The organism is Agrobacterium fabrum str. C58 (assembly GCF_000092025.1).
Lineage (GTDB): Bacteria > Pseudomonadota > Alphaproteobacteria > Rhizobiales > Rhizobiaceae > Agrobacterium > Agrobacterium fabrum.
The window spans coordinates 2207463-2263753 of sequence record NC_003062.2 but is presented as its reverse complement, the minus strand read 5'-3'; the positions used below and the strand labels follow the sequence as shown (position 1 = coordinate 2263753).

Here is a 56291-nt window from a genome sequence, read left to right as displayed (position 1 = left end):
CGTGGTCGACGAGCAGGATCTTGACGCCGGTGCCGACTTTGGCGGCATCACGCTTGGTGGCGGCAGAGTTGGTGCCTTTTGCGTCACGAATGGCTGATATCATGGCGGAGGCCTTCAGTTCGGTTTCGGCTTCTTCTTCCTGCGGGTTGGAATCATTGAGCAGGGTCGCGCCGGCGCGCACTTCGGCAATACCGTCCTTGATCCGGATGGTGCGCAGCGTCAGGCCGGTATTCATGTCGCCGTTGAAGCCGACCATGCCGATCGCACCGCCATACCAGGCGCGCGGGCTCTTTTCATGACCTTCGATGAAGCGCATGGCCCACAGCTTTGGTGCACCGGTGACGGTGACGGCCCAGGCGTGGCTGAGGAAACCGTCAAAGGCGTCCATATCGTCGCGCAGGCGGCCTTCGATGTGATCGACGGTGTGGATGAGGCGTGAATACATCTCGATCTGGCGGCGGCCAATGACCTTCACCGAACCCGGCTCGCAGACGCGGCTCTTGTCGTTGCGGTCCACGTCCGAGCACATGGTCAGTTCGGATTCGTCCTTTTTCGAGTTGAGCAGTTTCAAAATCTGCTCGCTGTCGGCAATCGGATCGTCGCCGCGCTTGATGGTGCCTGATATCGGGCAGGTCTCGATGCGACGGCCGGAGACGCGCACGAACATTTCCGGCGAGGCGCCGACCAGATATTCCTGATCGCCGAGATTGATGAAGAAGGAATAGGGCGACGGGTTGATCGCCTTCAGGCGGCGGGAAATCGCCGACGGATTGCTTTCGCAACGCTCCATGAATTTCTGGCCGGGAACGACCTCGAACAGGTCGCCGCGGCGGAAGCTTTCCTTGGCCTTCACCACAAGCTCGGAATATTCGCCGGGACGGTGATCGCCCTTGGGCGGGATGGTATCGGTGGTCTTGAAGGGATCGGGGGTAATGTCGGAGGATTTGCCGTCCGTCGTCATGCCGTCCTTCTCGAAATCGTAACGGTCGATCCAGGCCTTGGCGGAATAGTGATCAACGACGAGGATTTCATCGGGCAGAAACAGCACCATGTCACGCTGGTCTTCCGGACGCGCCAGCGAAAGCTTGATCGCGTCGAACTGGAAGGCGAGATCGTAACCGAAGGCACCGAACAGGCCGATGGCCGAATCCGCGCTCGAATAGAAGAGGTCGACGATGGCTCTGAGAGCGGTGAAGACCGTCGGGATTTTCGAGCGTTCTTCTTCGGTGAAGACACGGTCCGGTTCGTTGACGGTAAGATCGAGCCGGCGGGTCGAGGAAGCGCCGAGGGTGAGATCGGGTGTCGCCTTCAGCTTTTCCGTAATGAAATCGAGCAGCACTTCGCCGCGGCCATTATAGGCTTCGATCCACATCTTGCGGCCAAAACAGGAAATGCCGAGCGGCGGATCGACGATGGCCGTATCCCAGCGGGTGTAACGGCCCGGATATTCATAGTTGGACGAAAAAACCGCGCCGCGATGGGAATCAAGCTTTTCGATGTAATTATCGATGGCGTTGGCATAATCGGTGGGCCGGCGCTTTCGGCTGACCTGGATGCCGCCTTTCGTCTCGTAGGTCTCCGCTCCGTCATCCTGAATGATCGTTACCATTTCTCTCGTACTTCCTGTTGTTCAGGCCCGATGACAGGCGGCATAATAACAAAAAAGCCGCCTGAAAATTCGGGCGGCTTGGACTTTGTCTGAAGACATGACTGGTCAAGGCCGCAAAAAGCTGCTCCACCACCAGTTAGCAATGTTCTTAGACACGATATTCATGGGAAAATTGTTAGCGTGCACGATCCGCCTTGGCAAGCGGATTTCGGTGAGGGAATGAACCTTACCTGTCGCTAAGGCGTTGCCCTCCTGCCGAAACGGTCAGGAGTACCCCGTATAATGCTTCATCGCCTGTGTCTTCTGGTAGCCAGCCTCGCCTTGATTTCCGCTTCCGAACCGCCGTCGCAGGTGCCGGTGCCGCAGCCCAAACCGGGCGAGGGGCAATCCTCCACCCCAGAAAAGCCGGCGGAGGAAAAGCAACAGACCCCGGTTGAAGCGCCGAAACCGGCCCCGAAGCCCCAGGTTCCGGACGAGCAGAAACCGGATGCTGAAAAGCCACCCGCTGAGAAAGGTTCTGATGATCCTAAAATGGAAGGCGAGGGCAAGGACGGCGCGGAACAGCAAAAACCGGCTGACGAGGCGGCAAAACCCGAGATGCCGCGAGAACCGGTAAAGCCGGAAGACCCCGCGGCACTTCAGGCCTGCCTTGGCGCATTGAAGGAGATTGGCGCGGAGTTCAAAAAGCTTGAGCCCATCCGCGACGAGGAGCAGGGCTGTGGCATCGAAGCGCCTGTCGAGCTTTCCGTAGTTCTGCCCGGCATCAAGCTCGAACCATCAGGCATCATGCGCTGCGAAACCGCGCTTGCCCTTTCCCGCTGGACCAAGGAGATGATGCTGCCGGCGGCGGCGCTTGCGATGCCGGAGAAAAAGGTGACGGCCATTGCCAACGCCTCGACCTACATCTGCCGCAACCGCAACAGTGCCGAAACGGGCAAGATTTCCGAGCATGCCAAGGGCAATGCGGTGGATATTTCCACGATCGCTTTCGACAAGGGCGAACCGCTGGTGATGAAACCGCGCGGTGAGGACGGGACGCCGGAAGGTGCCTTCCAGCGCACCATCACCGCTGCCGCCTGCCTGTTTTTCCGAACGGTTCTCTCGCCCGGCAGCGACGCCACCCATCAGGATCACCTGCATCTCGACGTGCTGGAGCGAAAAGGCGGCTATCTCTATTGCCGCTGACAAAAAAGGGCGACCCTGGGGCCGCCCACTGGAGATGATTTTTTGCCCGGATTTAGAACTTCTGGGTGAGGGAGATTTTGAAGGTGCGGCCCGCTTCCGTGTAGAAATCGACCGGCTGGTTGACGGTGCTGACAGAATTCGGGTTCACGTCGCGGACGCCGACCCCATTCCAGTATTTCCTGTCGAACAGGTTGTAGACACCCGCCTGGATGCGCAGACCCTTGGTCTGTTCCGGCTCCCACCAGCCGGTCAGGTTGAAGACGCCGTAGCCGGGGGCATCGAAAGTGCTGGCCACCCCGTCGTCCCGCATGCCGGATGAGAAGACGCCGGTCAGTTCCGTGCCCCAGACCTCCTGTGCGTAGCCGACGCCAAGGATCGACTTGAACGGCGCCACCGTGCGGATGAACTCGTTGGTGTCGGTATCCTTGCCATAGGCATAAGCCAGCGAAGCATGCGCGAAGAAGCCATTCGCCAGTTCCTTGCGGACCTTGGCTTCGACACCGGAGATTTCGACATTGTTACGGTTGCGATAGGTGAAGAGCGAGCCATTGCCCCTGCCGCCGAAGCCGGGGAACAGTGTCGTCGAGGTGGTATATTGCTCGATGAAGTCCTTGTATTTGTTGTGGAACAGCGTCAGGCTCCCCGTCAGGTCGCCGGATGCATAGTTCGCGCCGATTTCGAAACCATTGCTGGTCTCGGGATTGAGGGCGGAGTTGCCGACAACGGCGTAACCGGAGCTGATGTTCGAGAAGTTCAGATACAGTTCGTTGATCGTGGGGGCGCGATAGGCCATCGACCACTGTGCGAAGAGCTGCAGTTCCGGCGTGACGTCATAGGTTGCAAGCAGTTTCGGCGAGAAGCGCGAGCCGCTATTGCCGCTCGGCAGGCCGAAGGTTCGGTAACCGCTGTTGCTGGATACGGAACCGTCAGGATCGTAATCGTAGGAATCGAAGCGCAGGCCGGGGGTCAGGCGGAAACCGTTGCCGAAGGCGATCTCGTCATCGAGATAAAGGCCGAGGCTCTTGCCGCTCACATCAGGCATGTCCGACTGCGATGACGACGTCACTCCGGCCGTGTTGGCGAAAAGCTCCTGGCTGAAATCGGTCGTCATGGCGTTGCCGCCGAAACGGACCGTATGCTGCACGCCGCCAAGCTCGAAACCGGATTCGAGGCCGCCGACGATGCCGAATGCGCTGTTGCGCATGCTGTCTTCGCGGATGTAGAGCGAATTGTTGGTCAGGCGGTCGCCGGCGCCGGATTCCTTGGACAGACGTGTCCAGTAAAGCGAGAGATTAGCGGCATCGATCACGCCATCGGTCGAGGGAGCCTCGTATTCGTAATCGAGCGATACACGGTCGCGCTCGGTATCCTCATAACCCCGGTAGTCGCCGATACGGTAGGTCGAACCCGAGACGCTGACGCCTTGCAGCGTCTTCATGTCGCTGCGGTTTCTGAGCGAATAACGCTCGGCCGTCAGGCCGATGCGGTGGCCACCTTCCAGATCCTGGCGGATCTTGAACATCAGGTTGCTTTCATAGGTGTCGGCAGGGTTGGGCTTGGTGCGGCGCGTTCCGTAGATATCCGCCGTGCCCCTGTTGTCCGTCTCATTGCCGCGCTTATAGGAGCCCTGGAACAGGACCGAGGTGTTCTCGATCTTCTTGGCGACGGCGAGCGATCCGCCGACGCTTCGGTCTTCGCTGTCATAGCTGGTTTTGGCGACGCCACCCCAATCCTTGCCTTCGCCGATCAGGTCTTCCGGCTCGAGCGTGCGCAGCACCAGCGCGCCACCGAGTGCGCCCGAGCCGATGCGGCTGGAATCGGCGCCGCGCACCACGTCTACAGACGAAAGCGATGAGAAATCAAAGCTCGAACTCGTGTCGCTAAGGGTGGTCGTGGCCTGGCCCTGACGGGCGAAATTGTTGAAATAGGGAACGGGAATATTGTCGATCAGCGTCACGACACGGGCGCCGCCGAGGCCTCGAATGAACAATCCGCCCGGACGACCCGGCTTGGAATCCACATAGTCGACGCCCGGTTCGGTGGTGTTTCCGAGATCCTTTATGCTGCCAATGTCCTTCTTGCGGATGTCCTCTGCCGTCGTCTGGCTTGCCAGCGGCGTATCTGCTGCGGCGTTGGCGCTTTTGACGCGTTTGCCTTTCACCACGATCTTTTCGAGCGTGGTCGTGCCGTTTTCCTGCGAAGCGGCATCCTGCGCTCGCGCAGGCCCGGCAAGGGGAAGAAGAGAAATGGCAGTGCACAAAAGCAGCGCGGAATGTGTGCGCGAGATGGACATTAAATACCCCCGGATATGCGCGCAAAGAAGCCACGGCGCGCAAAAACGCGCCGCGCTCAAGCGCGGCTGGACATGGTCTGATGTGTTACGGGCAAGCCGATAGGCGAGGACTAAAAAACATGACGATCACTGTCAACATATTATATATGACTTTTTGAATCATGTTTTAAAGCGTAAGGGTATGTTGCAAAAATATTACGGTTGTCAGGCCGTGGCCAAAATGGCGGATCGGGGCCGAAAAGGCCGCAGTGTGGTCAAAGTCCCGACATTGGCGCTTGCTAGGATATTCGCTGCCAGTTTACATGGCGAAAGAAAAACGTGCCCCATACAAAACAGATTATTAATCGGATACGGAAATGAAGTCTCTTGAACTGCTCGTCGAGCGGATCATTCTCTCCAGCCGCTGGCTGCTCGTCGTCTTTTATCTCGGGCTCGTCGCGGCACTGGCGGTTTATGCCTTCTCCTTCGCGCTGAAATTCCTCAAAGTTGCGAAGAATGTTTTCATCTACGATGAATCGGACATGATCCTTGCCATGCTCGGCCTGATCGATGCGGCGCTGGTGGCCAGCCTGATCGTCATGGTGATGATCTCCGGCTACGAGAATTTCGTCAGCCGCTTCGATGAGGCGGATGACGAGGTTTCGTTTCTCGGCAAGCTCGATTCGGGCAGCCTGAAGATCAAGGTCGCGTCATCGATCGTGGCGATTTCGTCGATCCATCTGCTGCAGATATTCCTCAACGCCAGTCAATATACGGACAGCCAGTTGATGTGGTTCACCATCATCCATCTGGCTTTTGTCGTTTCGGCGGTCATGCTCGGTTTTCTGGAAAAACTGATGGCCAAGCCGAAGGACAAGTCTGAAAAACAGGTGCTTTAGGTCAGTTGGTCCGCTTGTTATGAAGGTCGCCCCCCGTTTGACCCGCTTGCGTGTTTTTTGCTCCGGCCAGCCCGGTATGGCGGCGGTGCGTGAATGGTGAAGACGGAGCGTCAGGCCAGACTATGCCGGGATCTGTCGGCCGCCGCCGACAAATCCCAATGGCTGGAGGCGCTGCAGGAGGTCATGCATGCGTTTGGTTATGCCCATGTGACCCTCCTGAGGTTACCAGGTGGACAGAACGCCTTTGCTTTGCCGTTGGTTGTTGAAAGCAGCCTGCCGGTCTGGGTCGTGAATGCGATGACCAAGGATGGTGCGCTTGGGGACTGTCCGGTCATCAAGCGTGGCGCCTCATCGATGATGCCGCAATATTGGTCGCTGGAAGACCCGGAGATGGCCTGCGGATCGCTGGTGGATGCGGTGAACTCGGTGGGCAGCATGGGCATTACGTCCGGTCTCATGGTGCCGGTGAATGGCATGTCCGGAAACCGGCATCTGATGAATTTCGCAGGCGACCGCGATACCCTGCCGCAGGCATCTCTGAACGAACTTTGCATGATCGCGCTGCATGCGCTGGAAACCTATGACCGCCTTTGCCGCGTCGCTTCGAAAGGGCCGTCGCCTTTGACGAAGCGGGAGCTCGATGTGGTGCGCTGGACGGCGCAGGGGAAGACCTCGGTGGAGATCGCCGAGCTTCTCTCCATCTCGGAGCACACGGTCAATACCTACATGAACAACGCCATGCGCAAGCTCGATTGCGTCAACCGCACACAGCTGGTGGCGAAGACCATCCGTCTGCGGCTGATAGAGTAAGCCGGCCGGACAGCGGGCCGGCCTCCTTATCAACGGTCGAGAACCGAGCGAAGCTCGACGAGGTTCGAGCGCACCCGCAGAACATAAAATCCCATGGTGGCGAGGTGCGACGGCATGAGCCAGCCGCTTTCCTCGCCGTTGGAAATGATGGCCGGCTGGATGCGCAGCGCCGCGCGGGTCTGCGACAGCGTGTCGTTCCAGAGGTTGGTCAGGTTGCGTTCGCGGATGACCTGCGCAAAGTCGGATCCGGCGGCGGAAAGCACGCCGTAATAACCATAAAGCTGGCCATAGGCGAACCAGAAGCGGTCATCGGCACGCGTGTCGAACCAGCCGCCATTATAGTTTTCCGAACGTTCGCGCAGAATTGCAGACGTGGAACCGATATCGCCTGCGATACGGTCGATGAACTGGATCAGGTTGTCGGCGCGGGTATCGAAGACGGCTTTGCAGGCGGTGAGTTCGCCGTTGAAGGCCTGGAAGCTGCGGATTGCGGCGCGGTAATAGCTGGGGGTCGGCGTCTTCGGGCCGAAGGGATCGAGGCCGAAATACCAGGAATATTCGCTGAACTGCATGTTGCCACGCGCTTCCTGGAGATTGTTATTGATACCCGAGGTGCCGCGCACGCGGCCGAGCGTATCTACCAGCTCCACCGAGGTGCGGCGCACAGCCTGGTTCACGCCGCGCTGGAACGAGGCCTTGTTATCGAGAAACGGTGTGCTGTCCCAGTCCATACCAAAGAGGCCGAGGCGATAGAGCAGCATGGAGGAAATCCATGCATTCTGGTTGACGTTGAAGTCGGTAAGGTCGACGGCAGCATCCACGATGGCCGAGCGCTGGCACACGGGTGCGGAGGTGTTTGCTGCAACACCGGTTGCGCCGGCGGCAGCAGCCGGAGTTACGGCCGGCAATTCCTGTCCGGGGGGCACGGTGCGTTCGGCAAGTTTGTAGCGGGAAATGTAATCCGGATCGAAATTCGTCCAGACCTGGGTTTGCCAGACGAAATATCCGTAGAAACCGGCCAGCAGGATGGCGATCAGAGCAATTGGGCCCTTGATGAGCCAGTTGCGGCCGCTGTACCAGCCATGCGCGGCCATGAAGGGCCATAAAAGCCATGCGACGAGAAGACCGGCAGCCTTGCCGATAGCGCTGAAACCTGCCTGAATCAAAGCGGTGATCCGGTCTATCATGTCGTCATCGTCTCCTCTGCCCGTGGGCCGGATGCGGCAAGAAAAATCCGCGGTTCGGCAGGGTGCCTTTGGCGTTCCCTGTCAACCGCGGCCATTTACTGTCTTCCAGATATGTCCCGGTCAACCGGGATACAACATGATTGCGAAACTTTTCTCAACCTGCGGTCCGCGCCGGCCGTTGCGGCATTTCGATGATGCCGGATCAACGAGGCCGGTGCGGGACCGAGGCGATATGAGGTTAGAGGCCGAGCTTGGCGATCTCCTCGTTCAGCCGGTCGCGTGCCTTTTTCGGCAGTTTGCCGTTCTTGACGACGTCCAGATTGGCGGGTGTCGCATCGCCGACAACGACGAGCGCGATCATGCCCATGCCGAGATGCGGGGTGCATTTGACGACATAAGCACCTTCCTTCTCGACCGTGATCTTCACCGCTTCGTTCATCTTGCCCTTGAACTCTGCAACACCCTCGGGGATCATGTCCTTCACGGCTGCCGCATCATGGCCCTTGTCGACCGGCACGAAAGTGATGACGTCGCCGACGGCGGCCTTGACGGTTGCAGGTTCAAAGACCATCGCCTGACCGTCGCTGCCCTTGTTGAGCATCTTCACTTCGATTTCGGCGGACAAGGCGGGAAAAGCGCAAAGAGCGGCGACGATGGCGAGGCCGGCGAATTTGGCAGTTCTGTTCAGCATAATTCTGCTCCTGAGAGAAAGCACATCCACGCGAATGTGTCCCCGTCGTCTTAGCGCAGGAGCGGACAGGCCATCTTTGCGAAAAATCAAATGCGGCAACCGGACGCAGCGGGTCAACTGCAGTTAAATGTTTCCACCCAGTGGCGGCGGCAGAAGGAAACGTATTTCCCGTTGCCGCCAACTTCGATCTGGGCGCCTTCGGTCACGACCTTTCCTTCGCTGTCGAAGCGGGCCACCATCGTCGCCTTGCGGCCGCAATGGCAGATGGTGCGGATTTCGCGAAGCTCGTCGGCAATGGCGAGCAGTTCCTTCGAGGCCGGGAAGAGCTTGCCCTGGAAATCCGTCCGCAGGCCATAGGTCATGACCGGAATGTTCAGCCGGTCGGCAATGTTGGCAAGTTGCCAGACATGGTGCTCGGAGAGGAAATTGGCTTCATCGACGAAGACGCAGGCGACAGGTGCCTGCGCGTGCAATGCCGCTACCTCGGCGAACAGGTCGGTATTTTCATCGAAGGTCCGGGCTTCGGAGGACAGGCCGATACGCGAGGCAACGCGGCCAACGCCGGCCCGATCGTCAAAGGCGGCCGTGAAGATCAGAGTGCGCATGCCGCGTTCCTGATAATTATAGGACGCCTGCAACAACATGGTCGATTTGCCGGCATTCATCGTCGAATAATTGAAATAGAGTTTTGCCATGATCCACTCCCGGAGCGCCTCGCGTCTGCGGACGCTTCGCAATGCTTCAACCTATTTGCGGACATCGCGTCCCACGAAAGCGATTCCCGTTTGCACCGATGCCATATGCCGCGTGTTTTGACCGCGGAAAAGCGGGTTGAAAAGTGCCATCGAGGGAAAAACACAGATTTCCGCACGCTGCCGTTTCAGCGAATCGGGTTTGCGAAAAGGCGGCGATTTTCACGATTTTGTCGCAAACGGGGGTCCAAAGCACGCAAATGCACGCGAGTTGATTGTGGCCGGAAGATATTGATAATGGCAAGGGAACGAAAAAACAGGGAGCAAACAATGTTTGCAAATAGAAGTCGCTGTCTGGCGCTCGCCGCGGCAATCTCCTCCATGACGTTCAGCGCGGCCGTTGCCGCCGAACCGGCAAGTTGTGGCACGGTGCGTTTTTCTGATGTCGGCTGGACCGACATCACCGCCACGACGGCGACCGCCACCGTGCTTCTGAAAAGCCTTGGCTACGAAACAGACGTCAAGCTTCTCTCCGTACCCGTCACCTATACGTCCTTGAAAAACAAGGACATCGACGTCTTCCTCGGCAACTGGATGCCGACCATGGAAGGTGACATAGCGCCCTACCGCGACGACAAATCGGTGGAAACGCTCAGGGAAAACCTGACCGGCGCGAAATATACGCTGGCGACCAATGCCAAGGGTGCCGAACTCGGCATCAAGGATTTCAAGGACATTGCCGCACATAGCAGTGAACTCGGCGGCAAGATTTACGGCATCGAGCCCGGCAATGACGGCAATCGCCTGATTCTCGACATGGTGGCAAAGGACAGTTTCGGACTGAAGTCCTTCGAGGTGGTGGAATCCTCCGAGCAGGGCATGCTTTCCCAGGTGGCCCGCGCCGAGAAATCCGGCGAGCCGATCGTCTTCCTCGGCTGGGAGCCGCATCCGATGAATGCGAATTTCAAGCTGACCTACCTGACCGGCGGCGACGAGGTCTTCGGCCCCAATTTCGGCGGTGCGACGATCTACACCAATGTCCGCAAGGGATATGTCGAAGAATGCCCGAATGTCGGCGCGTTTCTTAAGAACCTGCAGTTTTCCCTGCCGATGGAAAACGAGATCATGGGCAAGATCCTGAATGACGGTCTTGAGGGCGAGGCGGCCGCAACCGCCTGGCTGAAGGCCAATCCGGCGGCGATCGAGCCCTGGTTCGCCAACGTCAAGACAAAGGATGGCAGCGCGGACGCCCTGCCTGCCGTTAAAAAGGCTCTCGGCCTTTAGGCCACAAGACGATGCATGACTGCACCCGGCCTGCGCGGCAGGTCGGATGCAGTGGGAAATACGATGCCCATGCATGACCTTGCCCGCGAATTTTTCTCGCATCGAAGGCCATGGATCTGCACCGCGCCCGGCAAAGACGATGCCGGCCGTCGCTTCTGTATTGGAGCAATTCCGGTGACAATAGATCACTGAAAAAGCTCCGCTTCTTTGTTGTCTGCGCAATTCCGGACGCAAAACCGCTCTGCATTTTTGCCGGAATTGCTCTCATTCACGAAAGGTCTTTTCTTACCGTGGAATGGCTCAGCGCTCCTGAAAACCGCCTGCCTATCGGCCGATATGCCAAGGAGGCCATTGACTGGCTGACCGGCAATCTCGCTTTTTTCTTCGATTGGCTCTCTTTCATTTTCCAAAGCGTCATCAACGCCCTGCTCTACGTGCTGCAGGCGCCGCATCCGCTGATCATCGTCGCGATCGTGACGGCGCTTTCGGCCTGGACGCGCCGCTCGGCCGGCATGCCGATCTTCACCGCACTCGGTCTGTTGCTCATCATCAATCTCGGCTACTGGAAAGCGACGACTGAGACGCTGGCCCTGGTCATCGCCGCCAGCGCCGTGTGCATGATCATCGGCATACCGCTCGGCATATTGGCGGCACGGCGCAAGTGGATCTATGCCGGCATGCGCCCGGCGCTCGATCTGATGCAGACCATTCCCACCTTCGTTTATCTCATTCCCGCGCTGGTGCTGTTCGGCCTCGGCATGGTTCCGGGGCTGATCGCAACCGTCATCTTCGCCATTCCCGCTCCCGTCCGGCTGACGCGCCTCGGCATCGTCTCGACGCCGCCGGCGCTGGTGGAGGCGGCCGTCGCCTTCGGCGCAACGCCATCGCAGGTGCTGCGCAAGGTCGAACTTCCATTTGCCGCGCCGCAGATCATGGCCGGTCTCACCCAGACGATCATGCTGTCGCTATCGATGGTGGTCATTTCCGCCCTGGTGGGTGCCAATGGTCTCGGCGTGCCTGTTGTGCGCGCCTTGAACACGGTCAACATCGCCATGGGTTTCGAAGCAGGGCTTTGCATCGTCATATTGGCGATCGTTCTCGACAGGCTTTTCCGCCTTCCCGGTACGGAGGATGATCTATGAGTGACGCCATTATCTTCGGAAATGTCGATATCGTCTTCGGCGACCGGCCGGACGCGGCGCTGGCGCTGATAGACAAGGGCAGTACGCGCGACGAGATCAATGCGCAGACCGGGCTGGTGCTGGGTGTCGCCAATGCCTCGCTCTCTGTCAGCGAAGGCGAGATCCTTGTGCTGATGGGGCTTTCCGGTTCTGGCAAGTCGACCCTGGTCAGGGCCGTCAACGGGCTTGCGCCCGTCGTGCGCGGCAGTGTCAGCGTGAAGACCAAGTCCGGTTATGTCGATCCCTATCGTTGTCCGGCGAAAGCGCTGCGCGATCTGCGCATGCACACGGTTTCCATGGTCTTCCAGCAATTTGGCCTGCTGCCCTGGCGCAACGTTGCCGACAATGTCGGCTTCGGGCTCGAACTGTCAGGCGTGCCGGAAGCCGAGCGCAAACGCATGGTGGCCGAACAGCTTGAACTGGTAAACCTTTCCGCCTGGGCTGACCGTAAGGTGGGAGAGCTTTCCGGCGGCATGCAGCAGCGTGTGGGCCTGGCCCGGGCCTTCGCCACCGGCGCACCCATTCTTTTGATGGACGAGCCGTTCTCGGCGCTCGATCCCCTCATCAGAAGCCGCCTTCAGGACGAACTCCTCGAATTCCAGAGCCGGTTGAAGAAAACCATTCTCTTCGTCAGCCATGATCTCGATGAGGCCTTCCGCATCGGCAACCGCATCGCCATGATGGAAGGTGGGCACATCATCCAGTGCGGAACCCCGCAGCAGATCGTCAGGCAGCCGGCAACGCCCTATGTCGCGGATTTCGTGCAGAACATGAATCCGATTTCCATGCTGACTGCCGCTGATGTGATGAAGAGGGGCGTGGACGAGAGGAGCGGCCGGTTGACTGTTGCCGCCACCGCCCTTCCTTCGTCGCCGCTGATCGATATTCTCGATGCGCTGTCAAAGCACGCAGGTGCGATCGGCGTCGTTGACAACGGCGCGATCATAGGCACGATTTCGGCGGATGAAGTCGTGGCGGGGCTGACGCGACACCGCAAGAAATAGTGATTCGCCTATTTTGAACAAGAGCAAAGGGCTTCCTCAATGGAGGTCCTTTTTCTTTTCGGGCAAAGTCCGTGCAGCACAAGCATACCTTCCCACGCTGGCAAAGAATATTTTTTAATATCACAAGTTATGCATTAAAATAATTACGTATAAAAATCATATTGCAAATTTGGCAAAAATTGCGCAATGTTAATCTAGATTCTTTGGTTCACTATTAAATTTAAGGTGGTAATAGATTGAAGCGCCAAAATCCGGCGTCAAGCCTTGAGATAGAGGCGTCTAAGTTTTAATCTTTTATTTCTTATAAATACTATTTCTAATACATATTTTTATTACACTTTTCATAAAATCAGGCGAAACGCCAAAAAATTAAGCGCAATTTATTAACTCAATAATCGGTCAAGAATAGTCTTTGGAAGGGGCGCGATATAAGCAAGATTTAGGTATATACAACGTATCGACCGAATTATAAAAACACCTTTAGAACACCTATAATAGCCACCATGACCGTCTCTCCGACTGTCATCAGGAGACTTGAGCGTATGGATAATCAATCTCTGTCGGAACATAGCATCGCGGCTGCAGACTTGCTCTCAGCGATGGCGAACCCTAAGCGCCTGATGATCTTGTGCACGCTGGTGGATACGGAAGTGCCTGTTGGTGTTCTCGCTTCACAGGTTGGTCTCAGTCAGTCTGCTCTTTCGCAGCATTTGTCGAAATTGCGTGCCCAGCGACTGGTGAAGACACGACGGGATGCGCAGACCATCTATTATTCCAGCAACTCCGAATCCGTGAAGAAGATCCTCGCTTCACTTGAGGACATCTACTGCCAGGCGCAGAAGAGCAGCAAAACAGCGGCTTAACGTTGGCCGATGCAAGCCCAGGCAAGATGAGTGAATTAAGACCGGCGCGTGACGCCGGTTTTTTTTGTTGAAGCGGCCTTTTTCCTGCGTAAGCGTCTTGGTGGGGCATTGAGGTGTTTTCAGTTCGCCGCCGCGGCCTGCATCTGCGCCTTGAGGCGGCTTGCCGCAGCGGCATAGCCGCCATCGGCGCCATCGACGAAATGCATGTGATCCTTCGAAAGCGGAGAGGGCACGATACAGGTCATCAATGCGGCATCCTGCTCGTGCAGGCCATAATAACAGCTCCCCGAGAGGCGGCCCGCTTCCAGCCTTGAGCGGATTTTTTCGAGCCGTGTAATATCGATATCGACAGTCATTTTCAGGCCGTCGTCGAATTTCCTGAAATCGGTGTTGCTGGCGACCGAACGCCGGTAATGCGCGGCGCTGAACCGTCCGAGCGATAGTCCAGTTACACCGAGGAAATTGACAAGCAGGTTTTCGCCGAGAATACGAAGCGAACGGCGCGTCTTTCCCCAGACATCGTGATAGGCAGCGCCGGCACGGGCCTCGAGGCCAAGACCCTCACGCACGAAACCGAGTTTCGGCCCATCTTCGGGGACAGGGTGACCGTGTCTTGCATCCTGCTCTGCGAGATCGACGAGATCGATGACCAGTTGTCGAAAGGCCGACATGTCCCGCGAGGGGCCCGGCACGGCGATGATCGACACCACCTTGCCGTGGTTTGTGGGAATGGGGTTCCAGCGACAGGAAAGTCCCGTGAGGTCCGGCCGCTCGCCTGCTTCGGCTACGGGCAGGGCATATTGCCCTTCCTTCATCCGCGTTTCCGCCCAGCTGTTGCCGCCGCCCGAAAACATGGCGTAGGAAACATCCTCGCTTGCCTGAAAGCGGGCGACGCGAATATCGAAACCGTTCTTGCGAATATCCTCGACGGGAACCAGCGCCACACGCATCGCAAGGTCGAGATCGTCCTTCACCCAGCGCTGCACATTCGAAAGGGCGGTGCGTGCAACCGGCAGGCCATGGGGCGGCACGGCAACGGCGGCGCCATCGCCACCGAAAACGAAGGGCAGGTCATGACGGCCCAAGCTGTTCGATACGCCTGATATGACCGCGGCACCTGCCATGTTTACGGCCTTGTATCGGCCGGTGCCGATTGCCGCGGTCGAATCAACGATATCGGCAATGGCCAGCCCCCAACCCGGCGGCAGGGCGCGGTAAAGCGCCGGGTCTGCCACGTCTTCAAAATGCCGGAAGACGGGAAGGCCCGTCAGAAACTCTTCATCTGCTGCGATCATGGCGTATTATCCTCCAGCGGCGGCCAAACGCCAAGCATTTAGGCAAGGCCGATTTGCCCGTTCAGAAGGGGACGGTCCCGGCCAGTCTGGCGAAGGATTTAACGCTAATAGAGCTTATCCAGCAAAGGTGACTTGCATAAATCATCAAACCTTCCGTATGAGTTGAAAGGAAGGCTCGGAATTCAAACATGGAACGAGTTTTCGCCGGGAGGCGTCCGATAGTTTCATTCGGTCGGCGCCCATGGCGCTCACCGGGTCCGCGACCCCTTTTTAAGGAGACACCAGGATGAAACTGAAGACATTGACCAGCGTGACGCTCGCAGCGTCCTTCGCATTCGCACCCCTTGCCCATGCCGAAATCGTCATCGGCCTGATTGCGCCGCTCACCGGCCCCGTTGCTGCCTATGGCGACCAGGTCAAGAATGGCGCCCAGACGGCAGTCAGTGAAATCAATAAAAAGGGCGGCATCCTCGGCGAACAGGTCGTGCTGAAGCTCGCTGACGATGGCGGCGAGCCCAAGCAGGGCGTTTCCGCGGCCAACCAGCTGGTTGCCGAAGGCATTCATTTCGTCGTCGGTCCGGTGACATCGGGCGTTGCCATTCCGGCATCGGATGTCTTCGCCGAAAACGGCGTCCTGATGGTCACGCCGACGGCGACCGCGCCGGGACTGACCAATCGCGGTCTTTCCAACGTTTTCCGCACCTGCGGTCGTGATGACCAGCAGGCCGAGGTTGCGGCGAAATACGTTCTCGCCAACCTCAAGGGCAAGAAGATCGCCATCATTCACGACAAGGGCGCTTACGGTAAGGGTCTTGCCGATTCCTTCAAGGCGACGCTGAATGCCGGCGGCGTTACCGAAGTTCTCTACGATGCGCTGACACCTGGCGAAAAGGATCTCGGCGCGCTGACGGCCCGCCTGAAGTCCGACAATGCGGACATCGTCTATTTCGGCGGTTACCATCCGGAAGCTGGTCTTCTGGTTCGCCAGCTGAAGGATATCGGCTCCAAGGCTGCCGTCATCGGCGGTGATGGCCTGTCGAACAGCGAATTCTGGAACATCGGCGCGAAGGCCGGCGAAGGCACGATCTTCACCAACGCTTCCGACGCCCTGAAGAACGATGATTCCAAGGCCGCTGCCGAAGCCCTGAAGGCCGCCAACATTCCGGCTGAAGCCTTCACGCTCAACGCCTATGCCGCCGTCGAAGTCTTGAAGGCCGGTATCGAAAAGGCCGGCAGCGCCAAGGATTCCGAGGCGGTCGCCAAGGTTCTGAAAAGCGGCGAGGCTTTCCCGACCGCAATCGGCAAGGTCACCTATGGTGACAATGGCGACCTGACCTCGCAGGCCTTCTCGCTCTTCAAGTGGCAGGACGGCAAGATCGTCGCAGCCGAATAAGCTGATCGAACCGGCCGCACCTGTTGCGGCCGGTTTCATTTTACGGTCTGAAAAGAGGTAGGGCAGCGTGGTCGATGCCGAAACGCAAACCTTTGGGGAAATCGGCTTCGAGCGGATATTCCCGATCGTCAGAATTTTCGACGAGGCCAAGGCGAGGGAGTTTTATGTCGATTTTCTCGGTTTCGAGGTCGACTGGGAACATCGTTTTGGTGAAAACTTCCCGCTCTACATGCAGGTTTCGCGGGCCGGAATGGGGCTTCACCTCAGCGGCCATCACGGTGATGCGACACCGGGTTCCAACATCTTCGTGACCATGCGGGGCGTTCACGCCTTTCAGAAGGAACTGGTCGGCAAAAAATATCGCTTCCTCAATCCGGGCGTTGAAGAACTGCCCTGGGGCGATGTCATGGAAGTCATTGATCCGTTCGGCAACCGTATCCGTTTCTGCGAGCAAAAAGACGGGGATTGAGGTTCGGGCCTTCACCGTCCGGCTCTTGACCTCGCCTGCGGTTTGAACGATAGAAAAGCCAATAGCGAACCGCGCGCACGGCCACCCCGTGCGCGCGGTTCGTGCGTTTTGGCAATCGATCATGCAATTCGTTCGCATCCGCACGGGGGCAGAAAATGAACAATGAAGGCAATGCGCTGGTCAGGAAGCTCGCATTCTGGGGCATCCCGCTTTCTTTCGGTGTACTCGGTCTCAAGCTCGTGGCCTGGTGGGTCACGGGCTCGGTAGCACTCCTGTCCGATGGTCTGGAATCGACGGTCAATGTGGTCGCAGCCTTCATCGCCTATTTCGTCATTCGTTACGCGCAGAAGCCGGCCGATGACGACCACCAGTTCGGCCACCACAAGGCGGAGTATATTTCCGCTGTCGTGGAAGGCGTGCTGATCGTCGTCGCTGCGCTTCTGATCGTGCAGGAGGCCTGGGGTGCTCTTTTCAATCCGAGGCTGCCGGAAGCACCGGCCCTCGGTCTGGCCATCAACGCCATGGCCGGCGTGATCAACGCGGTGTGGGCGACGATCCTGATCCGTGTTGGTAAAAAACATTCTTCACCCGCGCTTGCGGCTGACGGTCACCATATTATGTCTGACGTCGTGACCTCGGTCGGCGTTCTTGTCGGCCTCGTTCTGGCGCTGATGACGGGTTACGCCATTCTCGATCCGCTGCTTGCCATACTGGTCGCCATCAACATCCTGTTCCAGGGTTCCAAGGTCATTATTCATTCGCTTGGCGGGTTGATGGACCGGGCGGTGGAGCCGGAAGAGGACGAGGCGATCAAGAAGGCGATCGCCGAAAATTCAGGTGGCGTCATCGGCGTGCATGATCTGAGAACCCGCCGCGCCGGTTCGGCCGCCTTCATCGATTTCCATGTGGTCGTTCCCGCCAGCATGACGGTGCAGGAGGCGCATGATATTTGCGACCGCCTTGAAGATGCCATAAGGGACGTCATACCGGGCGCCAGCCTTGCCATTCACGTCGAGCCTGAGGGCGAAAAGGCGCATGGCGTCAAAGTCATCGTTTGAACAGTCCGGGTCGCAATGATCCGGTTTTGAATAATCAGGAGTTTTGCATGTCCGTGACGGATGTTTCCGGCCTGTCGCAGCTGGGCACGAAGGTTGATACGCCAGAGAGCCCGGAAAAGGCTGTTCTCGAAAAAGTGCCAAACGGCAATGCTGGCACCGATTATGTCGTGCGCTTCACCGCGCCCGAATTCACCTCGCTGTGCCCAATGACCGGCCAGCCGGATTTCGCCCATATCGTCATCGACTATATTCCGGGCGATTTTCTGGTGGAATCGAAGTCGCTGAAGCTGTTTCTGCAGTCTTTCCGCAATCATGGCGCATTCCACGAGGACTGCTCGGTCTATATTGCCAAGCGGCTGGTGGAGCTGCTGCAGCCGAAATGGCTGCGCATCGGCGCCTACTGGTATCCGCGCGGCGGCATTCCGATCGACGTGTTCTGGCAGACGGGAGCCGCCCCCGAAGGCGTATGGCTGCCGGATCAGGGCGTTGCACCGTATCGGGGTCGCGGCTGATCCGGCTTTTCAGGCGATTGCAGGCTCAGGCGAACGAACCGTCGTCGCCTGAATCGGAATCCATGTCGTCGGCGCTATCGTCGTAATCGGCCTGCTGGATATCGTCATCGTTGTTATCCTGCGGGTTGGCGCTGTCACCGTAATAGTTGTTGATGACGGTTTCCTCGACGGGTGCGTTACCAGCAACATTGCCGCCGCCGAAGGGCGAGCCAAGGCCAAGCGACGACATGTGGCTGCCGAAAATGCCGCTCAGCGAATTGGCAAGCAGCATGCCGCCGGCGACACCTGCGGCGGTGCCGAGCGCGCCCTGCAAAAAGCCGCCACCCGAACGTCCGACGGCGGCGGGTTGCTGGCTCCAGGGCCCGGCTGATTGCTGAGCGGCAGGTGCGCCCCAAGGGCCGGCAGTCTGGCCGGCGGTATCGTTACGCCAGGAGCCTGGTGCAGCCGCCGGGGCTGGTGCAGGTGCGGGCGGCTGCGGCTGGCCGGTGCCGAAGATGGAACTGAGGAAACCGCCCTGCGCCGCCGCCTGCGGGGCGCTGCCACCGCTTTCCAGCGCATGGATGCGGTCTTCGAGCTGTTTGATATGGGCGGCTGCCGCTTCCAGACCCTTTTCCTGAACGATCACCGCCTGGGCGAGATAATAGGGAGCTGCGGGCTGATCGCGCACGGCGTCTGCGATCAATGTTTCCGCCTCGCGGTCACGCGGGGTGGCGGATGCGGTTTTGGTCCTGTCGAACAGCCCCTTGAGAAGCTGGCTTTCTTCCGGTGACATATGCTGCCTCCTTACCGTGAAGCGTAAATCCACGATAAGGAGGTAGGCCACAATTCAGGCTTTTCAAAGCGGTCCAAATTTTAAATTTCGGTAATGATCCTCAACCGCCAAAGGCAAGCGAGAGGCCCGCAATCGCCGTCAGCGCGCCGACGGTGCGGCTTGCGGCCGAGCCGAAACGGGCGATGCCGAGACCGAGCGCGATGCCGGCAAGATGCAGGATGGCGGTGGCAATCATGAAGCCGATACCGAATTGCAGGGCACCCGCGCTACCGAGTTCACCGCCATGGGCATGGCCGTGAAAAAGGGCGAAAGCACCAACGACGGCCGCCGCTGCTGCCGTGGGGAGCCTTGCCGCCATGGCCACCAGCAGGCCAAGGCCGATGACCGAGGCGAGAATGGCGGGTTCGACGAAGGGAAGTTCGACGCCGTAAACCGCCATCAGGAAGCCGACGGCCATGGTGCCGACGAAGGCGGCGGGCACGATCCACAGCGCCTTGCGGTCGTTGCGGGCAGAGGCGATCTGCGAGGCCCAGATACCGACGGCCACCATCGCCAGAATATGGTCCGCACCGAAGAAGGGGTGGGAAACACCAGCCATGAAGGAGCCGTGTTCTTCCGGGTTCAGATGGGCAAACGCGGGCAGGGTGGTGAGGCCGAGTGCGGCGGCGGCGAGGCTTAGTCTTTTCAACATGATTCCCTCTTGAAATTGTTGCCGTTCACAGCGGGATCTTGGGCTTCCCGCCACGGGCGGCGCGGCAATGAGACACGGGACGATATCTCGAAGGCCAAGAGGCTGTCCATGCGTCATCTGCCGGTGGTGGTGTTTATTGTTGGCGGGCAAACCTTGCCTTTTTCTCTCATTGCCTTACGTAACAAGTCGCACTATGTCCGAAGGGCATGCATGAATTACGCTGGAGAGCCGTTGATGAACGAAGACGAAGACGACAAGAGCAAGGAACTGCCGATCGGCAAGGAAACGGAAGCGAATCTTTTCAAGTCGCGTTCGATCTTCATCTATGGTGGCATCACGCAGGAACTGGCGCAGAAGGTCTGCACGCAGCTCGTGGCCCTTGCCGCCGCCAGCGACGACGACATTCGCGTTTACGTCAATTCGCCGGGCGGTCACGTGGAATCGGGTGATTCCATCCATGACATGATCAAGTTCATCAAGCCGAAGGTCTATATCATCGGCACGGGCTGGGTCGCTTCCGCCGGCGCGCTGATCTATGTTTCGGTGCCGAAGGAACGTCGCCTTTGCCTGCCAAATACCCGCTTCCTGCTGCACCAACCCTCCGGCGGTACGCGCGGCATGGCATCCGACATCGAAATCCAGGCCCGCGAAATCATCAAGATGAACCAGCGCCTGATCAAGATCTTCTCCAAGGCCACCGGCCAGACCGAAGAAAAGATCGCCAAGGATATCGATCGCGATTACTGGCTGAGCGCTGATGACGCCAAGGATTATGGCCTCGTCGGCAAGATCGTCGAAAGCCAGTCGGAACTCTGAGTTTCCGATTTTCAGTTGAGAAAGCCCGCATCGGTGAGAACCGGCGCGGGCTTTTTGCGTTCAGGCCGGCGGGTGTGTTTCGCCGCTGGTCAGCCGGGCTGCGCGCTTATTTCATCGTGTCGCAGGCCTTCATCATGTCGGCCTTTTTCATCTTGTCCTTTTGCATGCCGGCCTTGTGCATGCAGTCTTTTTTGCTGGTCATGGACATGCCGTCTTTCTTCATCGTCTCCGCCTTCATCATGTCACTATGCATGGTATCCTTCTTCATCGTATCGGTTTTCATGCTGTCGGCATGGGCGATGCCTGCAAAGGACAGAACGGAAAAGAGGGAGGCGGTGGCAATGGCGGTAAAGATGCGGGTCATGAAGGTCTCCTCTGGATGTCGTTGCGTGTCCGCCGGCATTGCGCCGGGGGTTCACGATTGTCCATTCGGATGCGACCAGCCGGTCGTTACATCTTCACGCGTTTGTGACGACAAGTTCGGGCGAGATTTTTTTAAAGCCACTATGTAACAATACCCTGCCGATTTGCGAATAACCCGATAGTGACGATGACTGGCAGCCCCTCGGAAGAAACACTGAAAATGCTGATGCTGCGTTCCCTTGATGGGGACGAAGCCTCCTACAGGCATTTGCTCCACGCCTTGAGGCGACTGCTGGTCGCCTATTACGGTCGGCGCATGGCCGATGCGGCTCGAGCCGATGTGGAAGATCTTGTGCAGGAAACCCTGTTGTCGCTTCACGCCAAGCGGGAGACCTATGACCGTGCGCGACCGTTTACGGCGTGGTTCTTCTCGATAGCGCGCTACAAGCTCATCGATCACTACAGGGGCAGGGGGAGGCGCATGTTTTCGGAAGTCGAACTCGATGAAACACTGGAAGCGGAGTCGTCCGTCGACGCGGTCACGGCCCGCATGGATGTGGAGCGGCTGCTCAATGAATTGCCCGAGCGGCAGCGCGACCTCATCCGAAGGGTGAAGCTCGAAGGCCAGTCGATCGCCGAAGCGGCAGAGAAATCCGGCCAGACCGAGCTTGCGGCGAGGGTCGGCATTCACAGAACGCTGAAAGTCCTGGCGGCAAAGTTGCGGGGGGACATATGAGGAAGACGGAAGACATCATCGAAAAACTGGCGGGTGATCTGAAACCCGTCCCCGCTTCTGCGCTGGAGCGCAGGCTGGCGCGCGCAGCCTTGCCGGCACTCGGCCTCTCGCTCCTGTTGATGTTCCTGATTCTGGGGCTACGCAGGGATATGAGCGATGCGATGACCGAACCCGGTTTCTGGGTCAAATCCGCCTATAATGCCCTGCTCGCCCTGACGGCATTTCTGGCCGTCATGCGTCTTGCGCGGCCGGATGGCGACAGAGGCGGCCTGTTCGCCTGGCTTGCCGTGATTTTTGTCGCCATGGCGGTGATCGCGCTGGTCCAGCTTGGATTTGCCCTGCCGGGCACCTATCGCACTCTCATTCTCGGATCATCGGCGCTGCACTGCCCGTTCCTTATCGTTGCTTTCGCACTGCCCCTGTTTCTGGCAAATTTTGCGGTTCTCAGGCATTCGGCTCCCGCCGATCCCACGCTTGCGGGTTTTGCCGCCGGCCTTGCGGCCGGTGCGGCGGGGGCCTGGGTCTATTCGTGGTTCTGCACCGAAAACGGCATGGCTTTTGTGCTGATCTGGTACTCGCTCGGTATTCTCCTGACCGGCGTGATAGGCGCTTTTGCCGGTTCACGCCTGCTGCGCTGGTGAGCCTGCATCTCACCGCGGTTTGTGATGCCGGCCCGGTGAAAGTTCCGCGCCGGCAGTCTGCCTTGAGCGACTTTACTGACCCAGATTAGCGGGAATGGCAAAGGCCACAAACTGGGTGAACTGCTTGCCTGGATTGAAATTATCGTCCGAGGCGATGACGAAAATCTGCTTGCCATCCACCACCGGGCCGAAGGCCAGGCTTTCAATATTGTCGATGTCGAGACCGAAATCGCCTTCGTTGATTTCGAACCACGGCGTCTTCGATACGGCGCGCACATTTGCCACGTCGATCTTGTCCTTGCCGAGGATGTTTTCCGCACCGCCGAGGTCGACGATGAAAAAGCGGATATGATTGCCGACGCCGGACGCGAAATTGCGCTCAACCGCCACGAAGCGGCCATCCGGCAGGGCGGTGAGGGCGGAGAGGCCGTTATCATTATATTTCGGCTCGGCGGCGGTAGGCGTCTTGGAGATCGCCTCGGTGACGTAGACATGTTCGGCGACAGGCTTTTGTGTTGCCGTGTCGATGACAAGAATGCGGGCCGGGCTGCCGGCCTGCGGTGTTGCCTTCTGGCCGTCCTGGGTCAGGGCGTTTTCCGTCGCGGCGATCAGCCAGCCGGGGGTAACCGTCAGGCCTTCGAAGCCGAGATTGTTCTGCACGCCCTTGGTCTTCGCCTCATCGACGAGATAGGCGTCTGGCAGTTCCAGCCGTTTGACATTGCTGCCGTCGAGATTGGAGACATAAAGTGCTGGCTGGTTCTTCAGGTCGCGTTCGGAAGACCAGTAAAGCTTGCCGTCCTTGCGGTCGAGCGCGATGCCTTCCGCATCGATGCCCTTGGGCGCAAAGGCTGCGCCTGTCTCGTCCTTCAATTCGTGCATGGCGGCGATATTGAGCGTCGCCACCCCTTCCGTCAGGCCCAGTTCCAGCTCGTAATAACGGGCCGGGCCTTTTTCCACGCGATCATCGGAAATGGCGAAATAACGACCGGTCTCGTTGTCAAAAGCCAGATCCGAAATGCCGCCGAAGGCGACGCCATTGATGGAGAGACCCGAAGGCACGACGATCTGGCCGAGAAGGGCCGGCGGCGGCAGGGTCTGAGCGGCGGCCGGAATGGCCATGAAGCAGCAGGCGGCAATGGTGACGATGCGGAGCATGGCGAGGGTTCCTCTGTGGCTGTTGCCGGGAGGATTAGCGCGCCGCCGCTAAACTTTGATGACGTTTTGCACGCAGCCGTACCTGAAGTCCGGTGGCTCATCTTGCCAAGCCTTGTCTTTTTTGATCCTGAATATAGTCATGCTTCATCCAAAGCGTGTCGCCATCTTGGGATTCGCGTGTCACGCTTCAAGTTTCGTTCCTGCCCGTCGCCCTGCAGACAGCTGCGGTTCTTAGGACGGGCAGCAGGCCGCAGAGTGCATCATGCTGAAAGATTTTTCCGTCCAGAGTCTGTTCATGGGGTGCCTGACCGCCTTTGTCGGCTTCGCCAGCTCTTTCGCCGTCATATTGCAGGGTCTGAAGGCTGTCGGTGCGACGGATTTTCAGGCGGCATCGGGGCTGATGGTGCTTTCGGTGGCGATGGGCCTGTGTGCGATCATTCTGTCCGTTGCGACAAGGATGCCCATCAGCATGGCCTGGTCGACGCCCGGTGGCGCCCTCTTGGCAACCACGGGGGTGATCGAGGGTGGTTTTCCGGCGGCCGTCGGCGGCTTTGTCGTCTGCGCCATCCTGATCATCATTGCCGGCCTGTTCAGGCCGCTCGGAAGGGCCGTTGCCTCCATTCCCGCGCCGCTTGCCAATGCCATGCTCTCCGGGGTTATCATCGGCCTGTGTTACGCGCCGATCAAGGCAATCGGTTTCAACCCGGCGCTTGGCCTGCCCATCATCCTCGCCTGGATCGTGGTGGGCGCTTTCAGGCGGCTTTTCGCTGTGCCCGCGGCGCTTGCAGCCTTTGTGCTGGTGATGATCTTCGGTGTCGATATTCCCGCGGGCGCTCTCGACAGCGTGGCGCAATCGCTGACGCCGCCGATGGAATGGGTGACGCCCACCTTCAGCCTGCACGCCGTCGTCTCCATTGCGCTGCCGCTCTTCATCGTCACCATGGCCTCGCAGAATATCCCCGGCATCGCAGTGCTGAAGGTCAACCACTACGATCCGCAGCCCGGACCGCTTTTCGCCGCGAGCGGGTTTTTCTCGTTGCTTTCAGCGCCGTTCGGTGGCCATGCGGTCAATCTCGCGGCAATCACGGCCGCGATGTGCGCCGGCGAGGATGCCCATCCCGATCCAAAACGACGCTACTGGGCGGCTATCATCGCCGGTGTCGGCTATATCATCTCCGGTCTGCTCGCGGGCGCCGTCACGGCCTTCGTGGCGCTGGCGCCGCCCATCCTCATTCAGGCGGTGGCGGGTCTGGCGCTGGTCGGCGCCTTTTCCGGCTCCGCCGTGGCAGCCTTCAAGGAGCCGGATACCCGCGAGGCGGCGGCAATCACCTTCCTCATCACGGCATCCGGCCTCTCTTTCGCCGGCGTTTCCGGGGCCTTCTGGGGGCTGATCGGCGGTGGGCTGATGATGGCGTTGCAGCGGGTTGTGAAGCGTGGTTAGGCTGAATGGAACACTGAAATGGTGGGGACTGGCAGAGCGGGAAAATAAGCCTGCACCTCACAAGATCACTTGTCAGACCGCCGGCCGCTGTTTATACACGTCGCCATGAGCAACAGCATCGCAACCATTTCCGGCATGAGCGCGCAGATTTCTGCGAAGGCCTCGCCGTGCGGTGCACTCTCGCTTCTTAGCCTCGACCTTACACGCGGTTGCCGGGTCCAGTGAGGAGCGCCCGGCGGCCGAAAGCCCGCTGGCGCAAACGCTCCTCATCTCGAAATCTCATTTTATACTGGATTTAGGCTCTCAAGAGCCGCGCATCCGCCGATGGCATCAAGACGCCCGCGGACTGCGCAAGGAGGACGCGACATGGACGGCAAGATCACCACTATTTCCAAGGGCATGACCGACGCGAGCGTGAAGTATCGCCCTTACCCGACCATCAACATTCCTGACCGCACATGGCCGGGCAAGACCATCGACAAGGCGCCGATCTGGTGTTCGGTGGATCTGCGCGACGGCAACCAGTCGCTGGTCAACCCCATGGGCCACGACCGCAAGGCCCGCATGTTCAAGCTGCTGCTCGAAATGGGCTTCAAGGAAATCGAAATCGGTTTCCCCTCCGCCTCGCAGACGGATTTCGATTTCGCCCGCTGGTGTGTGGAAGAAGGCAATGTGCCTGATGATGTATCCCTGCAGGTGCTGGTGCAGTGCCGCCCGGAACTGATCACCCGCACGTTTGAAGCGTTGGAAGGCGCCAATAAGCCGATTATCCATTTCTACAACTCCACCTCGGAATTGCAGCGGCGCGTGGTGTTCGGCAAGGATGTGCACGGCATCAAGCAGATCGCCGTCGATGCGGCCAAGATGATCACCGACATGGCGGCCAAGGCCGGCGGCGGTTTCCGCTTCGAATATTCGCCTGAGAGCTTTACCGGGACCGAGCTGGAAGTGGCGCTGGAAATCTGCAACGCCGTGGTCGAGGTGGTGAAGCCGACGGCGGATAACAAGCTGATCCTGAACCTGCCTTCCACCGTTGAGATGGCGACGCCGAACATCTATGCCGACCAGATCGAATGGATGTGCCGTAACATCGACAATCGCGAAAACGTCATCATCTCGCTGCATCCGCATAATGACCGTGGCACGGGCATCGCTGCGACCGAACTGGCTCTGATGGCCGGCGCAGACCGCGTCGAAGGCACCCTGTTCGGCAATGGCGAGCGCACGGGCAATGTCGATGTCGTGACGCTGGCGCTGAACATGTATACGCAGGGCGTGGATCCGGAACTGGATTGCCGCGATATCGAGCGCATCAAGGCGGTCTATGAATATTCCAACGAGATGACGATCCCCGAGCGCCACCCCTATGTCGGCGAACTGGTCTATACGGCGTTCTCCGGCTCGCATCAGGATGCGATCAACAAGGGCATGAAGGCGATCAAGGTCGCCAATCACCCGGTGTGGGAAGTACCCTATCTGCCGATCGATCCGAAGGATGTCGGTCGTTCCTACGAGGCGATCATTCGCATCAATTCGCAGTCCGGCAAGGGCGGCATCGCCTATATTCTGCAGCAGGATTACGGCATCAACCTGCCGCGTAACCTGCAGGTGGAATTCCGTGAGGACATCCAGCGCATTACCGATGAAGAGGGTGTTGAACTGCCGGCCAAGCGCATCTATGAGCGTTTTATCGAGCGTTACGTGACGCAGCCGAATGCCCGCATCAAGTTCGTGGATCACCACACCTATCCGGCCGGCGATTTCAAGGGCGTGCGCATCGTCGCCGCCGAAATTACCGACAATGGCGAGGTGAAGCGCATCGAGGGCAAGGGAACCGGTCCGATTGACGGGTTCATCAATGCGCTGTCGGTCTATCTCGGGGTTGATCTGTCGGTGAATGATTATTCGGAACATTCGCTGCAGCACGGCTCCAATGCATCGGCCATCGCCTATGTCGAGATGGAGCATCCGGGCGGGAAGCTGTTCGGGGCGGGTGTTAATACGAATATTGTGGCTGCGTCGCTGGAGGCGATCGTTTCGGCGGCCAATCGGGTGTTGGAAGAGCGGGCGAAGTAAGAAGCCTCAAGGGTGGGGTTTACCCCCCTCTGCCCTGCCGGGCATCTCCCCCACAAGGGGGGAGATCGACTCGCGGTCAGGTCTCGGCCATCTCTACATTTGAGAATGAAGCGGTGGTGGCGCTCCTTGCTGATCTCCCTCCTTGTGGGGGAGATGCCCGGCAGGGCAGAGGGGGGTGAACCCCAGCCTCCGGCATCACGGCCCGACTTCTACTCCCCCAACCGCGAAAACCCCAGCGGCCGCCCATTCTCATAAAACACCCTGATATCCTCAAGCGCCACACCCGTTCCCGTCTCATTGAGGCTGTGCCGCTCGCAGGCAACGTTCCACGTGCCCGGCCCACCGGAAATGTGGAAGAGATTATAGGCCGCCCGCGGTTTCTCGCCGCCCGGACCTTGGCTGGCGGAGGAAATGCCGACGACGGGGATGTGGTCCTCCCCGTGATGCGTATTCAGCCAATAAACCGTATTCAAATGCGTATGACCATGCAGCACGAGTTCCGCGCCGCCGACGCCGAGCGCGGCTGCAAAACGGCGCATGCCGAACATGCGTTTATGGGCGGCAGCCGCACCCCGGATCGGCGGATGATGGATCATCACCACCCGGAACAGTCCCTGCTCGCCAGCTTTTTTCAGAAGTTCCGCCGTGGCGCGCGCCTGCCGGTTGCCGAAATATCCTGTTGCAGAAAAGGGCGGCGTCGCAATCGAGGTCGAGCAGCCGATCAGCGCCACCGGGCCGCGTACGCGCATGTAGGGGAAAATCTTGCGGTCATCGTCCCATTCCGCAGGATCGCCATCACCGCGCACGTAGGGATACCAGGCCTGCATGGCCTTGTCGTGCGCGCCAGAGACATAGGCGTCGTGATTGCCGGGAACGACTGAGGTTTTTTCGGGATCGCCCACTTCCTCCAGCCAGTCGGCGGCGGCGCGGATTTCGATGCCGGTCGCAAGATTGACGAGATCGCCGGTAATAGCCAGATGATCCGGTGATTTGGTCTCGAGATCGTCGAGCAGTTTTTCCAGCGTATCGGTGAAGAGATGCTTGCGGCGGTTGCGGTGCCAGTTGACGAAACCGGTGATGCGCTTGGATGCAAGTTCCCGGAAAGTGAGCTTTGGCAGTGGCCCTAAATGGACGTCTGAAATATGCGCAAGTTTAAACATGGCGGCAGAGATAACCTATGATATGTGGCACGTCCAATAAAAGCCTGCCAGCGCGGAGAAACCAGGGTGAATGACGAGACAACAGGGCAGAAGGCCCGTCCGTTCCACAGGCGTGTCTTCATCCGCTTTATGCATTTCGTTTTCCTGCTCACGCGCGGGGCCACGCTTGGCGTGCGTGCGGCCTGTTTCGATGAAAAGGGCAGGATCTTTCTGGTGCGGCATACCTATCTGCCCGGCTGGTATCTTCCGGGTGGCGGGGTGGAGCGGGGCGAGACCCTGCTGATGGCACTGCACAAGGAGATCCGTGAGGAAGGCAATCTCGATGCTGCCTCGATCCCTGAGCTTGTCCATGTCTACCTCAATCTGGAAGGTAGCAACCGCGATCATGTGGCGCTCTATCGGCTTCAGGTCACCCAGACGACGCCGAAAAAACCGGATCATGAGATCACCGAAAGCGGCTTTTTCGAACTCTCAGCCCTGCCCGAGGGATTGACGCCAGCGACCCGCCGCCGCCTTGCCGAGCTTGCCGGCGAAGCGGCGATTGCCGACTATTGGTAGCGGCGGGCGGCTTTCCGTCAGGAGAGCGCCTCGCGGCCATGGGCCATGGTCAGGTCCAGTTCCGGGCCGATGGGCACGATGCCGGTCGGATTGATGGTGCGGTGGCTGCGGTAATAATGTTCCTTGATGTGGCGCATGTCGACCGTGTCGGGCACGCCTGGCGTCTGGTAAAGATCGCGCAGGTAACCGGTCAGGTGCGGATAGTCGTGGATGCGGCGGATATTGCATTTGAAATGGCCGACATAGACGGGGTCGAACCGGACCAGCGTGGTGAACAGGCGCCAGTCCGCTTCCGTCTGCTCTGAGCCGAATAGGAAGCGCCGGTCCTTCAGGCGGTCTTCCAGCATATCCAGCGTTTCGAACACCTTCACCGCATTTTGCTGATAGGCATCCTGCGTGGTGGCGAAACCGGCCTTGTAGACGCCATTATTGACGGTGTCGTAGATGACGTCGTTCAGCGCATCGATTTCGGCGCGCAGCGCCTTGGGGTAATAATCCGCGTCCGATCCGGTGAGATCGTTGAAGGCGACGTTGAACATGCGGATGATTTCCGCCGATTCATTGGAGACGATGGTGCCGCGCTTTTTGTCCCACAGGACCGGCACGGTGACGCGTCCGGAATAGGTGGGGTCCGCCTTGGTGTAGACCTGCCAGAGCGTGGAGGAGCCGAAGAGGTGATCCTGCGTCGCGCCCGGCGTGCGCTCGCCTTCAGGCTTGAATTCCCAGCCGTTTTCCAGCATCAGCGGATCAACCACGGAGACCGAGATCAGGTCTTCCAGCTTTTTCAGCTTGCGGAAGATCAGCGTGCGGTGCGCCCACGGGCAGGCGAAGGAGACATAGAGGTGGTAACGATCCTTCTCCGCCTCAAAGCCGCCCTCTCCGGAAGGGCCGACTGCGCCATCCACCGTGACCCAGTTGCGGAATTGCGAGGCGCTACGCTTGAAATGCCCCTTGGTTTCCTTGGTGTCGTACCAGACGTCTTTCCATACGCCTTCCACCAGCATGCCCATGACGATCTCCTTGATTGTTTCCTTGACGGCAATCCTACCTGCTTTGCGCGACGCCGCGAACCCGCAAGGCATTGAACAATGCGTTTCCGGTCCTGCACGGGCTGAATGGGATGGCCTCGAGATTTGTTCTGGACGGGTGGGAATTTTCCTGATAATTGCGATTTTCACAAATCTGAGGAAATTGCTGACTATGATCGAACAACGGATGCTCCGACGACGCTGACGCTCCTGAACGCCCTCACCGGCGCAGCCGTCATCTATTGTCGCATCCGCATTCTGGAAGTTTCGGTCTCTTCATGTCCAAGCACGATCTTGTCTACCTCACCGAGGACGCGTCGCACGACGCCATCATCGACCTCATCAACGAAGAAGCATTTGGTCCCGGCCGGCATACCCGTGCCGCGGCGCGCATCCGCGAGCAGGGTCCGCATGACCGGTCGCTGTCCTTCGTTTGCGCCGATGATGGCGAAACCATCGCTTCGGTGCGCATGACGCCGGTTCTGGCCGGTGCGGTGAAGGGCCATATGCTCGGTCCGCTTGCGGTGCGGCCCTCGCACAAGAATATGGGCATTGGCCGCGAACTCGTCCGGATCGCCATTGCGGCTGCAAGGCGCAAGGGCTCCGAGGCCGTTATCCTGATTGGTGATCCGCCCTATTATATGCCGCTCGGTTTCGAAAAGGTCGCTTATGCGGCGCTCGATTTTCCCGGGCCTGTCGATCCGAACCGGGTGCTGGTGGTGCCTGTTGGTGATGATGTTCACCAGCGGCTGAAGGGCAAGATCGGCTGGCGCAAATGCGAGGCCGCCATGCCTGCCGCTGCGGCGGAAGATGAGAGTTTTGAGGAGCCTCTTCGGGTTTACGGCTGAAGAAATTCTTTAAAAGGGCTTTTTTCTCTCTCTTTTCCTCCCCCTATACGATAGCAAGTGAAAGTCGATTTCGGCACGGGGGCGAGCATATGACGGCAATCACCATGAACGATGCGCTGGAACGCGCGGGTGCGGGCGCCTATCAACGGCGGCTGATGGGCATATTCGGCCTCGTCTGGGCGGCGGATGCCATGCAGGTTCTGGCGGTCGGCTTCACAGCCGCCTCGATTGCCGCGACCTTTGGCCTGACAGTGCCGCAGGCGCTGCAGACCGGAACGGCGTTCTTTTTCGGCATGTTGCTGGGTGCTGCCGGTTTCGGGCGGTTGGCGGACCGCTATGGGCGCCGCCGGGTGCTGATCGTCACCGTGGCCTGCGATGCGCTGTTCGGCGTGCTTTCGATATTTTCACCCGATTTCACCATTCTGCTCGTCCTGCGTTTTCTCACCGGAGCTGCGGTGGGCGGCACTTTGCCGGTGGATTATGCGATGATGGCCGAATTCCTGCCTGCCAAAAATCGCGGGCGCTGGCTGGTTTTTCTGGAAGGTTTCTGGGCGGTTGGCACACTGATCGTGGCACTGGCGGCTTGGGGTGCCAGTCTTGCGGGCGTGGCTGATGCCTGGCGCTATATTTTTGCGGTGACGGCTTTCCCGGCCGTTCTTGGTCTCGGGCTTCGCTTTCTGGTGCCGGAATCGCCGCTCTACCTGCTGCGCACGGGGCGATCCGAAGAAGCCAAGGCCGTCGTCAACCGCATGCTGGTGGTGAACGGCCGTGCACCGCTCGATGCCGGAACCGGGCTTTTCCAGCCTGACGTGACCAAGGGGCAGGGGATATTTTCGCCGGCGCTCCGGCAGCGCAGCATGATGATCCTCGCCATCTGGTTTCTCGTCTCCGTTTCCTATTATGGCGTCTTCACCTGGATGCCGGCGAAACTGGCAGGGGACGGTTTCGGTTTCGTGCGCGGTTACGGGTTTCTGGTGCTGGTGGCGCTGGCGCAGATCCCCGGTTATGCAATTGCTGCCTATGGCGTCGAGAAGTGGGGTCGCAAGCCGACGCTGATCGGTTTCTGCCTGCTGTCGGCGCTCGGCTGCCTGCTCTTCACGCTCGCCTCTGCCGGTGCGATGATTGCCGCCTCGCTTCTCATCATGAGCTTCGCGCTGCTCGGCACCTGGGGTGCGCTTTATGCCTTTACGCCGGAACTTTACCCGACGGAGTCGCGGGCGACCGGCATGGGCGCTGCGGGTGCCATGGCAAGGCTCGGCGGCCTGCTGGCGCCGTCACTGCTTGGTTATGCCATTGCGCAGGGTTTTGGGGTCGCGATTGGCATCTTTGCCGGGCTACTGGTGCTGGCCGCCATTGCGGCGACCATGATCAATGCGGAAACACGGCAGGTGGCGCTGACCTGAGATACGCTATCAGAAGCGTTTCTCCAGCCATGTGATCGACTGGCCGCTTGAGAGCGGCCCGAGCGAACCTATCTTCGTGAAACCGTATCTCTCGTAAGTTCTCAGGGCATCCGGGTTCATCGTGTCAATATAGGCGCCCATGCAGCCGCGCTTTCGTGCTTCTTCCTCAGCCATTGCAAGCAGCTTCGGGGCAATCCCCTGACCGCGCATGGCTTCCGGCACGAAAAGAAGCTGCACGTAAAGCCAGCCGCGTGCAGTGTGACCAACCAGACCGCCTGTGACGCTATTGTCGTCGTTGCGGATGGTGATGTTGAGGTCGCGTTTGTCGCTTTCGCCGAAACGGGCGAGATTATAGGCCACTAACGGATCGCGGATGGCCTTTTCTGCTTCCGCATCCGCGACATCACTCAAAACGAAATTCATGGTGTTCTTCTCCAGACGCCGGACGGCGCCCGATTTGGGTTTCAATCGGAGACGGAGAAGCCCGGCGCTGCCGCCGGGTTAAAGCACCTTTACCGGCCCTCACGCCACCAGAGTGCGGAGAAGGCAAGCAGCAGGGCGCCAAGCCCGGCAAAACCGGCAAACAGCGGCAGGGTGTTGACGCCTTTCAGCACCGTCTCGTCGGTCAGGCGTATCAGCATGCGGTCCTCGTCCGCAACCCTGATGTCACCGCGGACCGGCAATATATCGGGAAGGGCGATACGGCCGGAATTATCGGCCACGCGGTGCACGCTGCCCTTGGTGGCGTCGGCCAGCGGTTTCAGCGTTTCCGTCGTTGAAATCATCGCCTTGAATTCCGGCGCATCCACCGCGCCGACATGGACGAGGGTGGTGAAATCGCCATTTTTGATCTCGAACAGCCCCGTTTCATCCATGCGGCGCTCGATCCTGTAAAGACCGGGCTCGGTGGTGGTGAAGGCCATGTTCTCGGTCTTGCCGGAGGGGAAACGCACGCTTGCCTGACCGGGATCGTCGCCAATGGTCTGGCGGGTGATCTGCAAGGTTCGGCCATTGGCGCGCGCCGTCAGCGCCTCTTCCTCAAGCTCGGGTTCCTTCATCAGCCAGTGGGCGATGCGGCGGTAAAGCGCCACATGTGGGCCGCCGCCTTCGAAGCCACGCGCCCAGAGCCAGCCCTGATCCGACAGCAGCATGGCGACACGGCCTTCGCCCTGACGGTTCAGCACCAGCAGCGGGTCCTGCCCGTCGCCCAGCATCACGGTCTGACCTTGCGGCGGGTCGACGCTGATGGTGCGGAACCAGCGGCCCCATTGCGGCGGCTCGTTGCCCGAGCCTTCTAGCCCACGGGTGACAGGGTGTTTCTTGCCCGCTTCCGAAAGGCGCGGATAGAAGGCGGCCTGATGCACCTGACCCGTCGGCTGAGCCGGAAGCACGGAGGCGAGCGGGGTCATGGCGATCGAATCCTGACCGGCATGTTCCGGCCCGGCTGCGATCAAGAGCGCGCCGCCCTTTTCGACATATTGGGCGATGTAATCGTAATAAAGGATCGGCAGCACGCCACGATGCTGGTAGCGGTCGAAGATGATGAGATCGAAATCGTTGATCTTCTCGACGAACAATTCACGGGTGGGGAAGGCGATCAGCGACAATTCATTGATCGGTGTGCCATCCTGTTTTTCCGGCGGGCGCAGAATGGTGAAATGCACCAGATCGACCGAGGCGTCGGATTTCAGGAGGTTACGCCAGGCGCGTTCGCCGGCATGCGGCTCGCCGGAGACGAGCAGCACGCGCAGGTTCTGGCGGATGCCTTCAATCAGATGGACGGCGCGGTTGTTGGCTGCCGTCACTTCGCCGGGAAGTTCGGCGACGGAAAATTCCATGACATTGTTGCCGCCGCGCGGAACCTTGAAGCTGAATGGCGTCGGCTGGCCGGGTGTGGCCTGAAGCGTGGCGATTTCTTCGCCATTCATCTTCACCGTCACTTCCGCCGAACCGCCGCCAGCGGGGCGGCCGTCGTCGAAAACGCGCAGCGTCAGCTGCTGTTCCTCGTTGACGATGCCGAAACGCGGGGCACGGACGATCTCGATACGGCGGTCAAATTCATCGGCCTTGCCGGTGATCAGCCCGTGCACGGGGGCGCGGAAACCGAGCGCCTGTTCGGCATTGGGCAGTGCATTGGGAATATCGTGAATCTGGCCGTCGCTGAGGAAGATCGCGCCGCCGACGCGGGACGGCGAGACATCGGAAACGGCGGAGGAGAGTGCCGAGAAAAGCTGTGTGGAGGGCGAATCGCTCTCGCCATTGTCGCGAACTTCGACGATGCGTGGCTCGATGCGGGGGAAGCGGGAGAGCCGGTCCTTCAGCGTCTCCAGCGCCGTATCCGTCATCTGCGGCCGGTCCTGTACGTCCTGGCTCTGCGAACGGTCGACGATGACGGGCACGATGGTGGAAAGCGGCTCGCGTTCTTCCTGCGTCAGAAGCGGGTTGGCGATGGCCGCGAGCAAGGCGACAAGCGCCAGCCCGCGCAGCCATGCGCCACGCACGCCGCGCCACAGGCCGATAAAGGAGAGGGCAAGGGCCGCGACGGCCAGAATGGCGATCACGATCCACGGAAGGAAGGGGGCGAAGGTCAATGTCATGTCACTGCCCCAACCGTTCGAGAAGTGCGGGAACGTGAACCTGATCGGCCTTGTAGTTGCCGGTCAGCATATACATCATGATGTTGACGCCGGAGCGGAAGGCGTGTTCGCGCTGCATCTCATCCGGCGGCACTGTGGGCAAAACCGGCGCGCCCTGCGCGTCCACGGCCCATGCTCCGGCGAAATCATTGCCCGTTATCATGATCGGCGTCACGCCGTCGCCGGAGGAGGAGAGGCCGGAGGTGGTCTTGGCCGCGCCCTGTCGCGATTCCACCCAGAGCGGTGAACCGTTGTAACGGCCGGGGAAATTGGTGAGCAGATAGAAGGATCGCGTCAGAACGTGGTCTTCCGGCACGGGTTCCAGCGGCGGGATATCGATATTGGCGAGGATCGCCTGCAGGCGCTCGCCATTGGCGCTGGTCGCGCCGATGTCGAGCGAGGAGAACTGGTCGCGTGTATCGAACAGCACGGTGCCGCCGGCGCGCATATAGGCATCGATGCGTGAGATGGCGGCGCTCGACGGCATGGGGGCAGTTGCCGATACCGGCCAGTAGATGATCGGGTAAAACGACAATTCATCCTTGGAGATATCGAGACCGACCGGCTGGCCGGGTTCCAGCGTCGTGCGCCAGGTGAGGAATTCGCTCAACCCCTGCAAACCCTGTTCGGAAATGCGGTCCACATCGTCCTCGCCAGTGCGGACATAAGCGAGATGGGTCGTGTCCAGCCGCTCGAAAATCTGCTCGTCGCCCGGTTTGGGGTCATCGGCGCGCGCGTCTGTTGGGGACATTGCGGCGAAGGCGCCAAGCGCCAGAAGCAGGGTGGCGACCGTCGCGCTGCGGGCTTTCGGCAGGCGCGCGAAGGCGCCGTTCATGAAGAGCACGATCAGGCTGTCGGCAATCAGCATCATGAAGGCGGCGATGAAGAGGGCGGGGCGTAACGATTTCGCGGTTTCGCCGATCAGCGCTTCGTTTGTCGTGCTGACACCGGCAGCGGATGTGTCGAGTGGGCGCAGCGTCGCACCTGCGGGCAGGAGATTGAGAGCCACGAAGCCATCCTCTGTGCCATAAAGGCCGGGGGGATTGTCGAAACCGGTGCGGGGCGGCTGGCCGGCGCGCATTTCGAGCGGGCGGGCGGTGCCGATTTCCGCAGACATTGCGCCTTCTGCGGTCAACAGGCGGAAGGGGGGAAGGGCCGTAGCGGGCGCATTGGCGGAGGCGGACGCGCCGCCGGCCTTCGAGAGTTGTACGATACGGCGTAGCATATCGACGAAATGGCCTGAGATCGGCAGGTCCGACCAGCTGGCTTCGGCACTGACATGGAAGAGCACGATGCGGCCGGCCTCGACGTTGCGGGTGGTGACGAGCGGCGTGCCGTCAGCAAGGCTTGCCCAGGTGCGCTCAGCCAGATCCGGCGTCGGCTCGGCCAGAACCTGGCGTTTGACGAGAATGCCATCAGCTTTAGGCATGCCGGCGAAGGCGCCGAAAGCGGGGAAATCGGCAAGCGGCTGCGGTTCTGCCCAGGAGAGCGCGCCACCGAGTGCGCGCTCACCCTGGCGCAACGTTACCGGTACCAGCGGATCATCGGCGGGGGCTGCGGCAAGGCGCGGTCCGGCGAAGCGAATCAGCGTGCCGCCGCCGGCGAGCCAGCGTTGCAGCGGCACATAGGTTTCCTGCGGCAGGCGGCCGATATCGGCCATGACGATGACGGATGGGTTTGATTGCAGGATTTCCGGGATGGCCTGCGCCAGATCGGCCTGCCGCTGCGGAATGAGATCGACAAAAGGCTGAAGCGCGCGGCTGATATAATAAAGCGGCTGCAGCAGCGGCTGGAAATCATTGCCGGTTTCACCGGCCAGCAACGCCACGCGGCGGCGGCGGAAACCGTCATCCAGAAGATGTACCGCACCCGCCGTCGACACGCCTTCGATGGAGAGGCGGGCGAAATCGTTGCGCAGTTCGAAGGGCGCTTCCACCGTGGCCGTGGTTTCGGCCGCGCCGGGCGCGAAACTGGCGGTGCCGTTGGCGAGAATGCGGCCCTGGCTGTCCTGTGCATTGACGGTGAGGCTTGCCGCTTGCGCCGTATCGAGCCGTGAAAGCGTAACGCTCATGGCATCGGCATTGTTGGTAGCATCGGTAATGGCGGCGACGGCTTTACCGTCACCTCTGACGATGCGGAATTCGGCAGGCGAGAGGCTGGCGAGCGTCCTCATTGCGCTTTCATCCTGCGCCGTCTGAACGCCATCGGCAATATAAGCAAGCGTGCCGGGGGCCGTGCCGTTCAGCGCTTCGGTAATGGCTTCGGCCGTGCGCGCGCGGTCGGGAACCAGCGGTTTCGGCTTGGCGGCGGCAAGCTTGTCCAGCGCCACGGCTGTCGTTCCCGATACGGCATCATGTTCGGCATCGGCGGTGAAGCTGATGGAGACGGGGCGGTCGGCCCGTTCCGCATCGCCGATCAGGGCCTGGGCGGTTGCCACGCGTCTTTCCCAGTCGGGTGCGGAGGCCCAGCTATTGTCGACCACCAGCACCAGCGGGCCGGAGCCGGCAATGCTGTTGTTGCGCGGATTCACCACGGGGTCCGCCAGCGCAAAAATCACGGCGGCGGCGAGCGCGATGCGCAGCAGGGTCAGCCACCACGGGCTTTTCGACGGCGTTTCCTCGCGCTTCAGCACCGTCGCCAGAATCTTCAGCGGCGGAAAAACCTCCGCCTTGGGGCGCGGCGGGGTTAGCCGCAGCAGCCACCAGATGGCGGGCAACGCCAGTAAGCCGAAGAGGATGTAGGGGCTGGTGAAAACGAAAGGCAATGCGCTCATCGGTGCCCACCGCCCTGTGCTGGCGCGCCGGAAAGATACATGTGAACGGCGACAAGCGCCTCGGAGGCGAGATGATCGGTGCGGTGGAACACGAAGTTCCAGCCGAGACGTCTAAGCGATGAGGACAGCGCCTCACGTCTTGCGAGATAGGCGCGGGTGTAATCCTCGCGAATGGTTTCGGCGCGGCCGGACACGAGTTTTTCGCCTGTTTCGGGATCGCTGAATTCGGTGCGGCCGGAATAGGGGAAGGTTTCTTCGGCCGGATCGGCGATTTCCACCACATGGCCGCGCAGGCCCCGCCGCGCGAGCGGCGAAATCCGCTCCATCACGTTTTTCGCATCATCGAGAAAATCGCCGATCAGGACGATGTCGCTTGCTCCGCGGATCATGGAGGTGTCTGGCATGCCTGAGGTCAGCGGTGCATGCATGATGGCGGCGGCCAGCCGTTCGGCGGCATTTCTGGCCGAGACCGGTTCCATGATGCCGGGGCAGCCGATGCGCTCGCCGGAGCGCGCCAGGATTTCCGCCAGCGCCAGCATCAGCACCAGCGCCCGGCTTTCCTTGGAAACGGAGCCGAGGGTGGATTTGAACATCATCGACGGTGACATGTCGGCCCACAGCCAGATGGTGTGGGCCGCTTCCCACTCGCGGTCGCGCACATAGGTATGGTCGTCGCGGGCCGAGCGCCGCCAGTCGATGCGCGAGAGGCTTTCGCCTTCGGCATAGGGGCGGAACTGCCAGAAATTTTCGCCGATGCCGCGTTTGCGGCGGCCGTGCCAGCCGGCGGTGACGGTGTTGGCGATGCGTTTTGCCTCGACCATGCAGTCCGGCACCAGGGCGGCCCGCTGGCGCGCGCGCGCCAGAACTTCGCTACCCGGCGTCTTGTCTACGATCTGGCCGATGGATGCCACAGGCACTCCTTTCGCGAAAGGTTAGGTTCGCGTCTTTTAATTCTTCGCCTGTTCCACAAGGGCTGCGATGACATCACGCACCGACATGCCTTCGGCACGAGCCGCGAAAGTCAGCGCCATGCGGTGCTCCAGCACCGGTTCGGCCAAGGCATGGACATCGTCCAGCGACGGGGCGAGCCGGCCTTCGTAGAGCGCACGGGCGCGGGCCGTCAGCATCAGCGACTGGCCGGCGCGCGGACCCGGGCCCCAGACAACATTTTTGTCGGTGAGTTTATTGCCATGGCCGGGGCGGGCGGAGCGGACGAGCGACAGGATCGCATCCACAACCTTGTCGCTGACCGGCATCTGGCGGATGAGGGCCTGAATTTCCATCAGGCGTTCTGCGCCGATCACCGGGCGCGCTTCGCCCGAGGCGGTGCCTGTCGTGTCGAGCAGAATCTGGCGTTCGGCGGCCAGTTCGGGATAATCGACGTCCACCTGCAGCAGAAAACGGTCGAGCTGGGCTTCGGGCAGCGGATAGGTGCCTTCCTGTTCCAGCGGGTTCTGGGTGGCAAGAACGTGGAACGGCTTCGGCAGCTCATAGGTCTGGCCGGCCATGGTGATGTGGTATTCCTGCATGGCCTGCAGCAGTGCGGATTGCGTGCGCGGGCTGGCGCGGTTGATTTCGTCGGCCATCAGCAGCTGGCCGAAAATCGGGCCCTTGATGAAGCGGAAGGAGCGGCGGCCGTTTTCATCCTGATCCATCACTTCGGAGCCGAGAATATCCGAGGGCATCAGGTCCGGCGTGAACTGGATGCGGTTGGCATCGAGGCCGAGGACGGTGCCGAGCGTGGTGACGAGCTTGGTCTTGGCGAGGCCGGGAACGCCGACGAGCAGCGCATGGCCGCCGGAAAGGATGGCGAGAAGCGTGTTCTGCACCACTTTTTCCTGACCAAAGATCACCTTGGAGACTTCCGTGCGGATGGCCGCTATGTCGGAAAGCGCCTTTTCGGCCGAGGCGACGATGGCCTTTTCATCGAGGGTTTCGCCGGTATTCATCACGCCCATGTCGCTCTCCTCATACCTTCGCCGCTCTCACAGTCGCATCCCGGTTTGCTGGTAGCAGGTCGGAACGGATTTTGCGCTGCATATAGCTTATTGCTCTCTTGGCCGCTGACAAGCGCCATTCGAATGACTATGTCGTGACTTAGTATTTCCTTATCGGCAAAGCGAGACTCGAATATGGCAGCGGAGACGATAAATTCGGCTGATGATGCGGCAGGGCTTGCGGCGATGATTTCCCGTGCTGCCGAACAGACCGGTGACGCCAAGCGCGGACCGGCTCCGGTCGAGCGCTGGAATCCGCCTTTTTGCGGCGATCTCGACATGGAAATCCGGGCCGATGGCACCTGGTTCTATCTCGGCACCCCCATCGGCAGGGCACCGCTGGTGCGGCTGTTTTCCACGGTTCTGCGCAAGGATGAGGATGGGAAAACCTATCTCGTAACTCCTGTGGAAAAAGTCGGCATCCGCGTGGTGGATGCGCCGTTCGTGGCGGTGGAGATGAAGGCGACTGCGGGGGAGGAGGACGGCGAGCCTTTGCTCACCTTTCGCACCAATGTCGGCGATGTGGTGGAGGCGGGACCGGAGCATCCGCTGCGCTTCGAGATTTTCGGTGAGAACCGCGAATTGAAGCCCTATATTCTGGTGCGCGGGCGGCTGGAAGCGCTCGTCTCTCGGGCCGTGATGTATGATCTCGTGGCACTTGGCGAGGTGGTCGCCGTGGATGGGGTTGAGATGTTCGCGGTGCGCTCGGGCGGGGTGATCTTTCCAGTGATGCCGGCCAAGGAACTGGAACGGCTTTCGCAATGACAATGACGACACTCAAAGGTTTTACCGCCAGCGATTTCCGCCGCCGGGTGCTGCAGGAAGGTGAGGGCGTGGCCGAGCGGGAAAATGGCGACCATGTGCTCAATCCGGGCGTGGTGCTTTCTGGCAACGGCATCCGGCTGAAGGATGCCGCCGTGCTGATACCTGTCATCGACGATGGCAACGATGCGCGGGTGATCTTCACCCAACGCACGGCAACGCTGCGTCAGCATTCCGGTCAGATTTCCTTTCCGGGCGGCGGCATCGATGCCGAGGACCGCACGCCTGAAGAGGCGGCGTTGCGCGAGACCGAAGAGGAAATCGGCCTGTCGCGGTCTTTCGTAGAAACGGTTGGACGGCTGCCGGATTACATTTCCGGGACGGGATTTCGTATCAAACCGGTGCTGTCGGTCGTCCGCCCCGGTTTTGACCTGACGCTTAATCCCACTGAAGTTGACGAGGTTTTCGAGGTGCCGCTGTCCTTCCTGATGGACCCGGCCAATCACGGGCGCGGCAGCCGCATCTTTCAGGGGAAGGAGCGGTTTTTCTACGAAATGCCCTATGGCGAACGTTACATTTGGGGCATTACCGCGGGCATCGTACGAACGATTTACGAGAGGTTTTATACATGAATAGCCTTGCCGGGCAGGACTGGTTCGAAAAACCGGCGCTCAAGCGTATCTTCGCGCTTCTGAATGCCGATGGCGGCGAGGTGCGGATCGTCGGCGGCGCGGTGCGCAATGCGCTGATGGATTTGCCGGTTGTCGATGTCGACATGGCGACGACGGTGACCCCTAATGTGGTTGTTGAGCGGGCGAAGGCCGCGGGCATCAAGTCGGTGCCAACAGGCATCGAACACGGCACGGTGACGCTGGTGATCGATGGCGAGGGTTTCGAGGTGACGACGTTGCGCCGCGATGTCGAGACAAATGGCCGCCATGCCCAGGTGGCCTTCGGCACGGACTGGCAGACCGATGCCGAGCGGCGGGATCTCACCATCAACGCCCTTTACGCTAACGAAAAGGGTGAGATCATCGACCTTGTCGATGGTCTAGCGGATGTGGAAACCCGCACGGTGCGCTTCATCGGGGATGCGGCGATGCGGATTTCGGAAGATTATCTTCGAATCCTGCGGTTTTTTCGCTTTTTCGCCCATTATGGTTCAGGCCGCCCTGATGCCGACGGTTTGCGGGCGAGTGCGCGGGCCAAGGACAAGCTTGGAACGCTTTCGGCTGAGCGGGTGTGGAGCGAAACGAAGAAACTGATTTCTGCCCGCGACCCATCCCGCGCACTCCTGTGGATGCGGCAATCGGGTGTTCTCTCGGAAATTCTTCCCGAGACGGAAAAATGGGGCATTGATGCCATTCACGGGCTGGTGGCGACGGAGCAGGCGCTTGGTTGGGCCGCTGATCCGATGCTGCGGCTTGCCGCCATCGTTCCGCCCGACAGGGAGAGGCTCGCTGCGCTTGCAGCCCGCCTCAGGCTGTCAAAGGCCGAGGCGGCTTATCTTACGCATTGGGCTTCTGCCCCTGCCGTCGATCCGGAGATGAAAGAAACGGCATTGGACCGCCTGCTTTACCGGCAGGGTGTCGAGGCCGTGAAGACACGATTGAAACTTGCGCTTGCTTCGGCTCGCGCCGATCTCTCAGCCGGCGATACGGCCATGCACAAAGTCGCGCGCCTTTCGACGTTGCTGACGAGGGCAGAGAAGTTCCGCAAGCCGGGTTTTCCGCTGAGCGGTGCCGATGTGATGGCCGCCGGCGTCGAGGCTGGTCCGAAGGTAGGCGAGGTGCTGAAAAGCCTCGAAGAAAAGTGGATCGACGTCAATTTCTCACTCGACCGGGCAGCGCTGACCGCCCGGCTGAAGGATATGCTCGAGAATTGAAGTCGCGGCGAGGGCTGCTTTGCGGCTCAGGCCGCATTTGCCTCGTCGCGGATGCGGGATTTGATGTTTTCGATCATGTTTTCGCGGATGATGGTTTCACCGTGGGCTGAGCGCATATGATCCACGGTACGGCGCACCACCTCCGCGTCATCGTCTGCGCGGGTGTGCCAGGCACAACCGGGAACAAGCGTTCCACATTCAAAAAGTCTCATGGTCTTGCCTCCCTGTTCAAGTGAGGGACAGCATTGATGTGATGCTGTCCCTCCGACAAGAAACGAACGTTCGCCGCTTATGTTCCAGAGTGGCGTCCGCCCTGTTCAGGCCCCTATTCGGGCATTGCCCAGCACTGGAAAACAGAGGAAGTTCCAGCTGCCGGGATTTTTGTACGAGGCATTTCGTCATTATCGGCGCGCTTCACCGTCTTTCCGGCCAGCGTGCGTTTTACCTGTTCGACATAAAAGGAATGCGGCAGTTCGCGATCACCCGTAGCACGCATTTCCGCGGCCAGGCGGTCAATCAATTCGGGGGTATCGATGGATTGCGATGCTCCCTCGGGGGAAGCGGAAATAGGCATGCTGTTTGAAGTAATCATGACGATAGCTCCTCCAGTACGTCTGCGGGAGGAGACTACCACTGCCTTGATTTTTCCATAAGTCCTAATTTGCGCTATTTGCGACCAAATGGCTGATAAGCGTCAAATTTTCGTGAGGTTTTTTAAGGCCAGCGCACCACCGGCGGCAGCGATGACAGGATTGATTCGACGTTACCTCCGGTCTTCAGACCGAAGATCGTGCCGCGATCGTAAAGCAGGTTGAATTCCACGTAGCGGCCGCGGCGGATGAGCTGCTCGTCGCGGTCCTCTTCCGTCCAGTTCTGGTTGAAATTGGCGCGGACGATTTTCGGATAGACGAGGTTGAAGGCGCGGCCGACATCCTGCACGAAGGTGAAATTGGCGTCCCAGCCACCTTTCTCCTCGTCAGGGTGCAGCCAGTCGAAAAAGATGCCGCCGGTGCCACGCGGCTCGTCGCGGTGCTTCAGGAAGAAATACTCGTCGCACCAGCTCTTGTATCGCGGATAATCGGCGATCGGATGACGGTTGCAGGTAATCTCGAAGGCGCGGTGGAACAGCTGGGTATCCGGGTCCTGCTGTGTCCGCCTGCGGCCGAGCACCGGCGTCAGATCCGCACCGCCGCCGAACCAATGGCTGGTGGTGACGACCATGCGGGTGTTCATGTGCACGGCCGGCACATTGGGATTGACCGGATGGGCGATAAGCGAAAGGCCGGAGGCCCAGAAGCGCGGGTCTTCTTCCGCACCGGGTATCTGCTTGCGGAACTCGGGCGAGAATTCGCCATAGACGGTGGAGGTGTGCACGCCGACCTTTTCGAAGACGCGACCTTCCATCATCGACATCTTGCCGCCGCCGCCCTCGCCATTGTCGCGCAGCCAGTCCTTCTGCACGAAGCGACCAGGCTCCTGATCGGAAAGCGGGCCAGTGAGTTCGTCTTCTAGGGTTTCGAAGGAGGCGACGATGGTGTCGCGCAGATGCTGGAACCACGCCTGGGCAACGGCCTTCTTGTCTTCAATGTCCTCGGGCAAGCCCTTCGGCAAGATTGGCCGTTCCATGCAAAGTCTCCTTAGAAGTCGATTCCCTGTCGCGTCTAGCAGGTGCCGGCTTCATGCACAAATTCGACTCGCCAAGTTCACATGCGGACACTATCTCTATCGATGTAGGTGCCAGAGGTGAATATCATGACGAAATTTGCCGGACTGCCGCCCCTCGACGGGCTGAAGCGCAGGATCGCCAATCATCGCAGGGAACGCGAAAGCGCCGGCGGCGAACAAAAACGCGACGGCATGTTCGTGCGCCAGACCTTCTGTCTCGGCCGCGAGGAAGCCCGCGCCAAGGCGCGCGAATGGTTCGACAGCTTTCCGAAGGCGGCCTATTGGACGGAAGTGGAAAGCTGGCGGCAGCTGGAAGGCGACCGCATCGAATTCACCATGCGGCGGCTGCCCTCGGCCGATTGAGTTTTAGAGCGTTCGTGTGTTTCCGGACGGAAAACCAGGGCCGCTTTTCCTCGAAATGCTCAGGCGCGCGGTTCGGCGTAACGCAGGCGGCTTTCGATCAGCACGCCGCTTTCATCCAGAATGGGATGTGCCACCGTCACGATATGGGCGTTGATGCGCTTCAGGTCGCGCAGCATGTCTAGATGCAGCGAACTGGTCTGCATGCTTTCCGCCAGCCCGTCACGCAGCCGCTCCAGATGGCGGTTGGAGGACTGTTTTTCGAGGCGGCGTATATCCACCTTGCTTTCCATCAACCGGCGGGCAAGCTCGAAATCGCCTGTTACCAGAATGCTCTGGGCAGCACGCAGGTTCTCGATGGTCATGTCGAACAGGGTTTTCAGCTCCTCATAGCCGTCGTCGGAAAATTTGAAGCTGTTCAGCACCTTCTTGCGGATCTGCTCGCAAATGCCCTTTTCGATGATATCGCCGATATGTTCGAGATTGATCGCATAATCGATGATGGCGATCGAACGGCGCGCTTCCTCGTCGGTCAGTCCCTTGCGGCCCAGTTGCGAAAGATAGACCTTCACCTCCTGCTGGCGGCGGTCGACCTTCTTTTCGAGCAGGGCCACTTCCTGAAGCGGCGCCAGATCATTGTGCTTGAAGGCGTTTTCGGCGCGGATCAGCATCCGCTCGATGCTGTCGCCGACGCTGAGGACTTCGCGGGTGGCATTGGCAAGCGCCACGACCGGCACGTCCAGCGCCTGCTGGTCGAGGAAATTCGGGCCGTCTTCTGCTTTCGGATCGCCGGGCACCAGCTTAGCCATCAAATCGGATATCAGGCCGGAGAAGGGCCAGGCGAGTGTCGCCAGAATGAGGTTGAAGATGAGATGCGCATCAACAGGCAGTTTGGCGGGCGAAAGCGGCAATTGCTGCAAATACGTTGCGCCATAGGAGGCGAGCGGCATGGCAATCAGGCAGCCGATGGTGCGCACGACGAGATTGCCGATGGTGATGCGACGCGCCGATGCCGGACCGGAGAGCGTGGCGATGACGGGCGGAATGGCACCGCCAAGATTGGCGCCGAGAATGAGAACGATGATGAGGCCGGTAGACAAGGTGCCAGTGGCTGTCAGCGACAGGATGAGCACCACGACGGCAAGGCTGGAGGAGGAGACGAAGGCGAGCACGGCGGAAAAGATCAGCGCGACAGGCCATGCGCCATCCAGCAGGCCGATGAAGACGCCTAGCGCTGGCGAAGCGCGCATCGGTTCGGTGGCGCCGCTCAGAAGATGCAGCGACAGAAGCATCAGGCCGATGCCGATGACGGCGGTTCCGCCACCCTGTCTGGCATTGGAACTGCCTTTTTTCAGGATAATGCCGGCAAGGATCAGCAGCGGCGAGAGCCATTCGACGCCGGCCGCAACAATCCAGGCGGTAACGGCGGTGCCGACATTGGCGCCAAGCAGCACCACCTGCGCCATGCGCGGCTTGATGAGGTCCCGTTCGGCGAAGGAGGCGACGGTCAGCGCCGTCGCCGTCGAGCTTTGCAGGGCGACGGTGGCGAAGAAGCCGGAAAAGAACGAGCGCGGGCCGTTCTGGGTGCCGGTAGCGAGCACGCTTCGCAGTTTCATGCCGAAGGCACGGGTGACGCCATCCTTCACCTGGGCAAGGCCGAAGAGCAGCAGCGCAACGGCGCCGAGAAGGTTGACGATGACAATTGTGGATTGCATGCGACGTCTCCTCACACCCGCCGGCGCACGGTCCCGGCGAGAGCGATTTTTATTGTCCGGCTAATCAGTATAGGAGCGTGAATGCTCACCGTACAGGCCGGGTTGCGACAGTTTCGCGGTAAAAGCGGTCAATTTTCATATTTGCCTGAAAAATTGGCTGCAAAGATGGCAGGTCACGACCATGCCGTCTGGCGCAGGGCTTCGCCAGTGACCATCGCCGCCGACATGGCGACGTTGATCGAGCGCTGTCCGGCCACCATCGGGATGATGATTCGCTCATCCGCCTTGTCATGCACATGATCAGGCACGCCGGCACTTTCCCGGCCAAACAGCAGGATGTCATCGGCGCGATAGGTGATGTCGGTATAGGGCAGCGCGGCCCTGGTGGAGGCGAGAACGAGGCGGCGACCGGTGCTGGCCCGCCACTCCTCGAAACGATCCCAGCTGACATGGCGCGTCAAAGCCGCCGCCGCAATATAATCCATGCCCGCCCGTTTGAGATTGCGGTCGGAAATATCGAAGCCGGCAGGCTCGATGATGTCGACGCCGAGGCCAAGACAGGCGGCCAGCCGTAGGATGGTGCCGGTATTGCCGGGAATATCGGGCTGGTAGAGGGCGATCCTGATGTTGGGCCCTGTTTCAGGCAGAGTGTCGGGCATGGTTTTCTCTTCGCATTCGGGACTGTCGGACCGATTATCACGGGTGAATAGCCTGTGACAGATGCGGCTGGGAAAAGTGCCTTTTTAAGACCGTTGGTCGACGGATGTTCATTCGCATGACACATAGGCAGGCTACCCAATAACCAACCTATCGTCAGAGAAATCAAAAGGTCCGGGAGTGTCCGAGGGCGGTTTCGGATGGGATTTCTGTGCCTAGCAAAACGGGAAAAAAGCCATGTCCGACCGGGTGAATTTCGTCCATCTGACCGATCTGCATATCGGCAATCCGCAGGTGCAGGATGATGATCTTTATTCCGAGACCTCGGCCACGCTGTCAGCCACGCTCGCGCAGGTAAAGGCGCTGGTGCCGCCACCGGAATTCATCGTCGTCAGCGGTGACCTGACCAACCGGGGCGATGCCGGCAGCTATGAGGAACTCAAGCGGCTGATGGCTGAGGCGGAACTGGATGCGCCTGTGCTTTTCGCGCTCGGTAATCATGACCGTCGCGACGGGTTTTACCCTGTCATGCTCGACCGTCATGAGGGCGTGGACGAGCCGTATGACCATGCCGAGGTGATTGCCGGTATCCACATCATCGTCATGGACACCAGCGTTCCGGGCAAAGTCGGTGGCGCTTTCGAACCCGGCCAGATCGAATGGCTGGAGGAAGAACTCGAAAATCATCCTGAACTGCCGAAGCTGCTGGTGATGCACCATGCGCCGGCGCTGGATTTCGACCGTCCCGAGGCGGAATGGGAATCCCTGTCGTTTGACGATACCGAGGCTCTGGACGAGCTGTTGTTCGAACATGATGTCATCGGCATTCTGGCGGGTCATATCCATTGTGACCGTATGTCGCACTGGCAGGGCATTCCGGTGGTGGTCGGCATCGGCCAGCATTTCGCCACCGATCCGCTGTGGTTGCATGAGGGCGTGCGCATGTTGTCCGGTGCATCCTTCGCCATCGGCACGATTAGGGACACCGGCCTCACCGTCACCTTCGCGCCGCAGCCCAGCGATCGCCGGGAACTGAAGCGTCACACGCAGGCCGGCATGGCCGAGCTGATCACGGACTATGAGAGTGGTCAGGCGCAGGACGCAGCCGAATAGGACAGAGCATCACGGCAGTCGACGGGCGGAAACCTTTGCGGGTAATACGCCCCTTTGCGCTACCGGACACAATCTTGAGTTTTCGCGCGCATCGGTATCTTTCCGACTGGTCATTGCTTAATTTTTGCGCTACAAGGCCATATCTTCAACACCAGCCAAGGGAGGTTTTCATGCCAAATGACATTCGTATTCGCCTCCCGGCCCCAGTAGTGCTGCTGCTGGCCTAGGTGTTGCCCCGCGGTTCAACCGCGTTTCCCATTTCTCGATTCGTCATGTGGCTGTTACGGCCATGTCCAAAGACTTTTCCGTTCCGTCGTGAGCCATATTTGTGTCTGCTCACCATGTCACGATGGAACGATTGATTGCCGGAGCTTGGCCTATGTTTGGCTGGTTTGAAAAACGCCTCGATCCTTTTCCCTCTTCGACGCCTGATGTGCCGCCGAAGACGCTTTTGTCGTTCATCTGGCATTATGTGAAACCCGCCTGGCCGTGGCTGCTGCTGCTCGGCCTGATGTCCATGGGCATCGCCATTGCGGAAGCCATGCTCTACAAATTCCTCGGCAATATCGTCGACTGGCTTTCCACGGCCAATCGCGAGACGTTTTTTGCCGATGAAGGCTGGCATCTGATCGTCATGGCGGGGCTGGTGCTATTCCTGCTGCCGCTGATGGGCGCGATCCACACCATGACGATGCACCAGACGCTTGCCGGCAATTTCGGTATGATCGCGCGCTGGAAAATGCACCGTTTCCTGCTGCGCCACTCCATGAACTTTTTCGCCAACGAGTTTGCGGGCCGGGTTTCGACCAAGGTAATGCAGACGGCGCTGGCGATCCGCGAAGTGGCGCTGAAGGTGATCGACGTCTTCGTCTATGCGATCAGCTTTGTCGTCTCGATGCTGTTCATGGTCGCGGCGGCGGACTGGCGGTTGGTGATCCCGCTGCTGATCTGGCTCGGTATCTATATGGCGATCCTTGCCTATTTCGTGCCGAAACTCGGCCGGCTGGCGCAAGAACAGGCCGATGCACGCTCGATGATGACGGGACGGATCGTCGACAGCTACACCAATATCTCGACGATCAAGCTGTTTTCCCATGCGGGGCGTGAGGAAAGATATGCGCGTGAGGGCATGAATGTGTTCCTCGGCACGGTTCACCGCCAGATGCGCAAGATTTCCGGCTTCAACATCCTGATCGACCTCAACAATGCCGTGGTGCTGTTTTCCACGGCAACGCTTGGGCTGTATTTCTGGATGCAGGGTTCGGTGACGGCCGGTTCGGTCGCCATCGCCATCAGCCTTGCCATGCGCGTCAACGGCATGTCGCAGTGGATCATGTGGGAAGTCACGTCGCTGTTCGAAAATATCGGCACTGTCTATGACGGCATGTCGATGATGACGAAGCCTCATGATATTGTCGACGTTCCGAAAGCGCCTGAGCTTGCAGCGCCGCAGGGTGCAATCCATTATGACAACGTCCGCTTCCACTACGGCAAGAACAAGGGCGTGATCGACGGGCTGACGCTCGACATCAAGCCGGGCGAGAAGGTTGGCCTTGTCGGCCGTTCGGGTGCGGGCAAGACGACGCTGATGAACCTGCTTCTGCGCTTCTATGATCTAGAAGGCGGCAGGATCACGATTGACGGGCAGGATATTTCCAAGGTGTCGCAGGACAGCCTGCGCGAGCTGATCGGCGTCGTGACGCAGGATACCTCGCTTCTGCACCGTTCGATCCGCGACAACATCGCCTATGGCCATCCCGAGGCCACCGACGAGCAGGTGATCGCGGCGGCGAAGCGGGCAAACGCCTGGGACTTCATCGAAACGCTTGTCGACATGCATGGTCGTCAGGGTCTCGATGCCCAGGTGGGCGAACGCGGTGTCAAGCTGTCCGGTGGCCAGCGCCAGCGCATCGCGATTGCCCGCGTCTTCCTCAAGAACGCGCCGATCCTGGTGCTTGATGAGGCGACCTCGGCGCTCGATAGCGAAGTCGAGGCGGCGATCCAGGAGAACCTGTTCTCGCTGATGGAGGGCAAGACGGTGATCGCGATCGCCCACCGCCTTTCGACGCTGACCGAAATGGACCGGCTCATCATCCTCGACAAGGGCCGGATCGTGGAGGCGGGCAGCCATGCGGAACTGGCGGCGATGGGCGGCATCTATGCCGACCTGTGGCGGCGTCAGTCCGGCGGCTTCATCGCCGACCACGGGGCGGAAGTGGCTGCGGAATAAGGAAAACGAGAGGGCGGGGGAACATTCTCCGCCCTCTTTCATTTTCCTGACGTTACCGAAATATAATCTTTCCCCGAAGCCGCTGCGGCTGTTCCCGAGTGGGGAATCCGCCTATACCCGGATCATGGTCATTACCCGCATCTTCGAGTATTTCGAGAACTGGATAAAGCCCTTCGCCCGCAAGGACGATTTGCGGCCGCCTGAAAGCACATTCGCCTTCATCTGGTTTTATATCTCGCAGGCCAAGGCACCGTTTTTCGCGATGCTGGTGCTCGGCGGGCTGACGGCGGCCATCGAGGCGGCGCTGTTCTGGTTCGTCGGGCGGCTTGTCGATATTCTCTCGACGGTGAAACCGGATGAGGGCTGGGCGGGGCTGCTTGCGGCGCATGGCGGGGAACTCGTCGGCATGCTGGTGCTGATCGGCGTTGTGCGGTTTATCGTCACTATGATCACGGCACTGGTGGACCAGCAGATCATTACGCCCGGTTTCTACAATCTGGTGCGCTGGCAATCCTATATGCATGTGGCGCGGCAATCGCTGACCTTTTTCCAGAATGATTTTTCCGGCCGCATCGTCACCAAGGTCTGGTCCGGCGGGCAGGCGGCGGGCGATCTCGTCACCTCGCTGATGGAAAGTGTGTGGTTCGTCGGTATCTATTCGGTTTCAATGCTGTTCCTGATCGGCGGGCTGGACTGGCGGCTTGCGGTTCTCGTCGTCGTCTGGGTAGCGATCTTCTCGCTGCTGGCGCGGTATTTCGTGCCGCGCATCCGCCATCATTCAAAGGAGACGGCGGAAGCCGCCTCGATGCTGTCAGGCCGCATGGTGGATGCCTATAGCAATATCCAGACGCTGCGGCTGTTCGGGCGCGACGACGCCAATGATCGCTACATGCGTCAGGGCTTCGATATTTTCCAGACCTCGACGATGAAGTTTACGCGGTTCATCACCGGCGTGCGCGCCTCCATGGCGCTGCTATCGGGCGTGATGATCACCTCCATGGCGGCGCTCTGTATCGATTTGTGGCTGTCCGGCAAGATCAGCTCCGGTGCGGTGGCTTTCACGCTGGCGCTGGTACTGCGCCTCAACTTCCTGCTCGGGCGGTTGATGACGCAGTTCAACGGAATCATGCGCAATTTCGGCACGGTGCAGAATGCCGCCGAATTGATCTCGCAGCCGATCGGTCTCGTTGATGCGCCCGACGCGGCGGTGCTTGAGGTCAAGAAGCCGAGCATCCGTTTTGAGAATGTCAGCTTCCATTACGGGCGGGCGAATGGCGTCATCGACAATCTCAACCTCGAGATCAGGGCCGGTGAAAAGGTCGGCATCGTCGGCCGCTCCGGCGCCGGCAAATCCACGCTCGTCAACCTGCTCCTGCGGTTTTACGATGTCGAGAAAGGCCGTATCCTGATCGATGGGCAGGATATAGCCCGTGTCAGCCAGGAATCCCTGCGCGCCCATATCGGCATGGTTACGCAGGATACATCCCTGCTGCATCGTTCTATCAGAGACAACATCATGTTCGGCCGCACGGATGCCACAGAAGCGCAATTGATTGAGGCGACGCGTCGGGCCAAGGCGGATGATTTCATCACAAGGCTGGAGGACCAGCGCGGCCGCACGGGTTTTGACGCGCATGTGGGCGAACGTGGCGTGAAGCTCTCCGGCGGCCAGCGTCAGCGCATCGCCATTGCCCGCGTGATGCTGAAGGACGCGCCGATCCTCGTGCTCGACGAGGCGACCTCAGCGCTCGATTCGGAGGTGGAGGCGGCGATCCAGAGCAATCTGGACGAGCTGATGCAGGGCAAGACGGTGCTGGCCATCGCCCATCGCCTGTCGACGATTGCCGCTCTCGACCGGCTGATCGTGATGGATCAGGGGCTTATCGTGGAAGAAGGGAGCCACGCTGAGCTTGTCGCACAGGGGGGGCTTTATTCGGAGCTTTGGGCGCGGCAATCGGGCGGCTTTCTCGACGCGGAAGACGTGAAGCGACGGGACGAAGCGTCATAAGCGGCGGCCTTCGGCCGCCGTTTCTGCATGGCGATGCCATTGCCTGTCGCGCATTACCGGCCGATCATGAAATCCGCCATCAGTCCGAAATGATTGGAACCGAGGCTGTCCGACAGGCGTGTAGTTTTCATCAGGGTCGCCGGCTCGCGGGCGAAGATGTGGTCGATGGCGATGCCGAAGCGGCCAGCCTCTGTCGGCCATGTGGCGGGTTCGAAGGTCGCTTTCTTAAGATCGTTGGCGGCGAGGAAAGCACGCATGTCGGGGGCGATGCTCGCCGAATTGAAATCCCCACCCAGAATCAGCGGGCCGGTGACACGAAAGAGAATTTCGCTGACTTCATCGAGCTCATCGCGGTGGTAGTCGTCGAAATAGGGTTTGGTGATATGGCCGGCGGCAAGCGTCAGCTCCGTGCCGTCGAGATCGACATGCGCAATCGCAAACCGGTCTCGTCGAAGATCGCTGAGGCTATGAAAACGGCCTTCCAGCAATGGTCTTTTTGACAGGATGACCAGATCGCAGCCGGGCGTACCCTCATAGCAACCGAGCCTGTGCGGATAGGTTTGCTGCAAACGCGGCAAAACCGATTGCAATGCCGCCGCTTCGAAGAGGTACACCGCATCTGCGCCTGCTTCGAGAATTTTGTCGGCAATCGCATCCGCATTGGCGGCATTATCCATCAAGACGTTGAAGGACAGCAGGCGAAAAGGTCTTGCGCCGGGTGCGGCGGTGGCGGCTGTGGAAAATTCCATCAGCATCGCGACGGCGTGGATGGCGAGCGCAAGCGCCCAGACCAGAAGCGCGGCCGTAACGACATCACGCGTCAGCCAGAAGACGAGGCATGACAGCAGGAGGCAGACGATGGCAATGTGAAGCTGGAAGCTGGTGACGAAGGCCAAAAGCCAGAAATCCGTCACATAACGCAGGCTGGCGATGAAAAGAACGGCAGCCACTGCCGTGGATACCATGCAAGAGAGCTTCGCCGTCATCCGAATCCCTGCTTTCCAAGCTCTCCCTTGAAGTCTCCTAACATGGTGCATGAATGCACACAATGTTGCCCGCCTGCCAAGGCCGGCGAAAAAATGAGAGCCAAATCGGGCGCTTCGGGCAGAATTACGGCAGCTTTGTGTGCTTTGCTCTTGCCAAGTCGGTCAATATTTTGCGATCACACAGAGTGACGCGGTTTCTTGATGCCGCAGTTGTGTCCAGGGCGATGGGACGGAGTTTGTCCTGGATCAAATCATAGCGGGAGGACTCATGCGATTTACGGCAAAAACAGCGCAGAGGATGGTGTAGCGGTGAGCGAGCACGTAACCAATCACGACGCTTCGGGTGAACCGACCCGTCGCGATTTTCTTTATCTAGTGACGGGAATGGCGGGCGCCGTCGGTGCCGCCGCCGTTGCATGGCCCTTTATCGACCAGATGCGTCCCGATGCATCGACGCTGGCACTCGCCTCCATCGAGGTGGATGTCACGGCCGTCGAGCCGGGCATGTCGCTTACCGTGAAGTGGCGCGGCAAGCCGATTTTCATCCGCAACCGCACGGCAAAGGAAATCGACGAAGCCAATGCGGTCGCTCTCGGCGATCTTAAAGACCCGGTGGCACGCAATGCCAACATTGCCCCCGACGCGCAGGCGACGGACATTGACCGCTCCGCCGGTCAGGGCAAGGAGAACTGGATCGTCATGATCGGTTCCTGCACCCATCTCGGTTGCGTTCCGCTCGGCCAGGCCGGCGATTTCGGCGGCTGGTTCTGTCCCTGCCATGGCTCGCATTACGATACGGCGGGCCGCATACGTAAGGGTCCGGCGCCGCAGAACCTCGCCATCCCGACATTTGCATTCACATCCGATACCGTGATCAAGATCGGATAAGGGGACAGTTATTCATGAGTGGCCATTCCAGTTATCAGCCGTCCACCGGCATCGAGAGGTGGATCGATTCGCGGCTTCCCTTGCCGCGCATGATCTATGACAGCTTCGTTGCCTATCCTGTCCCGCGTAACCTGAACTATGCCTACACTTTTGGTGCGATGCTTGCCGTCATGCTGATCGTGCAGATTCTCACCGGCGTCGTGCTGGCCATGCATTATGCGGCCGAAACGACGGTCGCCTTCAATTCCGTCGAAAAGATCATGCGTGACGTCAACCATGGCTGGCTGCTGCGCTACATGCATGCCAACGGCGCGTCGTTCTTCTTCATCGCGGTTTACCTGCACATTGCCCGCGGCCTTTATTACGGCTCCTACAAGGCGCCGCGTGAAATCCTCTGGATTCTCGGCTGCGTGATCTATCTGCTGATGATGGCGACGGGCTTCATGGGCTACGTGCTTCCCTGGGGCCAGATGTCCTTCTGGGGCGCGACCGTCATCACCGGCTTCTTCACGGCTTTCCCGCTCGTGGGTGAATGGATCCAGCAGTTCCTGCTCGGTGGCTTTGCGGTGGACAATCCGACGCTCAACCGCTTCTTCGCACTTCACTACCTGCTGCCCTTCATGATTGCCGGTGTCGTCATCCTGCACATCTGGGCGCTGCATGTGACGGGCCAGACCAACCCGACCGGTGTGGAAGTGAAGAGCAAGACCGATACGGTGCCCTTCACGCCCTACGCGACGCTGAAGGATGCGCTCGGCGTTTCGGTGTTCCTCATCGCCTATGCCTGGTTCATCTTCTACATGCCGAACTTCCTCGGCCACCCTGATAACTACATCATGGCGGATCCGCTGAAGACGCCGGCCCACATCGTGCCGGAGTGGTATTATCTGCCGTTCTACGCGATGCTGCGCGCCATCACCTTCAATGTTGGGCCGATCGATTCCAAGCTCGGCGGCGTTCTCGTCATGTTCGGCGCGATCATCGTGCTGTTCTTCCTGCCCTGGCTCGATACGTCGAAGGTTCGCTCCGCCGTCTATCGCCCCTGGTACAAGATGTTCTTCTGGCTGTTCGTGGTCAACGCCATCCTGCTCGGCTGGCTGGGTTCACGCCCTGCGGAAGGACTTTATGTCGTCATGTCGCAGATCGGCACGCTCTACTATTTCGGTTTCTTCCTCGTCATCATGCCGATCCTCGGTCTGGTCGAAACGCCCCGGCGTATTCCGAATTCGATTACCGAGGCCGTTCTTGAAAAGAAGGCTGCCAAGACGGGTGCCGCGCCAGCGGCCGCCCAGGTCTGAGCGCGAAGGAAGGATGACGACAATGAAGACGCTATTCACGAGCATCGCGCTTTTCGCCGCCATTAGCTGTTCCGCCGCCGCCTTCGCGGCGGAGGAGAGCCATGATCTCGCCACCAAGGCGGAACATGCGATTGCCGGCGGTCACTTCCCGATCATCAAGCCCGAGGAGCAGAGCTGGTCCTTCGCCGGTCCCTTCGGTAAATATGACAAGGGCCAGCTGCAGCGCGGCCTGAAGGTCTATAAGGAAGTCTGCTCAGCCTGCCATTCGATGAGCCTCGTTTCCTTCCGCACGCTGGGGGATCTCGGTTATTCGGACGAGCAGGTAAAGGCCTTCGCCGCCGAATACGAGGTGCAGGATGGCCCGAATGCCGAAGGTGAAATGTATAATCGCAAGGCCGTGCCTTCCGACCATTTCCCTTCACCATTCCCGAACCACGAAGCGGCGGCTGCCGCCAATGGTGGCGCTGCACCGCCTGACATGTCGCTGCTTGCCAAGGCGCGCGGCGTAGAGCGTGGGTTCCCGCAATTCATCATCGACATGATCCCGATCGTCGGCGGTTATCAGGAAGGCGGCCCGGATTATATCCATGCGCTGCTGACCGGCTATCAGGAACCGCCGGCCGGTGTTGAGATATCGGAAGGTACGCATTTCAACCCGTACTTCGTCAGCGCTGCGGCACTGAAGATGGCGCCGCCGATCAGCGCCGATCAGGTGACCTATGACGATGGTGCACCGCAGACGGTTGATCAATATTCCAAGGACGTCGCTGCCTTCCTGATGTGGGCTGCGGAACCGCATCTGGAAGCGCGCAAGCGCACCGGCTTCATGGTCATGGTCTTCCTGTTCATCTTCACGGCACTGATCTATCTCACCAAGAAATCGGTTTACGCCAACAAGGAACATTGAGCGTCATCTCGATGCCTGCGATCATCAGCCTCCGCGGTCGTCCGCGGAGGCTTTTTCATGAGCGTTCCTTCGAGGCTATCCGCCCGGTCTGGGCGCGGATCGAGGGAATGTCGCCGGTGGAATGAGTGCCGTTGCCTTTTTAGTTGGTCCACAGCCGTCAAATTGATAGGGTGGCCCGAACTTCCTGATCCATTTCCCATTTTAACTGGAAATACCATGACCGTTATCGCTTCGGAGCTTTCCGCTGCCATCCGTTCCATTCCCGACTATCCGAAGCCGGGCATCATCTTCCGGGACATCACGACGCTGCTCGGCAACC

The 56291-nt window shown here is 59.8% G+C and carries 53 protein-coding genes (2 of these 53 cut by a window edge); 30 read left to right on the top strand and 23 right to left on the bottom strand.

All coding sequences use genetic code 11. From position 1 onward, the window contains the following. Positions 1-1609: the 5' portion of an anthranilate synthase gene (locus tag ATU_RS11170; RefSeq protein ID WP_010972199.1), read on the bottom strand. 581 nt of this gene lie to the left of the window's left edge; 1609 of the gene's 2190 nt are visible here — the first part of the coding sequence; its start codon is at positions 1607-1609; its stop codon lies beyond the left edge, outside the window. Between the two features lie 282 nt (positions 1610-1891). On the opposite strand from ATU_RS11170, the gene ATU_RS11165 reads away from it, so the two are divergent. Next, on the top strand, positions 1892-2794 hold the full coding sequence (locus ATU_RS11165) for an extensin-like domain-containing protein (protein ID WP_010972198.1): 903 nt from the start codon (positions 1892-1894) through the stop codon (positions 2792-2794). Positions 2795-2846: 52 nt separating this feature from the next. Here ATU_RS11165 and ATU_RS11160 read toward each other — a convergent pair whose 3' ends face one another. Further along, positions 2847-5087: a TonB-dependent hemoglobin/transferrin/lactoferrin family receptor gene (locus ATU_RS11160; protein WP_010972197.1), complete on the bottom strand. Its 2241-nt coding sequence runs from the start codon at positions 5085-5087 to the stop codon at positions 2847-2849. A gap of 356 nt (positions 5088-5443) precedes the next feature. On the opposite strand from ATU_RS11160, the gene ATU_RS11155 reads away from it, so the two are divergent. Beyond that, positions 5444-5965, top strand: a complete 522-nt coding sequence (locus ATU_RS11155) for a TIGR00645 family protein (RefSeq protein ID WP_006314646.1) — start codon at positions 5444-5446, stop codon at positions 5963-5965. Between the two features lie 93 nt (positions 5966-6058). Further along, entirely contained in the window at positions 6059-6775 is a 717-nt protein-coding gene (locus ATU_RS11150; RefSeq protein ID WP_006314645.1) for a helix-turn-helix transcriptional regulator, read from the top strand. Positions 6776-6804: 29 nt separating this feature from the next. On the opposite strand, the gene ATU_RS11145 is transcribed toward ATU_RS11150, so the two are convergent. The 3 genes from ATU_RS11145 to ATU_RS11135 form a co-directional block, all read right to left on the bottom strand. Beyond that, positions 6805-7962, bottom strand: a complete 1158-nt coding sequence (locus ATU_RS11145) for a DUF2333 family protein (protein WP_006314644.1) — start codon at positions 7960-7962, stop codon at positions 6805-6807. Positions 7963-8200: 238 nt separating this feature from the next. Continuing rightward, the gene (locus ATU_RS11140) at positions 8201-8653 is read right to left on the bottom strand and encodes a pseudoazurin (protein ID WP_006314643.1); all 453 of its coding nucleotides are present in this window, start codon (positions 8651-8653) and stop codon (positions 8201-8203) included. Positions 8654-8766: 113 nt separating this feature from the next. Beyond that, on the bottom strand, positions 8767-9348 hold the full coding sequence (locus ATU_RS11135) for a thymidine kinase (RefSeq protein ID WP_006314642.1): 582 nt from the start codon (positions 9346-9348) through the stop codon (positions 8767-8769). Between the two features lie 378 nt (positions 9349-9726). Here ATU_RS11135 and ATU_RS11130 point away from each other — a divergent pair, with 378 nt between their 5' ends. The 4 genes from ATU_RS11130 (at position 9727) to ATU_RS11115 (ending at position 13677) form a co-directional block, all read left to right on the top strand. Continuing rightward, complete coding sequence (locus ATU_RS11130) at positions 9727-10629, top strand: choline ABC transporter substrate-binding protein (RefSeq protein WP_376907309.1); 903 nt, start codon at positions 9727-9729, stop codon at positions 10627-10629. Positions 10630-10919: 290 nt separating this feature from the next. Beyond that, positions 10920-11771 carry a choline ABC transporter permease subunit gene (gene choW, locus ATU_RS11125; protein ID WP_035216112.1) on the top strand — a complete coding sequence of 284 codons (852 nt, stop codon included), beginning with the start codon at positions 10920-10922 and terminating at the stop codon, positions 11769-11771. After that, positions 11768-12814 (top strand): choline ABC transporter ATP-binding protein, encoded by a 1047-nt coding sequence (gene choV / locus ATU_RS11120; protein WP_006314637.1) that lies wholly within the window; start codon positions 11768-11770, stop codon positions 12812-12814. The genes choW and choV overlap by 4 nt, the downstream gene beginning before the upstream one ends. 542 nt (positions 12815-13356) lie before the next feature. Further along, positions 13357-13677, top strand: coding sequence for an ArsR/SmtB family transcription factor (locus ATU_RS11115; protein ID WP_006314636.1), 321 nt, complete (start codon positions 13357-13359; stop codon positions 13675-13677). Positions 13678-13796: 119 nt separating this feature from the next. Here the strand turns inward: ATU_RS11115 and ATU_RS11110 are convergent, their stop codons facing one another. Then, a complete protein-coding gene (locus ATU_RS11110; protein ID WP_006314635.1) occupies positions 13797-14972 on the bottom strand; it encodes a DUF3095 domain-containing protein in 1176 nt (391 codons plus the stop codon). A gap of 286 nt (positions 14973-15258) precedes the next feature. On the opposite strand from ATU_RS11110, the gene ATU_RS11105 reads away from it, so the two are divergent. The 4 genes from ATU_RS11105 to queF all read left to right on the top strand — a co-directional run bounded on the left by ATU_RS11105 (position 15259) and on the right by queF (position 18404). Next, positions 15259-16365 carry a branched-chain amino acid ABC transporter substrate-binding protein gene (locus ATU_RS11105; RefSeq protein ID WP_006314633.1) on the top strand — a complete coding sequence of 369 codons (1107 nt, stop codon included), beginning with the start codon at positions 15259-15261 and terminating at the stop codon, positions 16363-16365. A 67-nt stretch (positions 16366-16432) separates the two neighbouring features. After that, complete coding sequence (locus tag ATU_RS11100) at positions 16433-16834, top strand: glyoxalase superfamily protein (RefSeq protein ID WP_010972193.1); 402 nt, start codon at positions 16433-16435, stop codon at positions 16832-16834. Positions 16835-16989: 155 nt separating this feature from the next. After that, positions 16990-17892 carry a cation diffusion facilitator family transporter gene (locus tag ATU_RS11095; protein ID WP_010972192.1) on the top strand — a complete coding sequence of 301 codons (903 nt, stop codon included), beginning with the start codon at positions 16990-16992 and terminating at the stop codon, positions 17890-17892. A gap of 47 nt (positions 17893-17939) precedes the next feature. Continuing rightward, a complete protein-coding gene (gene queF / locus ATU_RS11090; RefSeq protein ID WP_010972191.1) occupies positions 17940-18404 on the top strand; it encodes a preQ(1) synthase in 465 nt (154 codons plus the stop codon). A 25-nt stretch (positions 18405-18429) separates the two neighbouring features. Here the strand turns inward: queF and ATU_RS11085 are convergent, their stop codons facing one another. After that, the gene (locus ATU_RS11085; protein WP_010972190.1) at positions 18430-19176 is read right to left on the bottom strand and encodes a DUF2076 domain-containing protein; all 747 of its coding nucleotides are present in this window, start codon (positions 19174-19176) and stop codon (positions 18430-18432) included. A gap of 100 nt (positions 19177-19276) precedes the next feature. Continuing rightward, positions 19277-19867: a HupE/UreJ family protein gene (locus ATU_RS11080; RefSeq protein WP_006314628.1), complete on the bottom strand. Its 591-nt coding sequence runs from the start codon at positions 19865-19867 to the stop codon at positions 19277-19279. Positions 19868-20101: 234 nt separating this feature from the next. Here ATU_RS11080 and ATU_RS11075 point away from each other — a divergent pair, with 234 nt between their 5' ends. Continuing rightward, a complete protein-coding gene (locus tag ATU_RS11075; RefSeq protein WP_006314627.1) occupies positions 20102-20683 on the top strand; it encodes an ATP-dependent Clp protease proteolytic subunit in 582 nt (193 codons plus the stop codon). Between the two features lie 106 nt (positions 20684-20789). On the opposite strand, the gene ATU_RS11070 is transcribed toward ATU_RS11075, so the two are convergent. After that, positions 20790-21047 carry a pentapeptide MXKDX repeat protein gene (locus ATU_RS11070; RefSeq protein WP_006314626.1) on the bottom strand — a complete coding sequence of 86 codons (258 nt, stop codon included), beginning with the start codon at positions 21045-21047 and terminating at the stop codon, positions 20790-20792. A gap of 219 nt (positions 21048-21266) precedes the next feature. On the opposite strand from ATU_RS11070, the gene ATU_RS11065 reads away from it, so the two are divergent. Together ATU_RS11065 and ATU_RS11060 are read left to right on the top strand one after the other, a co-directional pair. Then, positions 21267-21782, top strand: a complete 516-nt coding sequence (locus ATU_RS11065) for a sigma-70 family RNA polymerase sigma factor (RefSeq protein WP_006314625.1) — start codon at positions 21267-21269, stop codon at positions 21780-21782. After that, complete coding sequence (locus ATU_RS11060) at positions 21779-22423, top strand: NrsF family protein (RefSeq protein WP_010972188.1); 645 nt, start codon at positions 21779-21781, stop codon at positions 22421-22423. The genes ATU_RS11065 and ATU_RS11060 overlap by 4 nt, the downstream gene beginning before the upstream one ends. 72 nt (positions 22424-22495) lie before the next feature. On the opposite strand, the gene ATU_RS11055 is transcribed toward ATU_RS11060, so the two are convergent. Further along, entirely contained in the window at positions 22496-23578 is a 1083-nt protein-coding gene (locus ATU_RS11055; RefSeq protein ID WP_010972187.1) for an esterase-like activity of phytase family protein, read from the bottom strand. A gap of 262 nt (positions 23579-23840) precedes the next feature. Here ATU_RS11055 and ATU_RS11050 point away from each other — a divergent pair, with 262 nt between their 5' ends. Both ATU_RS11050 and leuA read left to right on the top strand, forming a co-directional pair. Beyond that, a complete protein-coding gene (locus tag ATU_RS11050) occupies positions 23841-25019 on the top strand; it encodes a benzoate/H(+) symporter BenE family transporter (protein WP_010972186.1) in 1179 nt (392 codons plus the stop codon). A gap of 366 nt (positions 25020-25385) precedes the next feature. Next, the gene (leuA, locus tag ATU_RS11045; protein ID WP_010972185.1) at positions 25386-27095 is read left to right on the top strand and encodes a 2-isopropylmalate synthase; all 1710 of its coding nucleotides are present in this window, start codon (positions 25386-25388) and stop codon (positions 27093-27095) included. Between the two features lie 209 nt (positions 27096-27304). Here the strand turns inward: leuA and ATU_RS11040 are convergent, their stop codons facing one another. Further along, a complete protein-coding gene (locus ATU_RS11040) occupies positions 27305-28255 on the bottom strand; it encodes a metallophosphoesterase family protein (RefSeq protein ID WP_010972184.1) in 951 nt (316 codons plus the stop codon). Positions 28256-28321: 66 nt separating this feature from the next. Between ATU_RS11040 and ATU_RS11035 the strand changes: the two genes are divergently transcribed. Next, positions 28322-28813, top strand: a complete 492-nt coding sequence (locus ATU_RS11035; RefSeq protein WP_010972183.1) for an NUDIX domain-containing protein — start codon at positions 28322-28324, stop codon at positions 28811-28813. A gap of 17 nt (positions 28814-28830) precedes the next feature. On the opposite strand, the gene ATU_RS11030 is transcribed toward ATU_RS11035, so the two are convergent. Next, positions 28831-29823, bottom strand: a complete 993-nt coding sequence (locus tag ATU_RS11030) for a glutathione S-transferase family protein (RefSeq protein ID WP_010972182.1) — start codon at positions 29821-29823, stop codon at positions 28831-28833. A gap of 296 nt (positions 29824-30119) precedes the next feature. Here ATU_RS11030 and ATU_RS11025 point away from each other — a divergent pair, with 296 nt between their 5' ends. After that, entirely contained in the window at positions 30120-30689 is a 570-nt protein-coding gene (locus ATU_RS11025; protein WP_010972181.1) for a GNAT family N-acetyltransferase, read from the top strand. Between the two features lie 89 nt (positions 30690-30778). Further along, positions 30779-32092, top strand: a complete 1314-nt coding sequence (locus ATU_RS11020) for an MFS transporter (protein WP_010972180.1) — start codon at positions 30779-30781, stop codon at positions 32090-32092. Positions 32093-32101: 9 nt separating this feature from the next. Here ATU_RS11020 and ATU_RS11015 read toward each other — a convergent pair whose 3' ends face one another. The 5 genes from ATU_RS11015 to ATU_RS10995 all read right to left on the bottom strand — a co-directional run bounded on the left by ATU_RS11015 (position 32102) and on the right by ATU_RS10995 (position 39459). Beyond that, positions 32102-32515, bottom strand: coding sequence for a GNAT family N-acetyltransferase (locus ATU_RS11015; RefSeq protein WP_010972179.1), 414 nt, complete (start codon positions 32513-32515; stop codon positions 32102-32104). Between the two features lie 89 nt (positions 32516-32604). Beyond that, positions 32605-34689, bottom strand: coding sequence for a membrane protein (locus ATU_RS11010; protein ID WP_010972178.1), 2085 nt, complete (start codon positions 34687-34689; stop codon positions 32605-32607). A 1-nt stretch (position 34690) separates the two neighbouring features. Next, entirely contained in the window at positions 34691-37501 is a 2811-nt protein-coding gene (locus ATU_RS11005) for a DUF4159 domain-containing protein (protein ID WP_010972668.1), read from the bottom strand. Continuing rightward, positions 37498-38412: a DUF58 domain-containing protein gene (locus ATU_RS11000; RefSeq protein ID WP_010972177.1), complete on the bottom strand. Its 915-nt coding sequence runs from the start codon at positions 38410-38412 to the stop codon at positions 37498-37500. The genes ATU_RS11005 and ATU_RS11000 overlap by 4 nt, the downstream gene beginning before the upstream one ends. A 36-nt stretch (positions 38413-38448) precedes the next feature. Next, a complete protein-coding gene (locus ATU_RS10995; RefSeq protein WP_010972176.1) occupies positions 38449-39459 on the bottom strand; it encodes an AAA family ATPase in 1011 nt (336 codons plus the stop codon). Between the two features lie 174 nt (positions 39460-39633). On the opposite strand from ATU_RS10995, the gene ATU_RS10990 reads away from it, so the two are divergent. Genes ATU_RS10990 through ATU_RS10980 form a run of 3 tightly spaced genes read left to right on the top strand, consistent with a single transcriptional unit; the run spans position 39634 to position 42145 of the window. Next, positions 39634-40263, top strand: coding sequence for a DUF1285 domain-containing protein (locus ATU_RS10990; protein WP_010972175.1), 630 nt, complete (start codon positions 39634-39636; stop codon positions 40261-40263). Next, positions 40260-40892, top strand: coding sequence for an NUDIX hydrolase (locus ATU_RS10985; RefSeq protein WP_010972174.1), 633 nt, complete (start codon positions 40260-40262; stop codon positions 40890-40892). Before ATU_RS10990 ends, ATU_RS10985 begins: the two co-directional genes overlap by 4 nt. Further along, positions 40889-42145, top strand: a complete 1257-nt coding sequence (locus ATU_RS10980) for a CCA tRNA nucleotidyltransferase (RefSeq protein ID WP_010972173.1) — start codon at positions 40889-40891, stop codon at positions 42143-42145. Before ATU_RS10985 ends, ATU_RS10980 begins: the two co-directional genes overlap by 4 nt. A 26-nt stretch (positions 42146-42171) precedes the next feature. Here the strand turns inward: ATU_RS10980 and ATU_RS10975 are convergent, their stop codons facing one another. The 3 genes from ATU_RS10975 to hemF all read right to left on the bottom strand — a co-directional run bounded on the left by ATU_RS10975 (position 42172) and on the right by hemF (position 43771). Continuing rightward, positions 42172-42357, bottom strand: coding sequence for a DUF1059 domain-containing protein (locus ATU_RS10975; RefSeq protein ID WP_006311202.1), 186 nt, complete (start codon positions 42355-42357; stop codon positions 42172-42174). Between the two features lie 113 nt (positions 42358-42470). Further along, positions 42471-42737 carry a hypothetical protein gene (locus tag ATU_RS10970; protein ID WP_006311201.1) on the bottom strand — a complete coding sequence of 89 codons (267 nt, stop codon included), beginning with the start codon at positions 42735-42737 and terminating at the stop codon, positions 42471-42473. A 122-nt stretch (positions 42738-42859) separates the two neighbouring features. After that, positions 42860-43771 carry an oxygen-dependent coproporphyrinogen oxidase gene (hemF, locus tag ATU_RS10965; RefSeq protein WP_010972172.1) on the bottom strand — a complete coding sequence of 304 codons (912 nt, stop codon included), beginning with the start codon at positions 43769-43771 and terminating at the stop codon, positions 42860-42862. Positions 43772-43897: 126 nt separating this feature from the next. Here hemF and ATU_RS10960 point away from each other — a divergent pair, with 126 nt between their 5' ends. Beyond that, positions 43898-44173, top strand: coding sequence for a hypothetical protein (locus tag ATU_RS10960; protein ID WP_006311198.1), 276 nt, complete (start codon positions 43898-43900; stop codon positions 44171-44173). 59 nt (positions 44174-44232) lie between these two features. Here ATU_RS10960 and ATU_RS10955 read toward each other — a convergent pair whose 3' ends face one another. Then, positions 44233-45885, bottom strand: coding sequence for a Na/Pi cotransporter family protein (locus tag ATU_RS10955; RefSeq protein WP_010972171.1), 1653 nt, complete (start codon positions 45883-45885; stop codon positions 44233-44235). Positions 45886-46058: 173 nt separating this feature from the next. Next, entirely contained in the window at positions 46059-46544 is a 486-nt protein-coding gene (locus ATU_RS10950) for a tRNA (cytidine(34)-2'-O)-methyltransferase (protein ID WP_006311191.1), read from the bottom strand. A 235-nt stretch (positions 46545-46779) separates the two neighbouring features. On the opposite strand from ATU_RS10950, the gene ATU_RS10945 reads away from it, so the two are divergent. The 3 genes from ATU_RS10945 (at position 46780) to ATU_RS10935 (ending at position 51893) form a co-directional block, all read left to right on the top strand. Beyond that, the gene (locus tag ATU_RS10945; RefSeq protein WP_010972170.1) at positions 46780-47655 is read left to right on the top strand and encodes a phosphodiesterase; all 876 of its coding nucleotides are present in this window, start codon (positions 46780-46782) and stop codon (positions 47653-47655) included. 379 nt (positions 47656-48034) lie between these two features. Next, complete coding sequence (locus ATU_RS10940) at positions 48035-49885, top strand: ABC transporter ATP-binding protein (RefSeq protein WP_010972169.1); 1851 nt, start codon at positions 48035-48037, stop codon at positions 49883-49885. Positions 49886-50009: 124 nt separating this feature from the next. Then, positions 50010-51893 (top strand): ABC transporter ATP-binding protein, encoded by a 1884-nt coding sequence (locus ATU_RS10935; RefSeq protein ID WP_010972168.1) that lies wholly within the window; start codon positions 50010-50012, stop codon positions 51891-51893. A gap of 53 nt (positions 51894-51946) precedes the next feature. On the opposite strand, the gene ATU_RS10930 is transcribed toward ATU_RS10935, so the two are convergent. Next, positions 51947-52879 carry an endonuclease/exonuclease/phosphatase family protein gene (locus tag ATU_RS10930; protein WP_010972167.1) on the bottom strand — a complete coding sequence of 311 codons (933 nt, stop codon included), beginning with the start codon at positions 52877-52879 and terminating at the stop codon, positions 51947-51949. 309 nt (positions 52880-53188) lie between these two features. Between ATU_RS10930 and petA the strand changes: the two genes are divergently transcribed. The 4 genes from petA to ATU_RS10910 all read left to right on the top strand — a co-directional run. After that, positions 53189-53767 (top strand): ubiquinol-cytochrome c reductase iron-sulfur subunit, encoded by a 579-nt coding sequence (gene petA, locus ATU_RS10925; protein ID WP_010972166.1) that lies wholly within the window; start codon positions 53189-53191, stop codon positions 53765-53767. A gap of 14 nt (positions 53768-53781) precedes the next feature. Beyond that, entirely contained in the window at positions 53782-55065 is a 1284-nt protein-coding gene (locus ATU_RS10920) for a cytochrome b (protein WP_010972165.1), read from the top strand. 22 nt (positions 55066-55087) lie between these two features. Next, positions 55088-55972 (top strand): cytochrome c1, encoded by an 885-nt coding sequence (locus tag ATU_RS10915; RefSeq protein ID WP_010972164.1) that lies wholly within the window; start codon positions 55088-55090, stop codon positions 55970-55972. A 216-nt stretch (positions 55973-56188) separates the two neighbouring features. Further along, positions 56189-56291, top strand: the 5' portion of a protein-coding gene (locus ATU_RS10910; protein WP_010972163.1) for an adenine phosphoribosyltransferase. The gene runs 440 nt beyond the window's last position; only the first 103 of its 543 coding nucleotides appear in the window; it begins with the start codon at positions 56189-56191; its stop codon lies off the right edge, out of view.

What these genes read in the sequence shown, in the direction of transcription:
- ATU_RS11010 (WP_010972178.1), bottom strand. Translation starts at nt 34,689, where the DNA reads ATGACATTGACCTTCGCCCCCTTCCTTCCGTGGATCGTGATCGCCATT.
- ATU_RS11040 (WP_010972184.1), bottom strand. Translation starts at nt 28,255, where the DNA reads ATGTTTAAACTTGCGCATATTTCAGACGTCCATTTAGGGCCACTGCCA.
- ATU_RS11150 (WP_006314645.1), top strand. Translation starts at nt 6,059, where the DNA reads ATGGTGAAGACGGAGCGTCAGGCCAGACTATGCCGGGATCTGTCGGCC.
- ATU_RS11085 (WP_010972190.1), bottom strand. Translation starts at nt 19,176, where the DNA reads ATGTCACCGGAAGAAAGCCAGCTTCTCAAGGGGCTGTTCGACAGGACC.
- ATU_RS10920 (WP_010972165.1), top strand. Translation starts at nt 53,782, where the DNA reads ATGAGTGGCCATTCCAGTTATCAGCCGTCCACCGGCATCGAGAGGTGG.
- ATU_RS11020 (WP_010972180.1), top strand. Translation starts at nt 30,779, where the DNA reads ATGACGGCAATCACCATGAACGATGCGCTGGAACGCGCGGGTGCGGGC.
- ATU_RS11015 (WP_010972179.1), bottom strand. Translation starts at nt 32,515, where the DNA reads ATGAATTTCGTTTTGAGTGATGTCGCGGATGCGGAAGCAGAAAAGGCC.
- ATU_RS10915 (WP_010972164.1), top strand. Translation starts at nt 55,088, where the DNA reads ATGAAGACGCTATTCACGAGCATCGCGCTTTTCGCCGCCATTAGCTGT.
- ATU_RS10960 (WP_006311198.1), top strand. Translation starts at nt 43,898, where the DNA reads ATGACGAAATTTGCCGGACTGCCGCCCCTCGACGGGCTGAAGCGCAGG.
- ATU_RS11115 (WP_006314636.1), top strand. Translation starts at nt 13,357, where the DNA reads ATGGATAATCAATCTCTGTCGGAACATAGCATCGCGGCTGCAGACTTG.
- ATU_RS10995 (WP_010972176.1), bottom strand. Translation starts at nt 39,459, where the DNA reads ATGGGCGTGATGAATACCGGCGAAACCCTCGATGAAAAGGCCATCGTC.
- ATU_RS11070 (WP_006314626.1), bottom strand. Translation starts at nt 21,047, where the DNA reads ATGACCCGCATCTTTACCGCCATTGCCACCGCCTCCCTCTTTTCCGTT.
- ATU_RS10970 (WP_006311201.1), bottom strand. Translation starts at nt 42,737, where the DNA reads ATGATTACTTCAAACAGCATGCCTATTTCCGCTTCCCCCGAGGGAGCA.
- ATU_RS11025 (WP_010972181.1), top strand. Translation starts at nt 30,120, where the DNA reads ATGTCCAAGCACGATCTTGTCTACCTCACCGAGGACGCGTCGCACGAC.
- ATU_RS11005 (WP_010972668.1), bottom strand. Translation starts at nt 37,501, where the DNA reads ATGAGCGCATTGCCTTTCGTTTTCACCAGCCCCTACATCCTCTTCGGC.
- ATU_RS11065 (WP_006314625.1), top strand. Translation starts at nt 21,267, where the DNA reads ATGCTGATGCTGCGTTCCCTTGATGGGGACGAAGCCTCCTACAGGCAT.
- ATU_RS11160 (WP_010972197.1), bottom strand. Translation starts at nt 5,087, where the DNA reads ATGTCCATCTCGCGCACACATTCCGCGCTGCTTTTGTGCACTGCCATT.
- ATU_RS10975 (WP_006311202.1), bottom strand. Translation starts at nt 42,357, where the DNA reads ATGAGACTTTTTGAATGTGGAACGCTTGTTCCCGGTTGTGCCTGGCAC.
- ATU_RS10990 (WP_010972175.1), top strand. Translation starts at nt 39,634, where the DNA reads ATGGCAGCGGAGACGATAAATTCGGCTGATGATGCGGCAGGGCTTGCG.
- ATU_RS10950 (WP_006311191.1), bottom strand. Translation starts at nt 46,544, where the DNA reads ATGCCCGACACTCTGCCTGAAACAGGGCCCAACATCAGGATCGCCCTC.
- queF (WP_010972191.1), top strand. Translation starts at nt 17,940, where the DNA reads ATGTCCGTGACGGATGTTTCCGGCCTGTCGCAGCTGGGCACGAAGGTT.
- ATU_RS11095 (WP_010972192.1), top strand. Translation starts at nt 16,990, where the DNA reads ATGAACAATGAAGGCAATGCGCTGGTCAGGAAGCTCGCATTCTGGGGC.
- ATU_RS10935 (WP_010972168.1), top strand. Translation starts at nt 50,010, where the DNA reads ATGGTCATTACCCGCATCTTCGAGTATTTCGAGAACTGGATAAAGCCC.
- ATU_RS11165 (WP_010972198.1), top strand. Translation starts at nt 1,892, where the DNA reads ATGCTTCATCGCCTGTGTCTTCTGGTAGCCAGCCTCGCCTTGATTTCC.
- leuA (WP_010972185.1), top strand. Translation starts at nt 25,386, where the DNA reads ATGGACGGCAAGATCACCACTATTTCCAAGGGCATGACCGACGCGAGC.
- ATU_RS11050 (WP_010972186.1), top strand. Translation starts at nt 23,841, where the DNA reads ATGCTGAAAGATTTTTCCGTCCAGAGTCTGTTCATGGGGTGCCTGACC.
- ATU_RS10945 (WP_010972170.1), top strand. Translation starts at nt 46,780, where the DNA reads ATGTCCGACCGGGTGAATTTCGTCCATCTGACCGATCTGCATATCGGC.
- ATU_RS10930 (WP_010972167.1), bottom strand. Translation starts at nt 52,879, where the DNA reads ATGACGGCGAAGCTCTCTTGCATGGTATCCACGGCAGTGGCTGCCGTT.
- ATU_RS11135 (WP_006314642.1), bottom strand. Translation starts at nt 9,348, where the DNA reads ATGGCAAAACTCTATTTCAATTATTCGACGATGAATGCCGGCAAATCG.
- ATU_RS11140 (WP_006314643.1), bottom strand. Translation starts at nt 8,653, where the DNA reads ATGCTGAACAGAACTGCCAAATTCGCCGGCCTCGCCATCGTCGCCGCT.
- ATU_RS11075 (WP_006314627.1), top strand. Translation starts at nt 20,102, where the DNA reads ATGAACGAAGACGAAGACGACAAGAGCAAGGAACTGCCGATCGGCAAG.
- hemF (WP_010972172.1), bottom strand. Translation starts at nt 43,771, where the DNA reads ATGGAACGGCCAATCTTGCCGAAGGGCTTGCCCGAGGACATTGAAGAC.
- ATU_RS11060 (WP_010972188.1), top strand. Translation starts at nt 21,779, where the DNA reads ATGAGGAAGACGGAAGACATCATCGAAAAACTGGCGGGTGATCTGAAA.
- ATU_RS11030 (WP_010972182.1), bottom strand. Translation starts at nt 29,823, where the DNA reads ATGGGCATGCTGGTGGAAGGCGTATGGAAAGACGTCTGGTACGACACC.
- ATU_RS10980 (WP_010972173.1), top strand. Translation starts at nt 40,889, where the DNA reads ATGAATAGCCTTGCCGGGCAGGACTGGTTCGAAAAACCGGCGCTCAAG.
- ATU_RS11055 (WP_010972187.1), bottom strand. Translation starts at nt 23,578, where the DNA reads ATGCTCCGCATCGTCACCATTGCCGCCTGCTGCTTCATGGCCATTCCG.
- ATU_RS11080 (WP_006314628.1), bottom strand. Translation starts at nt 19,867, where the DNA reads ATGTTGAAAAGACTAAGCCTCGCCGCCGCCGCACTCGGCCTCACCACC.
- ATU_RS10940 (WP_010972169.1), top strand. Translation starts at nt 48,035, where the DNA reads ATGTTTGGCTGGTTTGAAAAACGCCTCGATCCTTTTCCCTCTTCGACG.
- ATU_RS10985 (WP_010972174.1), top strand. Translation starts at nt 40,260, where the DNA reads ATGACAATGACGACACTCAAAGGTTTTACCGCCAGCGATTTCCGCCGC.
- ATU_RS11145 (WP_006314644.1), bottom strand. Translation starts at nt 7,962, where the DNA reads ATGATAGACCGGATCACCGCTTTGATTCAGGCAGGTTTCAGCGCTATC.
- ATU_RS10955 (WP_010972171.1), bottom strand. Translation starts at nt 45,885, where the DNA reads ATGCAATCCACAATTGTCATCGTCAACCTTCTCGGCGCCGTTGCGCTG.
- ATU_RS11110 (WP_006314635.1), bottom strand. Translation starts at nt 14,972, where the DNA reads ATGATCGCAGCAGATGAAGAGTTTCTGACGGGCCTTCCCGTCTTCCGG.
- ATU_RS11105 (WP_006314633.1), top strand. Translation starts at nt 15,259, where the DNA reads ATGAAACTGAAGACATTGACCAGCGTGACGCTCGCAGCGTCCTTCGCA.
- ATU_RS11155 (WP_006314646.1), top strand. Translation starts at nt 5,444, where the DNA reads ATGAAGTCTCTTGAACTGCTCGTCGAGCGGATCATTCTCTCCAGCCGC.
- ATU_RS11130 (WP_376907309.1), top strand. Translation starts at nt 9,727, where the DNA reads ATGACGTTCAGCGCGGCCGTTGCCGCCGAACCGGCAAGTTGTGGCACG.
- choV (WP_006314637.1), top strand. Translation starts at nt 11,768, where the DNA reads ATGAGTGACGCCATTATCTTCGGAAATGTCGATATCGTCTTCGGCGAC.